This is a genomic window from Cognatundibacterium oligocarboniphilum, assembly GCF_013377855.1.
GTDB classification, from domain to species: Bacteria; Pseudomonadota; Gammaproteobacteria; order Burkholderiales; family Burkholderiaceae_D; genus Undibacterium; species Undibacterium oligocarboniphilum.
This window is the reverse complement of sequence record NZ_JABXYJ010000002.1, coordinates 461,187-505,892: the sequence shown is the minus strand read 5'-3', so window position 1 is coordinate 505,892 and position 44,706 is coordinate 461,187. Positions and strand designations below refer to the sequence as shown.

General features: G+C 52.4%; 46 protein-coding genes (1 of these 46 cut by a window edge). 36 read left to right on the top strand and 10 right to left on the bottom strand.

Going from position 1 to position 44,706, the window contains the following annotated elements:
• Nucleotides 1-290 precede the first annotated feature (290 nt).
• The 9 genes from HV832_RS05320 (at nt 291) to HV832_RS05280 (ending at nt 10,176) form a co-directional block, all read left to right on the top strand.
• Nucleotides 291-1,241, top strand: coding sequence for a glucosamine kinase nucleotide-binding domain-containing protein (locus HV832_RS05320; RefSeq protein WP_223827144.1), 951 nt, complete (start codon nt 291-293; stop codon nt 1,239-1,241).
• Nucleotides 1,242-1,337: 96 nt separating this feature from the next.
• Nucleotides 1,338-2,072, top strand: coding sequence for a GntR family transcriptional regulator (locus HV832_RS05315; RefSeq protein ID WP_176802492.1), 735 nt, complete (start codon nt 1,338-1,340; stop codon nt 2,070-2,072).
• On the top strand, nt 2,069-3,202 hold the full coding sequence (nagA, locus tag HV832_RS05310; protein WP_176802491.1) for an N-acetylglucosamine-6-phosphate deacetylase: 1,134 nt from the start codon (nt 2,069-2,071) through the stop codon (nt 3,200-3,202). The genes HV832_RS05315 and nagA overlap by 4 nt, the downstream gene beginning before the upstream one ends.
• Nucleotides 3,195-4,205: an SIS domain-containing protein gene (locus tag HV832_RS05305; protein WP_176802537.1), complete on the top strand. Its 1,011-nt coding sequence runs from the start codon at nt 3,195-3,197 to the stop codon at nt 4,203-4,205. The genes nagA and HV832_RS05305 overlap by 8 nt, the downstream gene beginning before the upstream one ends.
• 196 nt (nt 4,206-4,401) lie before the next feature.
• Entirely contained in the window at nt 4,402-5,706 is a 1,305-nt protein-coding gene (locus tag HV832_RS05300; protein ID WP_223827143.1) for an ABC transporter substrate-binding protein, read from the top strand.
• Complete coding sequence (locus HV832_RS05295; RefSeq protein WP_317889295.1) at nt 5,703-6,626, top strand: carbohydrate ABC transporter permease; 924 nt, start codon at nt 5,703-5,705, stop codon at nt 6,624-6,626. The genes HV832_RS05300 and HV832_RS05295 overlap by 4 nt, the downstream gene beginning before the upstream one ends.
• Nucleotides 6,626-7,501, top strand: a complete 876-nt coding sequence (locus HV832_RS05290) for a carbohydrate ABC transporter permease (RefSeq protein ID WP_176802490.1) — start codon at nt 6,626-6,628, stop codon at nt 7,499-7,501. Before HV832_RS05295 ends, HV832_RS05290 begins: the two co-directional genes overlap by 1 nt.
• Nucleotides 7,498-9,033: a beta-N-acetylhexosaminidase gene (gene nagZ, locus HV832_RS05285; RefSeq protein ID WP_223827142.1), complete on the top strand. Its 1,536-nt coding sequence runs from the start codon at nt 7,498-7,500 to the stop codon at nt 9,031-9,033. The genes HV832_RS05290 and nagZ overlap by 4 nt, the downstream gene beginning before the upstream one ends.
• A gap of 12 nt (nt 9,034-9,045) precedes the next feature.
• Entirely contained in the window at nt 9,046-10,176 is a 1,131-nt protein-coding gene (locus tag HV832_RS05280; protein ID WP_176802489.1) for an ABC transporter ATP-binding protein, read from the top strand.
• Between the two features lie 165 nt (nt 10,177-10,341).
• Here HV832_RS05280 and HV832_RS05275 read toward each other — a convergent pair whose 3' ends face one another.
• Nucleotides 10,342-11,667, bottom strand: coding sequence for an MFS transporter (locus HV832_RS05275; protein WP_176802488.1), 1,326 nt, complete (start codon nt 11,665-11,667; stop codon nt 10,342-10,344).
• Between the two features lie 395 nt (nt 11,668-12,062).
• Here HV832_RS05275 and HV832_RS05270 point away from each other — a divergent pair, with 395 nt between their 5' ends.
• A complete protein-coding gene (locus tag HV832_RS05270; protein WP_176802487.1) occupies nt 12,063-12,302 on the top strand; it encodes a hypothetical protein in 240 nt (79 codons plus the stop codon).
• On the opposite strand, the gene HV832_RS05265 is transcribed toward HV832_RS05270, so the two are convergent.
• The 5 genes from HV832_RS05265 to xseA form a co-directional block, all read right to left on the bottom strand.
• Nucleotides 12,293-12,604: a hypothetical protein gene (locus HV832_RS05265; RefSeq protein ID WP_176802486.1), complete on the bottom strand. Its 312-nt coding sequence runs from the start codon at nt 12,602-12,604 to the stop codon at nt 12,293-12,295. The genes HV832_RS05270 and HV832_RS05265 overlap by 10 nt on opposite strands.
• A 255-nt stretch (nt 12,605-12,859) precedes the next feature.
• Nucleotides 12,860-15,529, bottom strand: a complete 2,670-nt coding sequence (locus HV832_RS05260; protein ID WP_176802485.1) for a S9 family peptidase — start codon at nt 15,527-15,529, stop codon at nt 12,860-12,862.
• 286 nt (nt 15,530-15,815) lie between these two features.
• Entirely contained in the window at nt 15,816-16,688 is an 873-nt protein-coding gene (locus HV832_RS05255; RefSeq protein WP_223827141.1) for a DMT family transporter, read from the bottom strand.
• 226 nt (nt 16,689-16,914) lie between these two features.
• Nucleotides 16,915-17,493: a superoxide dismutase [Fe] gene (gene sodB, locus HV832_RS05250; RefSeq protein WP_176802483.1), complete on the bottom strand. Its 579-nt coding sequence runs from the start codon at nt 17,491-17,493 to the stop codon at nt 16,915-16,917.
• Nucleotides 17,494-17,593: 100 nt separating this feature from the next.
• Entirely contained in the window at nt 17,594-18,964 is a 1,371-nt protein-coding gene (gene xseA / locus HV832_RS05245) for an exodeoxyribonuclease VII large subunit (protein WP_176802533.1), read from the bottom strand.
• Between the two features lie 716 nt (nt 18,965-19,680).
• Here xseA and HV832_RS05240 point away from each other — a divergent pair.
• The 17 genes from HV832_RS05240 to HV832_RS17580 all read left to right on the top strand — a co-directional run bounded on the left by HV832_RS05240 (nt 19,681) and on the right by HV832_RS17580 (nt 34,746).
• Complete coding sequence (locus HV832_RS05240) at nt 19,681-19,929, top strand: hypothetical protein (protein WP_176802482.1); 249 nt, start codon at nt 19,681-19,683, stop codon at nt 19,927-19,929.
• 202 nt (nt 19,930-20,131) lie between these two features.
• Nucleotides 20,132-20,737 (top strand): MotA/TolQ/ExbB proton channel family protein, encoded by a 606-nt coding sequence (locus HV832_RS05235; protein ID WP_176802481.1) that lies wholly within the window; start codon nt 20,132-20,134, stop codon nt 20,735-20,737.
• 5 nt (nt 20,738-20,742) lie between these two features.
• Complete coding sequence (locus tag HV832_RS05230; RefSeq protein ID WP_176802480.1) at nt 20,743-21,192, top strand: ExbD/TolR family protein; 450 nt, start codon at nt 20,743-20,745, stop codon at nt 21,190-21,192.
• A 133-nt stretch (nt 21,193-21,325) separates the two neighbouring features.
• Nucleotides 21,326-22,369: a tetraacyldisaccharide 4'-kinase gene (gene lpxK / locus HV832_RS05225; protein ID WP_176802479.1), complete on the top strand. Its 1,044-nt coding sequence runs from the start codon at nt 21,326-21,328 to the stop codon at nt 22,367-22,369.
• Complete coding sequence (locus HV832_RS05220) at nt 22,350-22,535, top strand: Trm112 family protein (RefSeq protein ID WP_176802478.1); 186 nt, start codon at nt 22,350-22,352, stop codon at nt 22,533-22,535. Before lpxK ends, HV832_RS05220 begins: the two co-directional genes overlap by 20 nt.
• 35 nt (nt 22,536-22,570) lie before the next feature.
• Nucleotides 22,571-23,329: a 3-deoxy-manno-octulosonate cytidylyltransferase gene (gene kdsB / locus HV832_RS05215; protein WP_176802477.1), complete on the top strand. Its 759-nt coding sequence runs from the start codon at nt 22,571-22,573 to the stop codon at nt 23,327-23,329.
• Between the two features lie 203 nt (nt 23,330-23,532).
• Entirely contained in the window at nt 23,533-24,189 is a 657-nt protein-coding gene (gene adk / locus HV832_RS05210) for an adenylate kinase (protein WP_176802476.1), read from the top strand.
• Nucleotides 24,190-24,467: 278 nt separating this feature from the next.
• On the top strand, nt 24,468-26,654 hold the full coding sequence (locus HV832_RS05205) for a sodium-translocating pyrophosphatase (protein WP_176802475.1): 2,187 nt from the start codon (nt 24,468-24,470) through the stop codon (nt 26,652-26,654).
• A 268-nt stretch (nt 26,655-26,922) separates the two neighbouring features.
• The gene (locus tag HV832_RS05200) at nt 26,923-27,681 is read left to right on the top strand and encodes a 3-hydroxyacyl-CoA dehydrogenase (RefSeq protein ID WP_176802474.1); all 759 of its coding nucleotides are present in this window, start codon (nt 26,923-26,925) and stop codon (nt 27,679-27,681) included.
• Nucleotides 27,682-27,816: 135 nt separating this feature from the next.
• On the top strand, nt 27,817-29,001 hold the full coding sequence (locus HV832_RS05195; protein WP_176802473.1) for a patatin-like phospholipase family protein: 1,185 nt from the start codon (nt 27,817-27,819) through the stop codon (nt 28,999-29,001).
• Nucleotides 29,002-29,156: 155 nt separating this feature from the next.
• On the top strand, nt 29,157-29,465 hold the full coding sequence (locus HV832_RS05190) for a ribonuclease (RefSeq protein ID WP_399310064.1): 309 nt from the start codon (nt 29,157-29,159) through the stop codon (nt 29,463-29,465).
• A 2-nt stretch (nt 29,466-29,467) separates the two neighbouring features.
• Nucleotides 29,468-29,896: a barstar family protein gene (locus tag HV832_RS05185; protein WP_176802471.1), complete on the top strand. Its 429-nt coding sequence runs from the start codon at nt 29,468-29,470 to the stop codon at nt 29,894-29,896.
• Nucleotides 29,897-29,986: 90 nt separating this feature from the next.
• A complete protein-coding gene (gene purN, locus HV832_RS05180) occupies nt 29,987-30,613 on the top strand; it encodes a phosphoribosylglycinamide formyltransferase (protein ID WP_176802470.1) in 627 nt (208 codons plus the stop codon).
• Nucleotides 30,614-30,657: 44 nt separating this feature from the next.
• Complete coding sequence (locus HV832_RS05175; RefSeq protein ID WP_176802469.1) at nt 30,658-31,914, top strand: RsmB/NOP family class I SAM-dependent RNA methyltransferase; 1,257 nt, start codon at nt 30,658-30,660, stop codon at nt 31,912-31,914.
• A gap of 72 nt (nt 31,915-31,986) precedes the next feature.
• A complete protein-coding gene (locus tag HV832_RS05170; protein WP_176802468.1) occupies nt 31,987-33,327 on the top strand; it encodes a mechanosensitive ion channel family protein in 1,341 nt (446 codons plus the stop codon).
• Nucleotides 33,328-33,447: 120 nt separating this feature from the next.
• Nucleotides 33,448-34,650, top strand: coding sequence for a DesA family fatty acid desaturase (locus HV832_RS05165; protein WP_223827140.1), 1,203 nt, complete (start codon nt 33,448-33,450; stop codon nt 34,648-34,650).
• Nucleotides 34,651-34,746: a DesA/ISL3 alpha bundle tail domain-containing protein gene (locus HV832_RS17580; RefSeq protein ID WP_425330329.1), complete on the top strand. Its 96-nt coding sequence runs from the start codon at nt 34,651-34,653 to the stop codon at nt 34,744-34,746.
• A 198-nt stretch (nt 34,747-34,944) separates the two neighbouring features.
• Here the strand turns inward: HV832_RS17580 and rpmG are convergent, their stop codons facing one another.
• From rpmG to radC, 3 genes are all read right to left on the bottom strand, one after another.
• Nucleotides 34,945-35,112 carry a 50S ribosomal protein L33 gene (gene rpmG / locus HV832_RS05160; protein WP_110257750.1) on the bottom strand — a complete coding sequence of 56 codons (168 nt, stop codon included), beginning with the start codon at nt 35,110-35,112 and terminating at the stop codon, nt 34,945-34,947.
• A gap of 25 nt (nt 35,113-35,137) precedes the next feature.
• Nucleotides 35,138-35,374 (bottom strand): 50S ribosomal protein L28, encoded by a 237-nt coding sequence (rpmB, locus tag HV832_RS05155; RefSeq protein ID WP_162021243.1) that lies wholly within the window; start codon nt 35,372-35,374, stop codon nt 35,138-35,140.
• A gap of 125 nt (nt 35,375-35,499) precedes the next feature.
• Nucleotides 35,500-36,174, bottom strand: a complete 675-nt coding sequence (radC, locus tag HV832_RS05150) for a RadC family protein (protein WP_176802467.1) — start codon at nt 36,172-36,174, stop codon at nt 35,500-35,502.
• A gap of 94 nt (nt 36,175-36,268) precedes the next feature.
• Here radC and HV832_RS05145 point away from each other — a divergent pair, with 94 nt between their 5' ends.
• From HV832_RS05145 to HV832_RS05120, 6 genes are all read left to right on the top strand, one after another.
• Nucleotides 36,269-36,724, top strand: a complete 456-nt coding sequence (locus tag HV832_RS05145) for an FKBP-type peptidyl-prolyl cis-trans isomerase (RefSeq protein WP_176802466.1) — start codon at nt 36,269-36,271, stop codon at nt 36,722-36,724.
• Nucleotides 36,725-36,727: 3 nt separating this feature from the next.
• Entirely contained in the window at nt 36,728-37,660 is a 933-nt protein-coding gene (gene ispH / locus HV832_RS05140; RefSeq protein WP_176802465.1) for a 4-hydroxy-3-methylbut-2-enyl diphosphate reductase, read from the top strand.
• Nucleotides 37,661-38,181: 521 nt separating this feature from the next.
• Nucleotides 38,182-39,111, top strand: coding sequence for a branched-chain amino acid ABC transporter permease (locus HV832_RS05135; RefSeq protein ID WP_176802464.1), 930 nt, complete (start codon nt 38,182-38,184; stop codon nt 39,109-39,111).
• Nucleotides 39,112-39,122: 11 nt separating this feature from the next.
• The gene (locus HV832_RS05130) at nt 39,123-40,304 is read left to right on the top strand and encodes an ABC transporter permease subunit (RefSeq protein WP_176802463.1); all 1,182 of its coding nucleotides are present in this window, start codon (nt 39,123-39,125) and stop codon (nt 40,302-40,304) included.
• A gap of 11 nt (nt 40,305-40,315) precedes the next feature.
• The gene (locus HV832_RS05125; RefSeq protein ID WP_176802462.1) at nt 40,316-41,086 is read left to right on the top strand and encodes an ABC transporter ATP-binding protein; all 771 of its coding nucleotides are present in this window, start codon (nt 40,316-40,318) and stop codon (nt 41,084-41,086) included.
• A complete protein-coding gene (locus HV832_RS05120; protein WP_176802461.1) occupies nt 41,086-41,811 on the top strand; it encodes an ABC transporter ATP-binding protein in 726 nt (241 codons plus the stop codon). Before HV832_RS05125 ends, HV832_RS05120 begins: the two co-directional genes overlap by 1 nt.
• Nucleotides 41,812-41,946: 135 nt before the next feature.
• On the opposite strand, the gene HV832_RS05115 is transcribed toward HV832_RS05120, so the two are convergent.
• Nucleotides 41,947-42,516 carry a phasin family protein gene (locus tag HV832_RS05115; RefSeq protein ID WP_176802460.1) on the bottom strand — a complete coding sequence of 190 codons (570 nt, stop codon included), beginning with the start codon at nt 42,514-42,516 and terminating at the stop codon, nt 41,947-41,949.
• 329 nt (nt 42,517-42,845) lie between these two features.
• On the opposite strand from HV832_RS05115, the gene HV832_RS05110 reads away from it, so the two are divergent.
• The 3 genes from HV832_RS05110 to pbpG form a co-directional block, all read left to right on the top strand.
• Complete coding sequence (locus HV832_RS05110) at nt 42,846-43,286, top strand: acyl-CoA thioesterase (RefSeq protein ID WP_176802459.1); 441 nt, start codon at nt 42,846-42,848, stop codon at nt 43,284-43,286.
• Nucleotides 43,283-43,978: a nitroreductase gene (locus HV832_RS05105; RefSeq protein WP_176802458.1), complete on the top strand. Its 696-nt coding sequence runs from the start codon at nt 43,283-43,285 to the stop codon at nt 43,976-43,978. Before HV832_RS05110 ends, HV832_RS05105 begins: the two co-directional genes overlap by 4 nt.
• A gap of 104 nt (nt 43,979-44,082) precedes the next feature.
• A protein-coding gene (gene pbpG, locus HV832_RS05100) for a D-alanyl-D-alanine endopeptidase (protein WP_176802457.1) crosses the window boundary here: on the top strand, nt 44,083-44,706 show its 5' portion. It continues 426 nt past the right edge of the window; only the first 624 of its 1,050 coding nucleotides appear in the window; the start codon lies at nt 44,083-44,085; its stop codon lies beyond the right edge, outside the window.

The following is a 44,706-nucleotide window of genomic DNA, read 5'->3' as shown; positions in this document are numbered from 1 at the left end:
TGGTGGGTAATGAGCAGTTCTTGAAGTGAAGCGGTCAGGCAATCAGCAACGGAAATGCGCGGCAATGGTTTCGTGCGGTGTCAGCCGCGCTGACAAATCGATGCTGACATAGGAAGCGCGGAAACGGCTCCGAGGAAAGAGGTATGTAAGCTGTGGATAAAATCAATTAATACCACTTAAATACCTATTGACAGCCACTATAAAAAAACTTTACAGTGGCATGGTGACAGTCTAACAGAATTCTGTTCAGCCAACGGAGTGCGCTCTGTTCGCCGGGCATGGCGTAGGAAATGAGTAAGAAACTGATGGCACAAGGAAATTCATCATTATCTGTTGATCCCGGAATTGCGGCCGCTGGTGCAGTCTGCACCTATCTGATCGGCGTTGACGGCGGTGGTACTGGCACCAGAGTGGTGTTGGCAAATGCGGATGGCGTATTGCTGTCGCGTGGAGCCGGTGGCCCATCTGGTCTGGTTCATGGGCGGCAACGCGCTTGGGAGGCAATCCTGGCGGCGACCCGGGAAGCATTTGAACAAGCCGGACTGGTTATGCCTGCCTTGTCGCAGATTGCCATGGGCTGTGGCCTGGCCGGGATCAATAATGCGCAGTGGGCAGCAGAATTTACGGTCTGCAATCCGGGCGTGGCGGCGCTGGCAGCTGAGACCGATGCTTATACTACGCTGCTGGGTGCGCACCGAGGTCAGCCGGGCGTTGTTATCGCGCTGGGAACGGGTAGTGTGGGCGAGGTGTTGCAGCCGGATGGTCAGCGGCGCGAAGTCGGCGGCTGGGGTTTCCCGGTCAGCGACGAGGCCAGCGGTGCCTGGCTGGGCATGCGCGCAGCGAATCATCTGCAGCGGGCGCTGGATGGCCGCACTGCACCGGACACCTTGTCAGCCGCTGTGTTGCAACATTGCGGCGGCGATAAAGATGCCGTGTTCGCCTGGCTCGGTCAGGCCAATCAGACGCGCTATGCCGAACTGGCGCCGCTGGTGCTGGCGGCGACAGGCAGTTCGGCAGCGGCGTCACGCATTTTGCAGGATGCGGGTCTGGAAGTGCAGGCAATGGCCGATGCGCTCGATCCGCAACACCAGTTACCGCTGGCATTATGCGGTGGACTGGCTGCGGCGCTGAAACCTTATCTGCCGGCAGACTTGCAGGCGAGGGCGCAAGCGCCGCTGGGCGATTCTGCAGAGGGCGCGCTGATCCTGATTCAGCGCAGAGTGCAGCTCGGCAGGCAGTAGCCGCGGTCACGCAGCACAATCAGTAAGACAGGCATCAGGACGTACAGAGTCATTACAAGCAGCAATCAGCAGTCATAACACCGAAGAGAGACAAATATGCTGGCACAACTGATCGATTTCAAACCGGATAGCGAAAGCGCCACGCCCTTGTATCTGCAACTGGCGAACAAGCTGGCGAATGGCATTCACAGCGGCCTGTGGCAGCCGGATGAGGCACTGCCGTCAGAACGTATGCTGTCCGAAACGCTGGAGATTTCACGGGTGACAGCGCGCAAAGCGATTGACATGCTGTGCGAGCGCGGGCTGCTGACGCGCAAACATGGTTCAGGTACGTACATCACGCCGAAGCTGGAGCAACCTTTATCGCGTCTGACCAACTTCAGTGAAGAATTGCGCCAGCGCGGTTTCGTACCGGGGTCGCGCTGGATTTCACGCGAAACAGGCATTGCGTCGCCGGAAGAAATTTTATCGCTGGGTCTGTCACCGAATACCGTGGTGTCCCGGCTCAAACGTTTACGGACTGCGGACAATGTCGTGATGGCGATTGAAAGCACCACGATTCCGGCAATGTATATGCCGAACCCGAAACTGGTCACCGACAGTCTGTACGGCTATCTGGAGTCGCATAATGTGATGCCGACCCGCGCCTTGCAACATATCCGTGCGGTGAATGCGACCGTCGAGCAGGCGCGGCTGGCCGATATCAAACAGGGTGCGGCGATGCTGTTCATCACCCGTGTCGGTTATCTGCCCAACGGCAGTGCGATTGAGTTATCGCATTCCTATTGCCGCAGTGATTATTATGATTTTGTGGCGGAGTTGTTCAGATGAGTTTGCAACAGCAATTGCACGGACAGGTACTGACGCCGGATGGCTGGGTGCATGGGCAGATTCGTTTTGATCAGACCAGCGGCCGCATTGATGCGATTGCTTCTGAGACCGGAGACGCAAGAGATACCGCAGGATCAGAATATTACATCCTGCCCGGATTTGTCGATCTGCACGTACACGGCGCGGGCGGTAAAGACACGATGGAAGCCGGTGATGCAGTGCAGGTGATCGCACGCGAACATGCACGGCACGGCACGACCAGTCTGCTGGCGACCACCATGACTGCACCGATGGCGGATATCGAGGTTGCTTTGCGTGCGATACAGCCGGTGATTGCGCAGCGCCCGTCCGGTACGGCGCGTGTGCTGGGCGTGCATCTGGAAGGGCCGTATATCAATCCTGGCAAGCTCGGCGCGCAGCCGGATTTTGCCGGTCTGGGCTCACTGCAACAGGTGCAGCATCTGCATGCGATTGCGCCGATCCGGCTGATCACGGTCGCGCCGGAAATGCCCGGACATCTGGATCTGGTGCGCGAACTGGCGGCAACCGGCATGCAGGTGCAGATTGGTCACACCCTCGGTACCTATGAAGAAGGCGTGGCGGCGTTGGAAAACGGCGCCAAAGGGTTCACGCATTTGTACAACGCCATGTCGCGCCTCGATCACCGTGCACCCGGCATGGTGGGCGCAGCGCTGGCGCATGCACAGTTTTCAGAAATTATTCCCGATCTGCTGCATGTACATCCCGGTGCCATCAGAGCGGCGATGCGGGCGATTCCGCACTTGTATTGCGTGACGGATTCGACCGCCGCGTCCGGCATGCCGGACGGACAATACATGCTGGGTCGTCAGGTGGTGCATAAGTGTCTGGGGGGCGTGCGTCTGGAAGACGGCACGCTGGCCGGCAGCACGCTGACGATGGATCAGGCTTTACGTAATCTGGTCAGTATCGGACTCAGTCTGGAAGAGGCTTCGAAACGGGTTTCTACTTACGCTGCAGATTATCTTGGATTAACCGAACGTGGCCGCCTGAGCGCGGGTGCGTTTGCCGATCTCGTTGTGCTCGACCGTCAGCTCAACCTCATTGCTGTGTATGTAGAAGGAGAAAAGATTGACCTCGCAAATGCTTAAAGAAGCCTGCGCTTCATCCGAATGCGTCGCCGAACAACTGACGCAGGAGCGTGACCGTTATGCCGGTCTGGGTGCGCACCTGCGCGACCATCCGCCATCTGCCGTGCTGACAGTCGCACGTGGCAGCTCGGATCACGCAGCCAACTATGCGGCGTATCTGATCATGGCGCGTCTGGGTCGTATCGTCGCTTCATTGCCGATGTCGCTGGTGACCTTGAACAAGGCACCCTTGCTGGCCAAGGATGCGCTGGCGGTGGCGATTTCGCAATCGGGTCAAAGCCCGGATGTGGTGGAGCCTATTTCGTATTTTCGCGCTGGTGGTGCCACCACGGTCGCGCTGGTCAACGATGCCACGTCGCCGTTAGCGCATGCTGCCGAATGGACCATGCCTTTGCATGCGGGGCCAGAACTGAGTGTGGCGGCCACCAAGAGTTTCATCACCTCGCTGGTGGCGGGTGCGCGTCTGGCAGGTCATTGGCAAAATGATGCTGCATTTCTGAATGCCATCGATCAATTGCCGGAAGACCTGCACGCAGCAACACAGCTCGACTGGTCGGCGGCACTCGACGTGCTGGTGCCGGCACAACGCATCATGATAGTCGGACGCGGCATCAGCTTTCCGGTGGCACTGGAATCAGCATTGAAATTCAAAGAGACTTCCGTGATTCAGGCTGAAGCGTTCAGTGGTGCCGAGATCAAGCACGGCCCGATGGCCTTGATTCATGATGGCTATCCGCTGTTGATTTTCGCGACCCGCGGGCCGGCGCAGGAATGCCTGATCAAATTGGCGGAAGAAATGCGCGGACGTGGCGCCAATGTGTTGCTGGCAGCACCGGACAATATCCGCGAACGCAATCTGACATTGCCAGTTGCTGGCACGCCGGATCTCGATCCGATTGCCGCGATACAGGCGTTTTATGTGATGGCGGCACAACTCTCGGTCGCACGCGGATTGAACCCAGATCAGCCGCGTCATCTGAGTAAAGTGACCAAAACAAATTGAGTCAATCAGAACAGTCGCAGATCGTCTCACCTATTTTTTAAAAACATTGTATTTATATACTCCCCTCCAGTATTTTAAAAGGTGCATTAAATATATGGACATCAAGGCGTTTTTTAAAAAAAATCGGGGGAGTATATTAAAAATACGATGTCGTGGCCGTTTTCCGGCACTGACAGCAGGGTGGCGATCAAACGTTTTGCAATTCGCTTTCACCGATCGGCTGCTTGGTCTGGGGTTCAGCCTTGCATTGAGTTTGACGCTCTCGCTGACCCTTGTTTCACCAGCGCATGCAGTCCAGAAAATCGAATTCTGGACCATGAGTTTAAAGCCCAAATTCATTCCGTATTTTCAGCAACTGGTGACGCGTTATGAAGCGATGCATCCGGACGTGAAACTGGTCTGGGTCGATTTTCCGTGGGACATTCTGCAACTCAAATTAATCACTGCCATCGCTGCCGGCAAGCCACCTGCATTGGTCAATCTCAGCGTTCCCTGGGCGGAAGAAATGGCGCGCGATGGTTTGCTGGAACCGGTTGATGCTTATCTGGCGGCACCCGGCAAGCCAGTGGATTACACCGATGCCGCGCTGGCTGATCTGCGCTTCAACGGAAAAATCTACGGTTTTCCACATTATAGTAACGTCAATGTGATCGCTTATAACCGCACGATGTTAGCGACAGCAGGTATCACTAAAGCACCGCTGAATATGGATCAGTTGCTAGGGCAGGCGGTGATGATTGCCACCCGCACCGGCAAGCCCGGCTATGCGCCGGCGCTCGGCAAGATCGACGGCTTTTTGATGCAGCAGGGGCTGCAGCTGATCCGTGATGGCAAGGCAGTGTTTAACTCTCCGGCGCATGTGGCATTGATCCGCAAGCTGGCCGCCACGTATAAAGCCAATGGATTTTTAAAGGACAAACTATTCGCAGAGGATAATTTTCCTGCCGTAGTCGATGCTTATCTGGGCGGCCGGTTGGGGATGATGGTCAGCGCGCCGACCGCGATCCGCCGCATACAAACTGATGCGCCGGATATTTATGCGCAGACCGGAATTTTTCCAATGCCTGCGGGGCCAACCGGCATCAATGATGGTGGCTGGATGTTTCATTTTGCGATTCCCAAAGGCGTGAAAGCGGCAGAGTTACCCGCTATTACCGAATTTGCGCGTTACCTGACGGGGGATGCGAATCAACTGGCATTCGCACAGATGGCTGGTGTGATGCCGACCACGCGGCAGGCATTGGCACATCCGTATTTCCGCCAGTTACCAGCAGTATCAGTCGGTGCTGGTGCCGCAGAGCAGGCGCTGATGGTGGCGGCACATTCCATGAATTCGGCACGCAGCCTGTATGTGTCGGGCATCGATGATTATGATGAATTACGCCGGTTTCTGGTGCAGGCGGTGGAAGCGGGTGTCACCGGGCGGCGCGATATCCAGCAGGCACTCGATGAAGCGGTGCAGATCTGGAACCGCAAACTGGCGAAAGGAAAAAGATCGTGATTTTCCCTTTCATTACCCGCTTGTCCCTGCCATTTTCCTTTGTATTTTGTCGCGTCCGTTCATTGCCATCCAGCTGGCTGGCGTATCTGTTTCTGATGCCGGCGCTGTTGCTGCTGGCCGCATTTTCTTTCTGGCCGGTGCTGTACGGCTCCTACCTCAGTTTCACCAACTTCAGTCTGATGCGTGCCACGCATTGGGTCGGGTTGGACAATTACCGCGCCCTGCTGGACAACGCGATGTTTCTGACTGGCCTGCGCAACTCGTTATTGTTTTTGCTGGTGGTGCCAATCACGCAGCTGGCCGCGATTGCGCTGGCGGTGCTGGTCAATCATCAGTTGCCAGCCATGCGCTGGTTTCGCGCCGCGTATTACGTGCCGGTGGTGACCACGGCGTCGGTGGTCGGCATCATGTGGGGTTTCATGTTTCATGAACAGGGCACGCTGAATTATGTGCTGCTGCAACTGCATCTGATCGCTGCGCCGCTGGGCTGGCTGTCGGATGACGCGCTGGCGTTGTTTGCGATCATGTTTGTATCGTTTTGGCGTGGGCTGGGCTGGTATATGGTGATGTATCTGGCTGCCTTGCAGGCGTTACCTGCGGAAATGCAGGAAGCCGCGATTCTCGACGGCGCCAGCCGCTGGCAGCGTTTCTGGCGCATCACCGTGCCGATGCTGTATCCGACCATCGTGGTGTGCAGCATCATGTCGGTACTGGCGGCGTTAAAGGCGTATCAGGAAGTCGATGTGCTGACGCAGGGTGGGCCGATGAATTCTACGTTCACTGCGCTGTACTATGCCTACGATCAGGGGCTGAAACATCTGAAACTACCGCGCGGTCTGGCTGCCAGTTTCGTGGTGTCTTTGAGCTGTATGCTGATCGCGGTGTTCTGCCTGCGTTACCTGAAACCGGGGAGGCGTTAATGAACAAGGTATCTATTCACCAATTTCGCCGCGTTGCTGCGCAATTATCGCGCTCTTTGTTACGCTGTCTGTCGCGCTATTTACCGCACTATCTGTTACTGTCAGTGATCGCCTTGCTGTGTATTTTTCCATTCTGGTGGACGCTGGTGACAGCGCTGTCAACGCGCGGCAATCTGTTTGAATTTCCGCCATCGTTCTGGCCGCATGGCGTGTCGCTGGAGAATTTTGCCGAAGTATTCCGCGTTATTCCTATCGTCGCATTTTATAAAAATTCGCTACTGATTACTGCTGCCACCGTCATCGGCAAATTGGTGATTTGCTCGCTGGCGGCATACCCGCTGTCGCGGATGCAATTTCGTGGCAGCAAGCTGGTGTTGGGGATGATTCTGGCGACCATGATCCTGCCGTCGGAAGTCAATTTTCTGGTGAACTTCATCAGTATCACGAAGCTCGGGTTGGTCGATACCTACACCGGTGTGGTGCTGCCGAATCTGGTGACGGCGGTGTCGATACTTTTATTGAAACAGGCGTTTGACGAAGTGCCGCAGGATCTGCTCGATGCTGCGCGGGTCGATGGTGCCGGCGAATGGATAATTTTTGTGCACATCGTTTTGCCACTGATCATGCCGTGGCTCGCCACCGTCGGTATCCTGACTGCTGTAGATGCCTGGAATGAATATATCTGGCCTTCTATTGTGATCGCCAAACCGGAAGATTTTCCTTTGTCGGCAGGTGTGCTTTATCTGCGAGGCACCTATGGCAGCAGCACCCGTGTGATTGCTGCCGGCACAATTCTGACAGTCGCGCCAATATTGGTCGCCTTTTTATTTACCCAGCGCTTTTTCATGCGCGGTATGGATGGAGCAGTGAAATGACACAACAAAGACAAGAGATACAAGAGGCAATCCCGGCAATATCGATTGAAGAGGCTCGCCGTCTGGCAGGGCAACTGGTGATGATACGCATGCCCATTACCCGCCTGGATGCAGAGTCGGCAGCGTATCTGAAGCAACATCATATCCGCGCTATTTGTCTGTTTCGCGGCAACATGAGCGATGAGCTGCAACTGAAAAAACTGACTGCCGATCTGCGTGCAGTCATGGGACCGGAAGCATTGATTGCGATTGACCAGGAAGGTGGCGCGGTGGTGCGTTCGACCTGGGTGCCGCAACCGCCAGCCGCCATGTCGCTTGGCGCCAGCAATGATCCCGAGCTGTGTTATCAGGTCGGCGCAGCGGTGGCGCGTGGCGTCAAAGCGCTGGGCTTTAACTGGAATTTTGCACCGGTGCTGGATTTGAATAATAACGTCGATAATCCGGTGATTTCTGAGCGCTCTTTCGGTTCCGATCCGCAGCGAGCCAGCGCACTGGCGCTGGCGTGGATGGATGGCAGTTTGTCGGAAGGTGTCGCCTGCTGCGTCAAGCATTTCCCGGGACATGGCGACACCAACGTCGATTCCCATCGCGACCTGCCGACCGTCGATAAAACAAGGGAACAATTGCAGGCGCTGGAGCTGGTACCGTTCCAGATCGCAGTCAGCCGCAATGCACCGGCGATAATGACGGCGCATATTGTGTATCCGGCGCTGGATGCTGACAATCCCGCCACCATGTCCAAAGCCATTCTTACCGATCTGCTGCGTGAGCAATGGCAATATCAGGGCGTGGTGATCACCGATGGCATGGACATGCATGCGATTGCCGGCCGTTATGGCGTCGGCAATGCAGCGGTCAAAGCGTTGCTGGCGGGTGCCGATATGGTCATGGCACTTGGCACGACCGAGACGCAGCTCGAAACGCTGGACGCACTGACGGCCGTGATCGCCAGCGGACAGATTTCCCGCACTGAAGTGGCGCAGCGTCTGGCGCGTGTACAACAACTGACGGCGACGTATCCCTGTCAGTCATCGGCGTATCAGACCGAGCTGGCAGACCGCATCCTGATGTCTTCCGCCTGGAAGCGCGGGCTGACAACCAGCGGCAATCCATTGCCGCCTGCCAGAGACAGTAAGGTCAGACTGGTGATCAGCGCCGATGTGGTCAGCGATGGTGTGTCGGAAGCCGGCATTCCGGCGGCAAAAGTCAGCGCCATGCTCGCCAGTTTGTACGACCTTGATACCGTGACGTTTGATAACGCGAATACCTTTGAATGGCATAGCCTGCCGCAGGATGGACGTTTTGTGATACTGGCATCGACGGTGCGCATCCGTTACAGCCAGCACATACGCGACAGCTGGAAACCCGATTTGCATCTGGTGCTGTGGAACCCGTTCCAGATGCTCGACATTCAGGCACCGGCGCTCATGACCTATGGCTTTGCACCACCGGCAATCGACGCTGCGCGTGCCTGGCTGGCGGGTGAAATCACGGCTGATGGCCAGATTCCGGTCTCCGGTTTTTCAGTATAAAAGGCAGTAGCGATGGCAGAAGTGCATTTGCAAAAGCTGAGCAAATCGTATGGTGGCAATACGGTGTTGCAGGACATCAACCTGCATATCCGCGATGGCGAATTCATGGTGTTTGTCGGACCTTCGGGCTGCGGTAAATCCACGCTGCTGCGCATGATTGCCGGACTCGAAGAGATCAGCAGCGGCGAGTTGCTGATCGGTGGCAAACGTGCGAACGATACCCCTCCTGCACAACGTGGTCTGGCGATGGTGTTCCAGTCGTATGCGCTGTATCCGCACATGACAGTCTTCGACAATATGGCGTTTGCACTGAGTTTGTCCAGATTACCCAAGCCCGCCATTCGCCGTGCCGTTGAACAGGCCGCTGCTTCATTACAGATCACGCATCTGCTGGATCGCAAACCGAAAGACTTATCCGGTGGTCAGCGTCAGCGGGTAGCGATCGGCCGTGCGATTGTGCGCCAGCCAGAATTGTTTTTGTTTGATGAGCCGCTGTCCAATCTGGATGCCAGCCTGCGGGTGCAGACCAGGATTGAACTGAGCCGCCTGCATAAGGAACTCGGTTCCACCATGATTTACGTGACTCATGACCAGGTGGAAGCAATGACGCTGGGACAGCGGATTGCGGTATTTCACGGCGGTCGTATTGAGCAGGTCGGTACGCCGATGGAACTGTATCACCAGCCGGCGAATCAGTTTGTTGCCGGTTTTCTCGGGTCTCCGGCGATGAATATGCTGGCAGTCACTGTGCTGTCATCGCAAGAGCAAAGCTTGCGCGTCAGCCTGCCGGGCGGCGCTGAATTGCGTTTTCCATTTAAGCTGCCTTCTGCGCAGCCGGGTCAGCAGCTGACGCTGGGTGTGCGTCCGGAACACTGGCAATCTGCACGGGCCGGCACAGGCGATCAGGGCAGTGCGCAATGCAGTCCGGAAATCACGGTGGAGCTGGCTTTTTCTGAGCAGCTCGGTGACTGCAATCTGCTGTATGTCAGTCTGCCGGGCCAAGGCCAGCTTTATGCAGTGAAAACTGCGGCAGATGTCCTGCCACCGGTGCGCGGCAGCTTGATAGCGCTGCGTTTTGATTTACGTCATTGTCATCTGTTTGATGCGCAGGGCAGGGCAGTGCCAAGCAATTTACCTGTCTGAAACGCCGGCAGCAAACCTGGAAAATACCGGCATGCAGAGCTGCTGTCTGTGCATGGCATGACCGGTCAGATGGTGTAATGCGGCAGTCTGGTGATGTTTCTGTCCGGGGATTGCCCCGGTGCGTGTAAGACGGGCATTCTGTGTCCTGCCATCACCGGCTAAGTGTTATGCCTGCGATACGTAGTCGGCTTCGGTCTTGATCTGCGCTTTTTCTTCCTGCATGGCCTCACCTGCCTGATCCGGAATCCGGACAAAGCGGGTCATCACCAGCACCGGAACGGCGCAGGCCAGCACCCAGATGAAAAAGTGCTGATAGCCCAGCGCCATCTGGATATCACCGCTGATCATTTTAAAAAAAACAAATCCCAGCTGCATGACGCCTGTTCCCAGCGCATAGTGAGCAGTCTGGTATTTGCCGACGGCCACGACCTGCATGATGAACAGAATCAGGCCGACAAAGCCGAAGCCGTAACCGAACATTTCAACACTCAGCGCTGTGGCAATCACCGCCATCTGCTCAGGGAGTTGTGCGCTGAGGAAAAAGAACACAAAATTCGGTACATTCATTGCCACAATCAGCCACGGCAGCGCACGGCGCAGACCGAGCCAGGAAGTGAAATAGCCTCCCAGCACACTGCCAGCCAGAAAGGCGACCGTACCTGCCGTGCCATACACGATACCGACCTGATCGGTACTCAGCCCGAGTCCGCCGAGTTCGCGTGCATCCCGCAGAAACAGCGGGCCGATGGTTTGAATCTGACCTTCACCGGCACGGAACAGGATGATGAAGGTGATGGCCAGCCAGATGCCGGGTTTGCGGAAAAAATCGATGATCACACTGAGCAGCGTACTGAATACGCTGCGCATGGATGCCTTAGTTGACGTATTCTTTGTCCCCGGCAACGCCCAGCTATGATAAATCCCGAGCAGGCTCAGCATGATGCCGAGCAGGCCGAAAATAATCATCCATGCATGATTGGCGCTCATCTGTTTTTCCAGATGACCCGCCAGAATCACCAGTCCACCCAGCGAAATAAATTTGGCGGCGTTGAAAAAAGCACCCTGCCAGCCAGCGTAAGCCGCTTGCTGCTTGTGACTCAGCGTCGCGATATACAGCCCGTCGGCAGCAATGTCATGTGTTGCCGACGCGATTGCCACAATCGCCAGCAAAGCAATGCTGACCGCAAAATACATCGGTAATTGTAATGACAACGCAACCAGGATCAGGCTGACGCCGCCGATACACTGAAACAGCACGACGATCAGCTTCTTGCTGCTGGCGGCTTCCAGAAACGGACTCCACAGGCTTTTAAAAACCCAGGCCAGCCCGATCAGGCCAGTCCAGCGGGCGATCTGATCGTTGGGTACACCCAGACTTTTATACATCAGCCCGGCAACCAGTGCGACCGCATAAAACGGCAGGCCTTCCGCCAGATACAGGGTAGGCACCCAGCGCATAGGGTGAGAGGAAGCAGTTTTGTTGGTCGTCATGTTGCGGTTCCGTCATGTTTGGATATGTCCTGCGGCCTTATGTCTGATGGTTGGCGCAGTGATTACAGCTATGACAGAACATACTAGGCTGAATTGGGATGGTCAACTGGTTTTATATTTACAATGCCACTTAAGTGCCAGTAATATGCGCTATTGATACTGCACAGAATGCGATAATGTCTGAGAAGCTTTATTGCGTCATGATTTTGCAGTATTTTTAACAAACTGAGATTGTTGTTGATCGGCTGTTGTATTCCCGAAAAATATTGTATTCATACCTGACTGGTATGGTTGTCTGCCGCGCGCCGGTGCCGGTCTGATTACCGGCTTTCAGATCTGGATATCCGTGACTTTCCTGCTATCGGCCGTAATGCGATCGCCGCTTATGCGGGATTATGGCATGTCTGCTGGTGCTGACAGGCTGGGGGGCGCAGCTGTACCAGCTGGTTTTTATTCCTTATCTGGTGCCGGTATTGGGCGATGCCTGGAGTTCTGCAGCGTTCGCGGCAAGTCTGACAGCGGTGTTCGGCGTGCTGACCTGGTGGATGGCGCGCAAAAACTGGCGCATCGTGATCCGACTCTGCCTGAGCAGCAGTAACTGCGGCCAGGGCAGGTTGCGGAACATTTATTCGTGATATCCGATGCGGTCACGCCGTACCGCATACGGCCTCGCCTGCGGCGGATGGTTCTCCTGAAACGGAGACGCCGGACCGCGGCTGATCAGCCCGGCAAAGACGCGGAATGCAAACAGGGCGATGAACAGAGTAATGATCAAAGGAATCAGACTCAGCATGATCATCAACGCCAGCAGGATCAGCGCAATCCGCGGCAATGGCGTCCGCAGCGAGGCGAGCGCCGCACGCGAAGCGAATTGCCGGAATTCCTGACTGAGCTGCCGCCATACGGAGTACATATATTGTCTAAACGGATGTTTCATCTCTGTTCCTTTCTCTGGGTTGGCGATCTGCCGTTGCAGAAGCAGGCCTCGTCACAGACCAGTCGCGATTATGGCAAGCCGGCAGTCAGATTGCCACGGTAAAAAATCAACAAAAATGCCGGAAAAAATAATCAACAGTCCCGCAGACAGTATTCATGCGGAGCTGTTTCAACAAGGAACGAATGCGTCAATTCATTGATTAATTTATCCATTGATCCATCACCTGACCGGTGAATCGATCGTCCTGTCAATACTTCACTGGCTCGCTGCAGGCAACGCCGTTCCGAGGTGCTGCAGGAAAAAACGTTCGTATTTTTTATGCCAGGCTTTCGCCTTGATGGCGCCACCTAACGCATGTTCGCCGTCCGGGTCGAGAAATAGATCGACCAGCTGTTCCTTGCCGTTTTCGAGCAGCGCGCGGTACACATTGACCGTGTCCTGATACAGCACGTTTGGATCCTGCATACCATGCACCAGCAGCAGAGGTTTTTTCAATCCGGCAGTCAGCGGCAGCAGGGAATACTGGCGCAGAGTTGGTTTGCTGCGCTCGGTTTTACCGATGGTGCGGCCACTGTACCAGCTATTGTAATTTTCCCATTCGGTCGGACCTGCTCCGGCAATCCCGGCAGCAAATGTGTCCGGACTGGTGTACATGGTGTATTGCGTCTGGAAGCCGCCAAAACTCCATCCGGTCAGGCCGATGCGCTTACCATCCACACCCAGATGTTGCTGCAGGTATTTCGTCAGGTCTTCCAGATCTTCGGTCTGTGGTTTGCCAGCCTGTTCCCAGTTGGCATCACTAAATTTGCGGCCATAGTTGGAATGCCCGCGCGGGTCCACTGCGACCGTCACATAGCCGTGTTTCGCCGCCATGTACATGCCGAACAGATAGGCAGTCGGCTGAAAACTGTCTGTCTCCACGATATGGCGGTCGTTCAGCGGACCGCCGTAGGTGTAGACAATCGCAGGGCGCTGATCGCTGATCTGCCAGTGGAACGGTTTGAATACATACGCCTGAATCTGATCGCCGTGACGGTTGGTGAAGCTGAAGCGTTCAGGGCGCAACAGGTCAATGCTGTTCCATTGCGGATCATGGCTGTTGGTCAGCGTCTGAGTTTTACCGGTGTTAACATCCATGATTTTCAATTCCGGACGGCTGGACCACTGACCTGCAACGCTGGCCACTTTTTCGCCATTGTCGGCGGCATCGCTCTGGCGGTGAAAATCGCCTGCGGCACCCAGCGCTTTCATATCGCCGCTGGCAAGGTCTGCTTTAAAGATATTCATTGCAGCAAAGTCCCCTTTGTTTGCCAACACAAACATGGCCTTGCTGTCCGGTGTGAAGCCCACGATATGATGGGCTTCAAAGTCGCCTTTCAGTATCGCCCTGGCGCTACTGTTTTCTGTATTGATGACATAGGGCTGGCGATAGCCCTGTTCATCGAGTACGGCGATCAGTTGTTTGCTGTCCGGCGTGAATTGCGGATCGACGACATTCACGACCTCATGGCCGACGTTGCCGCGGCGCTCGAAAACCATTTTAGGTTTCTCTCCTTCTGCTGCATGACCGACATAGATACGCAGCAGATTCTTTTCGCGCTCCCAGGTAGAAAATGTGTAGCGACTGCTGTCTTTTGCCCAGCTGATCTTGCTCATCTCAAACCAGATATCGCCGCCATCGTTTGTGAATACCGGTTGCGGCTGGCGGGTGTTAGCGTCAGAGATATGCCGGATATACAGTGCCGTTGCGGGAATCTTACGTTTATCATCTGAGACTTCACGCGGTACTTTTTTGGCGGTAGCAAAACGCTCGTTGTAATTCATGATTTCAACCTGGCGCTCGGAAGACGGATTCGGCTTGCCTGTATCCGGATTCACATCCGGCACGGCGGCAGAGATCGCCATCCACTGTTTATCCTCGCTCAGTACGGTGTCGGTAATACTGTATTTTTTATCGGCATCGTCAGGATGAATCAGTTCCGGATTGAGTTGACGAATGACGCTGGAATTAAAACTGACGCTGTACAGCCGTTTGTCATCCATGTACAGATAACCTTGATCGTTTGCCTGATAAGCGACGATGCGTTCCGGTGTGCCAGTGCGGGTCAGGCGTTCAATTTTGCCATTAGCTGCCTGCAGGCGGAACAGGTCGCCACGATACTGGAAGATCAGTTCATTCTTCTTGTTCGCCCAGACCAGTTGATCGACTCCCGGATACAGATCACCGGGTTTGAGTTTGTTTTTGGCGATTTTCTTTTTCAATTCATCGCGCAATTCCCATAAGGCTTTGGGCTTGTCACTATCGGCCTGATTGTCTTTTTTGCCTTCAGCCGGTTTGTCCGCGGCCTTGCCGGCAGCGGCTTGTTCCCTGGCTGCTTCGGCATCTGCTTCTGCTTTTTTGGCAGCGTCTTTCGCTTTTTTTTCTGCCAGTTCTTTTTTGACTTCTTCCAGGGCGGCAGTTTCCCATTGCATCAGATCGACCTGTTCACCGCGCAGATATGCCGCCTGCGCTTCGGCTTTGGCCTGACGCTCTGCATCTTCCTGTTCACGCTGTTGGAATTTTTTATCGAACCGGTCCCACGCTTCCGGCGCATCAAATGCCTTCATCACGGCAGGCGACGTAATACGTTTGGTTTCGCCAGTCAGTGTGTCATGGAGATATAAATCGGATCCGGTCTCACTAAACGGATTCCAGACATACGCCAGATAGCGCGCATCATGGCTGAAGTGAATCAGGCGGGCAGATTGCCCTGCATACGATTTTGCACGGAACACCTGCTCCAGAGTGAGATCGGCAGGACTGATTCTGGCCGGGGCAGCTGTAAGAGAAACCGGTAAAGTGGCATGGGCTGCTTGTGGTAGCAGCATATTACCCAGCGCGGAGCATGCGAATGTCACGCTGAGTGCGAGAATTTTAGGGGACATGGTAAGTACCTGTATTCTTCGTGGAGTCAATGAATGGATCATAAAATACGCTGCAGGCATCCGGTAACGGAATAGTGGATGAACAAGTCAGCACAAGCTGGGCAGCACAGGGTGGTGCGCTATAGTTTTCCATGAATGTCTGGAAAACAGCAGAAATAGACAGGATTGTGGACAGTGAAGTTCCTGACCGGGGTAATAATTTCAACAGGACTGTCGGTGCAATAAAAAACGCTGATCACTGACTGAGATCAGCGTTATGAGGCGATGGTTGAAACGAAAAGACGTTTCAGCGTGCAGGCCGCACCACCAGTGCCACGCCTGCCAGTGCGATCGCCATGCCTGCTGCTGCCGTTGCGGTGAATTTTTCACCGAACATCAGCCATGCCATCCCAGCGGTGACTGCCGGAACCAGGTACATGTAACTGGTGACTTTGGTTGCCTCGCCATGCCGGATCAGGATGTAGAGGACCGAGATGCCGACTCCGGACAAGACAAATATCGACCATGCCAGCGCAGCGAAAAACTGTGGAGTCCATTGCACGGTCTGGGTTTCCAGCAGCAGTGCAAACGGTAGCGTCACCAGTAGTGAGGCGCCAAACTGAATGACCTGGCCGGTACGGACATCGAAAGAGGGACAGGTTTTTTTCTGATACAGCGTGCCTGTGGTCATGGCCAGCAATGCCATGGTGGCGAGCCCCACGCTGACTGGCGATAAGCTGACGACGGAGATTTTATTCGCAACCACCAGCCCCACGCCCATGATGCCAAATGCCAGCCCCAGCCATTGCTTGCCGCGGATGCGCTCGCCGATCAGCGGCCCCATGACGGCAGTCAGAATCGGTTGGGTGTTGGCGATCAGTGCCGCCAGTCCGGCGGGCATACCGAGCTTGACGGCACACCAGATACCGCCCAGATACATCGCTTGCATCAGGATACCGGCAACCGCAATCTGCGGCCAGGCAGAACGTACCGGCCATGGGGCACGCATGATGACGGCAAGCGTCAGCATGAATAGGATGACGCCAAGATAGCGCATGCAGAGGAAGGTCAGTGGTTCTGCATAAGGCAGACCGTATTTGGCGACCACATAGCCGGAAGCCCAGATGAAAATGAAGATGCCCGGCAGCGAGCGCAGCAGCAGTGAAGATTGGGATTGCATGATTTTCTTGTCCCTTTGATGGCCTGAATTCATCATGCCGGAAGCAGATTCGCAAAGACGGGATATTGGCGAAAAAGTACCGGCAGACGTTCAGTGTTATACGATGAAGCCTGATTTTATCTTCGCATAAACCGGTGGGCCGATAGATGAAAAAAAAACCTGCGCAGTCAAAACATGCGCAGGTTTTTTTCATGTGTACCGGCCGGACGACCGGAACAACGATCAATTATGCCAGGTTGGCGGCAGCAAAATCCCAGTTCACCAATGCCCAGAATGCTTCCAGATATTTAGGACGTGCATTGCGATAGTCGATGTAGTAAGCGTGTTCCCACAGATCGCAGGTCAGTAGTGGCTTGTCGGTCGTGGTCAGCGGTGTAGCCGCATTGGATGTGTTGACGATGTCCAGTGTGCCGTCGGCTTTTTTCACCAGCCAGGTCCAGGAGGAACCGAAGTTGCCAACGCAGGACTTGGTGAAGGCTTCCTTGAATGCGTCGAATGAGCCCCATTTTGCATTGATTGCATTTGCCAGTGTGCCGGTCGGTGCGCCGCCGCCGTGAGGTTTCAGGCCATTCCAGTAGAAAGTATGGTTCCAGATTTGCGCTGCATTGTTAAAGACGCCGCCGGAAGATTTCTTAACGATTTCTTCCAGTGTGGCGTTTTCAAATTCAGTGCCTTTGATCAGGTTGTTCAGATTCGTGACGTAAGTCTGGTGATGCTTGCCGTAGTGGTATTCCAGGGTTTCCTGGGAAATATGCGGAGCCAGGGCGTCCAGTGCATAGGGCAATGCCGGTAAGGTATGTTCCATGTTGCGTCCTTTAATTGTCGTCAGTGGTTTCCGTCTGTACAACGGGGAAAACCTGCATTGTAAGCGTTTGTGCAAAAGCTTGCAGCGTCAGGGCAGGAATTTATTTTGTGTCTGGAAGGCTTTGCTGCACGCTGCCTATCGTAATGTCGGCAGTTCCTCTTGCGAGCCTGACCGTCAGTATTGCGGCTGGTTGCAGCTCGCTGGCCGAGCGCAGGGAATGCCCTTTGCGGTCGCTCAAAATGGCATAGCCGCGTTCCAGCGTACGTTGCGGGTTCAGTAATTCCAGTTGTGTCTGCAAAGCCGTTAAATGCTGTTGCCGGGAACCGGACATTTGTCGTTGTGCCTGTTGCAGACGGCGCTGCCATTCGTCCAGCCGCAGGTGTGCGGCGGCTGTCTGCGGACGATGGGTCGTGAACTGATTTTGCAGATAGTGCAGCCTTTGCATTGCCCGTTGCAGCGGCAGTGCTGCATTCAGACGCAGACGTTGTGCCAGATGTTGCAATTGCTGATGACGCAGCGCGAGTGTGGCTGATGGGCTCAGCAAGCGCCGACCCAGCCAATCCAGATTCTGCTGTTGTTCCTGCACATGGCGGCGCATGGCGCGCTGCATCAGTTGTTGTTGTGCAAGGAGTTGCGCCATCCAGTCACTGCGCGGCGTTGCCGCCAGTTCGGCGGCGGCGGTGGGGGTCGGCGCGCGCAGATCGGCGGCGAAATCGGCGATGGTGAAGTCGGTTTCGTGCCCGATGCCGGTAATTACCGGAACCGGGCAATGGGCGATCGTGCGGGCCAGGGTTTCGTCATTGAAAGCCCAGAGGTCTTCCATGCTGCCACCACCGCGGCATAGCAGCAGGACATCGCATTCGGCTCGCGCAGCGGCAGTCGCCACAGCCTGCGCGATTTTTGCCGCAGCACTTTCTCCCTGAACCGGTGTCGGGTACAGAATCACCTGCACATGCGGAGCCCGCCGCTGCAGCGTCGTCAGGATGTCGCGCAAAGCCGCTGCCTGCGGGCTGGTCACGATGCCGATTGTGCGCGGAAAGGGCGGCAGCGGACGTTTACGCGCCGGATCAAACAAACCCTCTTGCGCGAGCTGCGCCTTCAGGCGCAGGAAAGCTTCATACAGATTGCCGATACCTGCACGCCGGATGGCTTCGACACTTAACTGGTAATCGCCGCGGGGAGCGTATAAGGAAACCAGCGCCCGGACTTCCACCTTGTCGCCCTCGCGGGGCTGGAAGTCGGCATATTGTGCGCGTCCGCGAAACATCACGGCCCTGACCTGAGCGGCTTCATCTTTCAGTGTGAAATACCAATGCCCCGAAGCGGCGCGGGTAAAGTTGGATATTTCGCCAGAAACCCATGTCAGCGGTATATGACGTTCCAATAACTGAGCAACCGTCTTGTTCAGCGCCGAAACACTGATGACAGAAGGCGTGGTTATTGGGTCTGGTGCAGAAAATTCAGTATTCATCACGGCTGGCATCGGAAAAGCTGTCCACAGAAGCGCTGGTTCAGCATCAGGACGGTACTCTGCCATATTCTTGTCCGGGAAATGCAAATTTTTTCAGTAAGTTGTTGATTTTCATTATAAAAGCATTTGCAAGTTACTTGTGCAATATGAAAATTTCCTTACAAATCAAGGGCATTACTCAGTGATACAGTGTTTGTACACAAACTTATCCACAGAAAAGGTGCATAAGCTGTGAGTATCTTCTTTTACTGGGCTGGCAGGTATGCCCGATGTTTAGCATGTTCTTTCTGATGATTTTTTGAGCACGATCTGAATTGTGAATGAAATCAATTGCTTACCGGAATTTTTTTTGCTTTTGCACAATGTTGTCCACAAAAAATGTGCAGAAAACACCTGAAATCCACAAGAAAATTCCTTCAGATTACTGATCCGCCGGTTTTACTGCCTTTCGGATGGGGTGCCTAAAAAACAGGCGGCGATGATTTTTTATTTAAAATCAATGATTTAATATGGTTTTCATGTGCTTTTCACAAACTTGTCCACAAAAAATGTGCAAAAACATACCAGATCCACCTGCCGGATCGGAATTGGCGGCTTTCCGGAGTAGAGATAAGGTATTTTGTGAACGGATTGCAAGTATGCTTATTTTTTAAGCGGGAAATTTTTATCAATATAAATCAAATACTTGAGATTTTTTTGAGGAATTTTACACATACTTGTCCACACAAAATGTGCAGAATCAAGGACTTATTCAAACAGGAACCGGGGCTGCCCGGATTTTCAGCAAAAACACGGGAAAACGATTTGTTGCCTATTTTGTTTGCACAAGGATAATTATTTTTGAAATCAGTGACTTAATAAGTTTTTTCGCTTTTGTTCACACGCTTGTCCACAAAAAGTGTGCAAAAGAAGACGAGCTAATTCCGGTTTGGCATATGGTTTGTGCAATAAAAATTCCTGCCTAATTCTTGGGCGAATCATAAAAAATCTATAATTTCAAAGACTTGGGAGCTATTCACGGGCTTATCCACAAGCTTGCGCACAGATTTTGTGTAAAACGGGGGGTGAATGCTGAAAGAAACATATTTTCTGCGCCATGCTCTTGCCGGTATGCCTGCAAAGCGCTACATTGCGGGGTTGGATTTCTGAACCTATAAGGAGTGCGCTTTGTTCGCCATCATTCAGGCTGCCGGCTGGCCCATTTATCTGTTGCTGATTGCTTCTGTCATTGCCCTGACACTGATTATTGAGCGCAGTTTTTCTCTGCGCAGAAATAAAATTTTGCCTGCTACCTTACTGGATGAGGTGATCCGCGTTTATCAGGCCGGCAAGGTCAAGCCGGAAGTGATCGATCAGCTCGCTGGCAATTCCCCGCTGGGACAGGTACTGGCTGCTGGCTTGCGCAATGCTGCGGCACCGCGTGAAGTCATGAAGGAGTCGATTGAAGAGGCGGGTGCCGGTGTGGCGCATGAACTGGAGCGCTTTCTGACGACGCTCGGAACGATTGCTTCGCTCGCGCCTCTGATGGGGCTGTTTGGTACGGTGGTCGGCATGATTGAGATTTTTGGTTCTCAGACTGCCAGTGGCGCGAATCCGGCACAATTAGCACATGGCATCTCGGTGGCGCTGTACAACACCGGATTCGGCCTGCTGATTGCGATGCCGACGCTGGTGGCTTACCGCCATTTCCGGGCGCTGGTTGACAGTCTGGTGGTCGATATGGAGCAGAAGGCTGTTAAATTTGTGGATGTTGTACACAGTGCCAGAAAGTAATTTCCATGAATTTTCGTAAAGGCCAGAGCAGGGAAGAGCCGGAAATCAACCTGATTCCGTTCATTGACGTATTGCTGGTGATCCTGATTTTCCTGATGGTGACCACGACCTACAGCCGGTTCACTGAATTGCAGATCACGCTGCCGACGGCAGATGCTGAAAAAGCGCAGGAAAAACCGAATCAGATTGAGATCGGCATTGATGCACAGGGTCGTTACAAGATCAATAACCAGGCGGTCTCGTTCCTGGATACCGCAACCCTTGCAGATGACCTGCGGCGTACGGTCAGTGCCATGAATGGCGTTAACGGCGGCGGCCAGCCGGATCCTGTCATCATCATCAACGCAGATCGTGCTGCCACGCATCAATCGGTGATCGATGTACTGGAGGCTGCGCGTATTGCCGGGCTGGCGAAAGTCACTTTTGCGGCACAGGCGGCAAACCGTTCCAGATAAGCCAAATGACAGCCTTTGCCGGCGATGTGCGGGCTCGCCGTGGTCTGTTTCCAGGTGGATACGGGCATCGGCAAGCCTGGATGATAAACACCGGGGAGGATACGCTCCCCGGTTTTTTTAAGGATGGCTGACAATGCGCATCTGGCTGGAAAACAGCTTGCTAAGGGCGTGGCAGAAACGGGGCCTGCTGGCATATTTACTGCGCCCCTTGTCTTTATTGTTTCAATGGATCGTCGCATTCCGTTTCGGATTGTTTGTCATGGGCTACAAGGCCCAGACCCGCTTACCGGTACCGGTCATCGTGGTTGGAAATATTTACATCGGGGGAACCGGTAAAACACCTCTGGTAATCTGGCTGGTGCAGCAGTTACAGGCAGCCGGGCGGCACCCGGGCGTGATTTCCCGCGGCTATGGTGCAAAGGCCGATACAGTGCTGCTGCTTGATGCAGATTCGGATGCGGGAACTGCCGGTGACGAGCCGGTATTGATTGCGCAGCGTACTTCTGTGCCGGTTGCCGTCGGGCGGGACCGGGTAGCCGCAGCCCGGGCATTGCTGCAGGCTTTTCCGGATACGGATGTGTTGATTGCTGATGATGGTTTGCAGCATTATTTTCTGGCACGGGATATTGAAATCATGCTGTTTGACCAGCGTGGTGCGGGAAATGGCTGGATGTTGCCTGCTGGCCCTTTGCGCGAGCCTTTGACGCGACGGCGTGATTTCACGGTGGTGAATGCGCCGGAACAGATTGCGCTGACGCAGATTCCGGGCGTACCGGCAGCAGCCGTGCGGATGCAGCTGATTGCGCAGGATGCCTATCAGCTTATGCAGCCACAACGGCGCCAGGCTTTATCTGCGATGAAAAATTCCCGGATGATTGCCGCCGCCGGGATCGGTAATCCGCAGCGGTTTTTCATGATGTTGCAAGCAGCCGGCTTACAGTGTGAAGAAATGCCGCTGGCAGATCATCAGCATTTTCACAGCGATATTTTTGCCGGACGCAATGCTGATTGCATTCTGATCACTGAAAAGGATGCAGTAAAATGTCGCCAGATTCCAGCTTTGCAAACGGATACCCGGATCTGGGTGGTGCCTGTTGAGGCGCAGCTTGATCCCGGTTTTGCGGCTGATTTATTACCTATGATTGCGGAGAAAAAGCATGGACGCACGTCTGCTTGATATTTTGGTTTGCCCTTTGTGTAAAGGTCCACTGGTTTATAACAAAAATGCACAGGAGCTGATCTGTTATGGCGACAAGCTGGCATTCCCGGTACGGGATGATATTCCGATCATGTGGGCAGATCAGGCGCGCGCGCTGACCGCAGAAGAAATTGAAGCACGCTGAAAATACTTTCAACCCCCGATATACCGGATCACCGTATGAGTTTTATTGCGATTATTCCTGCCCGCCTTGCATCGAGTCGTTTGCCCGATAAACCGCTTGCTGATCTGGAAGGAAAACCCATGGTGGTGCGCACAGCGGAGCGTGCGCTGGCATCGGGCGCAAGGGAAGTCGTGGTTGCGACGGATCATGCCGACATTGTGGTGGCGTGTGAAGCCTTTGGTATCCCGGTTTGCCTGACCCGCGCGGATCATCCGTCCGGCACAGACCGGATTGCAGAAGTGGCTGCCCGTATGGAGTTGCCGGCAGATGCCGTGATTGTGAATGTGCAGGGCGATGAACCGCTGATTGATCCTGATCTGATCGCTGCCACGGCAGCACTGATCAATGCCGCCACGCCGATGGCAACTGCCGCGCATCCGTTGCATGAGGCGCCTGATGTGTTTAATCCGAACGTGGTGAAAGTGGTGCTGGACAAGATGCAACGTGCACTGTATTTTTCCCGTGCCACGATTCCCTGGCACCGTGATGCTTTCGCGCAGCAGCGGGATCAGTTGCCTGCCGGATATCGGCCTTTGCGCCATATCGGGTTGTATGCCTATCGCAACGATTTCCTGCAAATGTATCCACAGCTACCCGTGTCGCCCTTGGAGCAGATTGAAGCGCTGGAGCAACTTCGCGTGTTGTGGCATGGCTATCCGATTGCCGTGCATGTGACGGCAACAGCACCTGCGCCTGGCGTCGATACACCGGAAGATCTGCTGAGAGTACGCCGGATTTTTCAGCAAATGCGCTAAAAAATTAACGAACTTAGTCACGAATTGATGCCAAAGCGTCAGGAATAAAGAAATTTGTGGTAAGTTTCGTGAAAAGAAACTGTGTTATTACTACCAGAAGAAAAACAATTCCGCGTAGTCATGCACCCAAACAGGCTGGAAAGATTCTGCTTGCACCACGGTGCCGGCACACAAATAAATTCAAACTCGTCTTAGGAACTAAAATGCGTCTTATTTTGTTGGGAGCACCGGGGGCTGGCAAGGGCACTCAAGCGAATTACATTAAAGAAAAATTCAATATTCCTCAAATTTCCACCGGCGATATGCTGCGTGCCGCGGTCAAGGCAGGCACACCTCTGGGTCTGGAGGCGAAAAAAGTCATGGATGCCGGCGGACTGGTTTCCGATGACATCATTATCGGCTTGGTCAAGGACCGCCTGAAACAAGCTGATTGTGCAAACGGTTATTTGTTTGATGGTTTTCCACGAACCATTCCTCAGGCGGATGCCATGAAGGAAGCCGGCGTGGCGATTGACTATGTGCTGGAGATCGACGTGCCGGATGAGGCGATCATTGATCGTATGAGCGGGCGGCGTGTTCATCCTGCTTCTGGCCGTACTTATCATGTGAAATACAATCCGCCAAAAACAGCTGGTAAAGATGATGTTACCGGTGAGGAACTGATTCAGCGCGATGACGACCAGGAAGAAACCGTCAAAAAGCGCCTCGCTGTTTACCATGAGCAAACCGAGGTGCTGGTTGGCTACTACGGTAACTGGGCGAAATCAGGTCAGCCGGGAGCGCCGAAATATCGCAAGATTGCCGGTGTCGGTGCCGTGGAGGCAATACGCGACAATGCATTTGCTGCATTGAGCGAGTAAAAAAAAGCGGACTGATGTCCGCTTTTTTTTATTTCCTTATCTGGTAAAAATCAGAACTCCTGCATCTTCAGGATGATCAGATTGCGAATACGGTGTACAGGTTTCAGCAGTATCTGAATTGCATGCAAATGGTATGTATACGGAACTCATGTCATGGACAAGGTGGGCTGAGTTCTGGTGGTTATTGCAAACAATGTTCTTGCTGTGCTTTGTCGTTTGTCGTCATCAGACCGGACTTACTCATAAGGTGAGCCGGTAATAATCATGGAGGAGTCAATATGGTAGCGAGTCTCTGGTTTGTCATCGCCTGTGGCATCATTGCAGTCATCTACGGTCTGATATCGCGCAGTTGGATCTTGCGGCAGGATGCGGGTAATCCCCGCATGCAGGAAATTGCTGCGGGGATACAGCAGGGCGCGGCGGCTTATCTGGCGCGGCAGTATCGCACTATTGCGTTGGTCGGTGTGATTCTCTTTGTTGTGATTGCTGCGATGCCCGGACTTGGCATGATCACGGCGAGCGGGTTTCTGGTCGGCGCTGTGCTGTCCGGAGCCTGTGGTTTTATCGGTATGAATGTCTCGGTCCGGGCCAATGTCCGTACCGCACAGGCCGCCACCAAAGGTATGAATGAGGCGCTGGATGTGGCTTTTCGCGGCGGTGCTATTACCGGGATGCTGGTGGTCGGACTCGGATTACTGGGAGTGACCATTTTTTATGCGGTGCTGATCACTTCCGCACCGCATGGCATGGGACTGACAATCAGCCAGCATGATGTAATCAAACCGCTCATCGGGCTCGCGTTTGGCGCTTCCCTGATTTCAATTTTTGCCCGTCTCGGTGGCGGTATTTTTACCAAAGGTGCGGACGTCGGCGCAGATCTGGTCGGTAAAGTGGAAGCTGGAATTCCCGAAGATGATCCACGCAATCCGGCGGTGATTGCTGACAACGTGGGCGACAATGTCGGTGATTGCGCCGGAATGGCGGCCGATTTGTTTGAAACTTATGTGGTGACGCTGATTGCCACCATGCTGCTCGGCGCATTGGTTGTGACCGGAGCAGTGACAGAAGCGATTCTGTATCCGCTGCTGCTCGGCGCGGTGTCTATCCTTGCGTCGATTGTCGGTTGCTCGGCAGTTAAGGCAAAGCCCGGCAAGAAAATCATGTCTGCCTTGTACACCGGTTTGTGGTGGGCGGCTGGCTTATCCCTGATTGGTTTTGCCGTCGTAACCTGGATGGTGTGGCAGGACGATGCGATGCGCTGGAAAATGCTCGGTGCAACGGTAGTTGGTATCGTTCTCACCGGCCTGATGGTATATATCACAGAATATTACACCGGCACCGATTTCAAGCCAGTCCGTCATGTCGCGGAGGCGTCTACGACAGGCCACGGAACAAACATCATTGCAGGTCTTGGCGTGTCGATGAAATCAACAGCATGGCCGGTGCTGGCCGTCTGCGCAGCGATTCTGATTGCATTTTCTTTGGCGGGTCTGTACGGCATTGCGATTGCTGCCACCGCTATGTTGTCTATGGCCGGCATTGTGGTGGCGCTGGATGCTTATGGACCGATTACCGACAATGCGGGCGGCATCGCTGAGATGTCAGAGATGCCGGCTTCCGTGCGCGCAATTACTGATCCGCTGGATGCGGTCGGCAATACGACAAAAGCCGTCACCAAAGGCTATGCGATCGGCTCTGCCGGTCTTGCATCGCTGGTTTTATTTGCCGATTACACGCATGCTCTCGAATCCGTCGGGCAATCGACCGCGTTCAGCCTGTCGGATCCGAAGGTGATCGTCGGCTTGTTTATCGGTGGCCTGATTCCTTACCTGTTTGGTGCCATGGCAATGGAAGCGGTGGGACGGGCGGCCGGAGCGGTGGTGATTGAAGTGCGCCGGCAGTTTAAAGAAATCAAAGGCATCATGGATGGCAGCGGTAAGCCGGAATACGATAAAGCGGTCGATATGCTGACCAGTTCAGCGATCCGCGAAATGATTCTGCCGTCATTATTGCCAGTGATTGTTCCGGTGCTGGTCGGTTTGTTGCTTGGGTCGGCAGCATTGGGCGGCTTGCTGATGGGAACAATTGTGACGGGTTTGTTTGTTGCAATCTCAATGACCACCGGCGGCGGTGCCTGGGATAATGCCAAGAAATACATCGAGGATGGACATTATGGCGGCAAGGGATCAGACGCACATAAAGCGGCTGTCACGGGGGATACCGTGGGTGATCCATATAAAGACACGGCAGGTCCGGCGGTGAATCCTTTAATTAAAATTATTAATATCGTGGCGCTGCTACTGGTCCCCTTGCTGCCGACGGTAAATGTAGTTGCACATGGGGACAACGGCCCGGTCATGCAGGCTGCGCCTATCGTTCGCCCGGTGCCTGAGCCGGCAGCAGGGCCAGCAGTTAGCCAACCAGCTGCAGCAGCATCGGCAGCGAGTGCGCCAGCCGCTAAGTAGTTCGCTTTTTCCGGTAATCTTTGAAAAAATGACCATTCGCTGAATGGTCATTTTTTTTGTATCTAAAATTTCTGAGTTGGGCCGTGTTTTAAAGTGACGTTTACGTTAACGTTAATTTGAGTCAGAATGATGAAATTGGTTGAATTGGCTGAATTTGGTGCTTAGCAGACCAACATCTGATTGCGCTGTACAGCCAGGTGCTTTATCTGTGGTTTTTTTAAACTTTGTATTGCCATATAAACATTAACTAAAAACGGGAAGAAACAATATGCAAATCCAGAACGGCGTATTTATTATTACTGGCGGTGCCTCAGGCTTGGGAGCCGCGACCGCAAAAATGCTGGCAGCGAACGGCGGTAAAGTTGTGCTGGCAGATGTGCAGGTCGAAGCAGGTGAGGCGCTGGCAAAAGAGCTGGGCGGTCAGTTTGTGAAGTGTGATGTGACTTCTGAGGCCGATGGTAAAGCCGTGGTCGAGGCCGCAACGGCACTTGGTACCGTCCGTGGCCTGATCAATTGCGCAGGTGTGGCGCCTGCCGTCAAAACCGTCGGTAAAGATGGTCCGCATCCACTGGATGTATTTCAGCGTGTGGTTAACATCAATCTGGTCGGGACTTTCAATATGTGCCGTCTGGCTGCTGATGCCATGGCAAAAACGGAAGCAAACGTTCAGGGAGAGCGGGGCGTTATTATTAATACTGCTTCTGTCGCTGCTTATGACGGACAGATCGGGCAGGCTGCGTATGCATCTTCCAAGGCAGCAGTGGTTGGCCTCACTTTGCCGATGGCGCGCGACCTGTCCCGCAGCGGCATTCGCGTAATGACGATTGCGCCGGGTATTTTTGAAACACCGATGCTGCTCGGTATGCCACAGGAAGTACAAGATGCCCTGGGGAAAATGGTACCGTTCCCGCCACGCCTGGGCAAACCGGAAGAATACGCCCATTTGTCTAAAACCATCATCGAAAACGTCATGATGAACGGTGAAACAATCCGGCTGGATGGCGCTATCCGCATGCAGCCAAAATAAATACGGCAAATTGATGGCGGATTGTTGTTTTTGCAGTCCGCTGCCGCTATTGAGCTGTGCTGCAACATGACAAGCCGGTAGCAGGCTAATACACTAGGGCAAATTTCGATTTGCCCTATTTTTTCTTGGACTCCAATGCGTGATCATGCGGGAACAGGCCTGATACTGACTGGTGGTGGGGCGCGTGCCGCTTATCAGGTCGGTGTGATTGATGAGATTGCACGGATTCTCAGAGATAATGGCTGGCCGGCGCAAGACAATCCGTTTGGCATTATTTGCGGAACATCGGCTGGTGCCATTAATGCCACCGCACTGGCATGCCGGGCGGATAATTTTGCCGAAGCCATTTCTGCCGTACTGCATATCTGGGAAAATTTTCAGGCAGCGCAGGTTTACCGTGCCGATTCTCTTGGCGTCATCCGCAGTGGCGCCCGCTGGCTGACTTTATGGTCGTTTGGCTGGTTGTTGAATAAATGGCGTAAGGCACCGCCTAATTCTCTGCTGGACTGTTCGCCGCTGGAAGCCTTACTGAACGGAATGCTGGATTTTCAGCGGCTGGACACGGTATTACGGGCCGGGCACCTGCGTGCGCTGGCGGTGACAGCATCTTCCTATACAACCAGCCAGCATCTGACCTTCTATCAGACGCTGGCGCAGATTGAACCCTGGATCCGAAGCCAGAGACTGGCGCAGCGTGACTATATCACTGTGCCGCATCTGATGGCATCGGCAGCGATTCCGTTTGTGTTCCCAGCAGTGCCGCTGAATTGGGGAGGGCAGCTGGAGTATTGTGGCGATGGTTCTATGCGTCAGTTGGCACCGATCTCACCGGCTATTCACCTTGGTGCGCGCAAGGTGCTGATTATCGGCGCCGGACGCCTTACCGAGCCGCCAGTGATCAATCGTGACGTCGCCCGTTACCCGAGTCTGGCGCAGATTGCCGGACATGCCTTGTCCAGTATCTTTCTCGACAGTCTCGCCGTCGATATTGAACGGCTGACCCGCATCAATAAAACTTTATCGATGCTGCCACCGCCTTTATTGGAAAAAACACCGTTACGACCGGTGGAGCTATTGGTGATCGCTCCCTCGGAACGCTTAGATGAAATTGCCAGCCGCCACATACAGAGCCTGCCCTTACCAGTCCGGACCATGCTCGGAGGAATTGGCGCAACGGAGGCCAGAGGGTCTGCCCTGGCTTCTTATCTTTTATTTGAATCGAGCTATACCAGAGAGTTGATCGCTCTGGGACGCAGCGACACGCGACAGCGGGAGAAAGATGTGTTGCAATTTTTTAACTGTCAAGAGGTACATGTCTGAAAAACGGCATCGAGGTCAATTTGACATATTGCCCTGATACTGCCAAAAGGCTAATCTCTGTTCTTAAAATCTATTGAAATTCATTTAAATCAATGAAAAATACGCAATTTATACGGCAGTGGATAATGTTTCTGATGATTACATTGCTTGCTTCGATGGCATTTGCAAAAGATAATATCGGAATTGTCCCCGCGAACGAGCTTCCGCAGGAAGCGCAAACCACGTTAGTACTCATCAAGCACGGCGGTCCTTTTCCCTATGAAAAAGATGGTGTCGTTTTTGGCAATTATGAGTCCAGGCTTCCTAAGCAAAAGCGTGGGTATTATCACGAATATACCGTTAAGACACCGCGTGCCCGTAACCGCGGCCCTCGTCGCATCATTGCCGGCGGCGTGCCGGAGAGTTCGGGCGAATACTATTACACAGATGACCACTACGAAAGTTTTCGTCGTATCAAAGAATAATTATGATCTCATCGAGTGAGGAAGAGAAAGAGCCGGGTTTGCTGGAAACGGTTGCGCCGAATGTGGTGCAATCAATCCGGGCTTTCCGTGTTCTGGATTTGCAATCAGAAGCTGCGCATTTGGAGCAGCACTTTTTGTATGCGTATTGCCTGGAAGCGACTACTAAACAGCAGGTGCTGGGAAAAATAGCTGCTTCTTTCGGCTTCCCGAAATATTTTGGTAAAAATTTCGATGCATTATCCGATTGCCTGACCGATATGATCTACAAAGCAGGTCCGCAGCCCGGTTTCGTGATTGTTCTGGAACAATTGCCCAATACACCTAAATTTGACAAAGAAGCGCGAGAAACCTTGCTGGATGTATTCCGTGACGCAGCAGATTTCTGGGCAGAAAAGAAAGTTGCCTTCAGAGTTTTTTATTCATTTGAATAAATCCTGGCCCAGTACCGCTGCCTGTATGCCGGTGCTGATCACCGGCATTTTTATTTGGGGCTTCCTGCCTTACAGCGTTACAATGCCGCCATGAAAAAGATCGTTATCCTGATTTCTGGCCGCGGTAGTAACATGCAGGCCATCGTCGAGGCCTGCCAGGCTGAACAATGGCCAGCACAGATTGCCGCGATTATCAGCAATAAAGCCGACGCCAGCGGCCTTGTCTATGCGGCGAGCCGGGGCATACCAACTGCCGTGGTTCCCAGTAAGGCATATACGGAACGGAGCACATTTGATCGGGCATTACTTGAGCAGATCGACCAGTATTCCCCGGACTTGGTCGTACTGGCCGGTTTCATGCGGATTCTGACACCTGAATTCGTGGGACACTATGCAGGGCGAATGCTGAACATTCATCCCTCGTTGCTCCCCAGTTTTGTCGGCCTGGCAACGCACCGTCAGGCGCTGGAGGCAGGGGTTAAGGTGCACGGGGCGACAGTGCATTTTGTGACCGCTGAACTTGACCACGGCCCGATTGTCGCACAGGCCGTGGTTCCGGTTTTTTCGGGGGATACCGAAGACAGCCTGGCGCACAGGGTGCTGGAACAGGAACATCGCTTATATCCGCAAGCCGTACGCCAGTTTGTGGAAAATAAAATCAGCATTATTGGCAATACGGTCCACATCAGCGAGCCCGAATCCGCCAATATGCGCTAATCACCAGGGTCAGATTTGACCTGTCAGGAATTGAAGGAAACAGAATGAGATTACCTCCCGCCATCATTGGTCATGCAGAAGAAGTTTTGCGTGAAATTTTACGTTTTACCGCACCAGCAGATGGCACATTGTCCCGCTATTTCCGGGAACATCCCCGGCTTGGTTCCCGTGAGCGTGGTGTGATCGCAGAAGCGATCTATGGCTTATTGAGAAACAAGTCGGTCTACACCAGCTTTGCCGAATCAGGGTCTGGTTCTGCCATGCGCAGACTGACTTTGCTGGGACTGGCAGACGCCGTGGGTGTTGACTCACTCGGCGGATTAAGTGAAGACGAAACCGCATGGCTGACCAGGGTCATGCAGATTGACCGCTCTCATTTACCCTTGTTGATGAAAGCGAATCTTCCGGAGTGGCTGTGGACAAAACTCTGCACCCAGTTCGGCGAGGCAGGAGCGCTGACGCTGGCAGAATCCATGAATACGCCGGCAGCCCTTGATCTGCGGGTGAATTCGCTCAAGAGTGACCGCGAGACGGTCGCCCAGACATTGGCTGAAGCACCGATCATCACTGAACCGACACCTTATGCCAGCACTGGTTTGCGTGTCCGTAAAAAGCCGTCGATACAGAATTTGCCTTTGTTCAAGGATGGGACGATTGAAGTACAGGATGAGGGTAGTCAGTTACTCTCGCAACTGGTCGGTGCGCGTCGTGGTGAAATGGTGGCTGATTTTTGTGCCGGAGCAGGCGGTAAGACCCTTGCACTGGGCGCCATCATGCGTAACACCGGCAGATTGTATGCATTTGATGTGTCGGAAAAGCGTCTGGCAAAGCTGAAGCCGAGACTGGCGCGCAGCGGTTTATCCAATGTGCATCCGGTCGTCATTGCGCATGAAAAAGACGCCAAAATCAAGCGTCTGGTTGCCAAGCTGGACCGGGTCCTTGTGGATGCCCCTTGCAGTGGCCTGGGGACATTGCGTCGTAATCCTGATGTGAAATGGCGCCAGACTCCGGAAGGTGTTGCTCAGCTGAACCAGAAACAGAGTTCTATTCTCGACAGTGCCTCCCGCATGGTGAAGCCGGGCGGACGCCTGGTGTATGCCACCTGTAGTATTCTGGATGAGGAAAATGAAGGAATCGTTGATACGTTCTTGAAGACACATCCTGAATTCTCTCTGGTACCGGTTTCCCGTGTTCTGGAAGAGCAGAAAATCCAGCTGGAGATGGGAGACTACCTGAAGCTGTATCCGCATATTCATCAGACCGATGGTTTTTTTGCTGCGGTGCTGGAACGCCAGAAGTAATACCGTCATTCAGGATCAGCGTTCCGGATTACCGCAAGTGCTGATCTTTTCTGTTTCATGTAACGACTTTCCATGAATAGTTCATTACTCGCCAACTTGTTGTCCGATCTGGCCCTTGATTTTCGGGAGCCGCAATTTTTATGGCAGGTCGGCACAGTTGCAGTGTGCCTTTGTCTGGCATGGTTGTTTGCCAGATTTCTGCGTCAGATTTTTGCCCGGAGTGAGCCTGGTTCTTCGGTTGTCCGGCTCGGGGCGGAAAGTTTTGGCCGGGTGTTGCAGCCCGCGCTGAGTGTCCTGTTCCTGATGATCGGCAAGTGGATGCTGGGACGCTGGCAGCATACGCATTTGCTGACACTGCTGTTCCCCATCATCGGCTCACTTGCACTGATTCGTTTTGGATTTTATGTGGTGCGCCGTACTTTTGCGCGGGATGGTGACATCGGGAAATTTCTGGCGTTATTTGAAAAACTGTTTGCCGGACTAGTCTGGCTGGGTGTTGTTTTGCATTTCACGGGGCTGTGGCCGGATTTGCTGGACGCATTAGACAGTGTGGTGTTGCCGGTCGGTAAAAATAAAATTACGGTACTGAGTATTCTGCAGGCATGTATCTCCGTGGCACTGACCATGGTGATTGCATTGTGGGCCAGCGCTGCGCTCGAAACCCGCCTGATGCAATTGCCTACTGCACACATGTCGCTCAAAGTGGTGCTTTCGAGAGTAGGCCGTGCGTTGCTGATTCTGCTGGCCTTATTGATCAGCCTCACCATAGTGGGTATTGATCTTACTGTATTGTCTGTTTTTGGTGGCGCATTGGGCGTGGGACTTGGGTTTGGTTTGCAGAAAATTGCCAGCAGTTATGTGTCCGGCTTTATTATTCTGCTCGACAGAAGTATGTCTATCGGCGATTTGATTGCAGTCGACAAATTCAGCGGCAAAGTTACTCAGATTAATACCCGCTATACTGTTTTGCAGGGACTGGATGGCGCCGAGTCGGTGATCCCGAATGAGGTGCTGGTCTCTTCACCGGTACAGAATTACTCGCTCACCAATCGCAGCGTGGCAATGTCAACGGATGTGACGGTGTCTTACCGTACGGATCTGGAAGCATTGTTGCCTTTACTTGAATCGACTGTCGCCAATGTACCCAGGGTGGCGCAGGAGCCGGCACCTGCTGCTTATCTGATGAAATTCGGTGCTGACGGGCTGGAATTGCGGGTCGGATTCTGGATTGCTGACCCTGAAAATGGCCGTACCAATGTGTTGTCGGCCGTGAATCGCGCATTATGGAGCGCTTTACAGATGCATCACATTAATTTGCCTTTCCCGCAGAGAGTCGTCACGTTTGCCAGAGCGCCTGCCAGTGTACCGGGTCAGTCTGTACCTGATGACGGTGATGCAGGAAATTGCAGATAAATTGAGGAAGTAAGGTACAAAAACGCGTACAATGCGTCCCCATATCTTTATCTGTTCTGAGACAGTTAACTTTGCAATATAAGTTACAAAGCGAACATTAATAATGGAGTACATGTCATTTTGAGCACATTTGTTGAAACTGTAATTGATTTTCTGTCCAATGGCCTTACTCGTGCCAGTGGATGGCAGGTATTTATTTTTACAATGGTCGTGACACATATCACGATTGCCAGCGTGACGATTTTCCTGCATCGCTGTCAGGCGCACCGCGCGCTGGAGCTGCATGCAATCCCCAGCCATTTTTTCCGTTTATGGTTGTGGCTGACTACGGGCCAGGTAACCAAGGAATGGGCATCCATTCATCGCAAGCATCATGCAAAATGCGAAACTGAAGAAGACCCGCACAGCCCGCAGACACGCGGTATTAAAAAAGTGTTGCTGGAAGGTGCCGAACTCTATCGCGCGGAATCCAAAAACCTGGAAACCATGCAGAAATATGGACACGGAACACCGGACGACTGGATTGAGCGCAATGTGTATACCCGTTTTAGCTGGGCCGGCATTTTACTGATGTTTATCGTTGATTTTTTATTGTTCGGTGTTATCGGCATCACGGTCTGGGCAGTCCAGATGATCTGGATTCCGGTGACCGCAGCGGGCGTCATCAATGGCATCGGTCACTATTGGGGTTATCGTAACTATGACTGTGTTGACGCTTCTACCAACATTTTCCCGATTGGTATCCTGATCGGCGGTGAAGAATTGCATAATAATCACCATACATTTGGTACATCGGCCAAATTATCCTCCAAATGGTATGAGTTTGATATTGGCTGGATGTATATCCGCATTATGGAAATAGTCGGTTGGGCAAAAGTCAAAAAGCTGGCACCGGAGCCGAAATTTGCAGATAACAAAGCGGTGATTGATATGGATACTTTGCAGGCAGTGATCACGCATCGTTACGATGTCATGGCAAAATATACAAAATCTTTACGCCGTACCTGGCGTCATGAAGTCGCGATGTTGCGTGAAAAAGCCCAGTTTGGGGCAGCGCATTTAAAGCTCACCAAGAAACTCTTGCAGCGCGAACCGAACAAACTGGAAGCACCACAGCAGCAGCAGTTGTCTGAAGTGCTGGCGCACAGCACGGTCTTAAAGACTATGCACGACATGCGGGTGGAGCTGGGATTGATCTGGGAGCGCTCTACCGTCAGCCGTGAGCAGTTGGTGCATCAGCTGCAGGACTGGTGTTTGCGGGCAGAAGCATCGGGCATCCAGGCACTGCATGATTTTTCCCGCCGTCTACGGACGTATGCTTGATTGTGGTTTGATCGGTCAAANTGGTGTTTGCGGGCAGAAGCATCGGGCATCCAGGCACTGCATGATTTTTCCCGCCGTCTACGGACGTATGCTTGATTGTGGTTTGATCGGTCAAAATAAAAAAACGGTGCAATTGCACCGTTTTTTTATGAATAGTTCCTGCTGCGGAAATGATGCTTCGCACAAGATGTAAATAAGCGGCAATTCCCTTGGAAATTCTCGATCAATACAATTTGAATAAATAAAAAAAGCCTCGCAAAACGAGGCTTTTTTTATGTCCAAAGAAAAATCAGATTACTTGATTTTTGTTTCTTTGTAGATCACATGCTTACGTGCTTTAGGATCAAACTTCATGATCTCCATTTTTTCAGGCATCGTGCGCTTGTTTTTGGAGGTTGTGTAGAAGTGACCAGTGCCGGCAGTGGATTCCAGCTTGATTTTGTCGCGACCAGATTTAGCCATGATATTTTCCTAACAATAGTTTAGCTTAAACTTTTTCGCCGCGAGCGCGCAGGTCAGCCAAAACGGCATCGATGCCGACTTTGTCAATGACGCGCAGACCAGCGTTAGACAAACGCAGAGAAACCCAACGGTTTTCTGATTCTACGAAAAAGCGACGATTTTGCAGGTTAGGCAAAAAGCGACGTTTGGTTTTGTTGTTAGCGTGGGAAACGTTGTTGCCAACCATTGGCCCTTTCCCAGTCACTTGGCAGACACGTGCCATGATTAACTCCTTAATAGTTTCCGAAATTGGAAAAAATGAGATTGTATACAAAAAATCGTGAAATATCAACGACTTGTGAAAAACAATTGTGTCTTAATTTATTTTTATATTTAACAATTTGATTTTTATACCAAACCATGCTCTGCAAGTGAATAAACATGCGGGTTTGCAATGATGAAGTGATCCAGAACCCGTATCTCAATCAATGTCAGAGCCTGTTTCAGTATCCGGGTTAGTTCGATATCTGCCTGGCTGGGTTCCGGTGTGCCGGATGGGTGATTGTGCGCAAATATGATCGCAGCGGCATTATGTTTTAAAGCAGATTTCACCACTTCCCTGGGGTAGACGCTGGCATGATTCAAGCTGCCGCGAAATAATTCTTCCGATGCGATCAGTCTGTTTTTGACATCCAGAAACAAGGCGACGAAGATTTCATGTTCTTTATTTCCAATCAGTAATTGCAGGTAATGCCTGACTGCCTGCGGAGAAGATAAGGTGGTTCCATTCTGCAATTCTTCTGCAATTGCTCTTCTGGCCAGTTCGGAAACCGCCTGCAACTGGGCATATTTGGCACTTCCCAGACCATGTATTACGGAGAACTCTGTCAGACTGGCGGAGAACATGCGGGACAGCGAGCCAAAGTGCTGGAGCATGTCGCGTCCCAGCTCGACCGCACTTTTTCCGGTCACGCCGGTGCGCAGAAAAACAGCCAGTAATTCTGCGTCAGATAATGCTGATGCGCCTGATTTAATCAGTTTTTCCCGTGGCCGCTGATCTTCCGGCCAGTCCGTAATTGCCATATTGTTCCAGTCTGTCTCTGATGAGAATCACGTTGAAATATTAAAGCTGGCTTACAATACTTGCTGTTGACATGCTATTTTCCAGCCATCCATCATGACTATTCCAGCTATACCCGTCGTTACTCCGAATGCTTACCTGACATTGCATTATCGTCTCGCCACCTTGAATGGTGAGGATATTATCAGTACTTTTAATGATAGTCCTGCAACTTTGCAAATGGGGGGCGGGCAATTGGCTCCCGAACTCGAGGCCGCATTACTGGGCCTGGCAGAGGGAACGCATTCGACACAGGAACTCTCACCTGAAAAAGCGTTTGGTGAGCGTAATCCGGAACTGATCCAGAGAGTGTCTGCCGAAACGCTGAAAGAAAACTCTGCATTCGGCGAGCAATATGTGATCGGTGATCTGGTCGATTTCACCGCGCCTTCAGGTGGCCGTTTTGCCGGTATTTTGCGCGAAATGGATGCACACGGATATGTGTTTGATTTTAATCATCCGCTGGCAGGACAAACGTTGTTGTTTGAAACAAAAATTATAGGAGTTCTGTAAGTGATGGATAAGGAAATTGTATTGGCGCAGCCCAGAGGATTTTGCGCCGGAGTTGACCGGGCCATTGAGATTGTTGAGAAAGCGCTGAAAAAATTTGGTGCGCCAATCTACGTCCGGCACGAAATCGTGCATAACGCATATGTCGTGAACGATCTCAGAGAGAAAGGTGCCGTTTTCATTGAAAATCTGGAAGACGTACCTCCCGGCAACACCTTGATTTTTTCTGCGCATGGCGTGTCTCAGGCGGTGCGTAAGGAAGCCGAGCAACGTGGTGTCCGGATTTTTGATGCGACTTGTCCGTTGGTTTCCAAAGTACATGTCGAAGTCGTGAAAATGCGCCATGAAGGTCGTGAAATCATCATGATTGGTCACGCCGGACATCCTGAAGTCGAGGGAACCATGGGACAGACGGAAGAGGGTATGTATCTGGTCGAAACGATCGCCGATGTGGCAAAGCTGGAGGTGAAAAATCCCGATTTATTAGCCTACGTGTCCCAGACTACGTTGTCTGTGGATGATACGGCAGAAATTATCGCTGCTTTGAAACAGCGTTTCCCCCTGATCAGCGAGCCTAAAAAAGGCGATATCTGCTATGCCACCACCAATCGCCAGGAGGCCGTCAAATTCATGGCGCCTCAGGTCGATCTGGTGCTGGTTATCGGCAGTCCGAACAGTTCTAATTCAAATCGTTTGCATGAGCTGGCCAGAAAAATCGGCGTTCCCGCATTCATGATTGATAACGAGACCCAAATCGATCCGACCTGGCTGAAAGATGCAGCACGTATCGGCGTCACGGCGGGTGCTTCTGCGCCGGAAGTGCTGGTGGCAGAGGTTGTGGCGCGATTGCGTGAATATGGCGCAAAAAGCGTGCGTACGCTGGAAGGGGTGGAAGAACATGTGACTTTCCCCATGCCGAAAGGATTGAGCAGCGATTGATCTGATCGTTTCGTGCCGGATACACACAATCGGTCAGGAAAGTTAACAAGTATTAAAAAACTGCATTTTCCCGAGTTTTCGATATTTTATTTTGTGGATTCGTGATTAAGATTGCGCAACTCCTTTGCTCTGCGACATCGCAGGGTCAAGAGAGGCGCAATTGCTGCGGCTTTGTGGAAAATACGTAACATCGGGTGGTTTTTTTACCACGGACTCTGTCAGATGCATCGGTATAATCCCGCCCACTTCAATGGCGAACTAAAAGAAGTCACAATATTAGAAAAACTTTTACCAAAAGTTGCAGAGGAGAACTGAAGATGTGTATGACACGCAATATTGTCACTCTCGATATGATGACGCGCCTTTTCGGATAGCAGATGACGACAACGTGAGCGGCGCCCAGACATCAGGGGGCCGTTTTTGTTATCAGGAATGATTTTTGCTGACATGTTCCGATGTTTAACCGGTATATTGAGCCGGTCAGCATAAATTTCGATTCGTTTACATAGAGAGATGCAAATATGGATACCTTTATCCAACAAATTATCAATGGACTGGTGTTGGGCAGTATGTATGCACTGGTCGCATTGGGCTACACCATGGTTTATGGTGTGCTGAATCTGATTAACTTTGCCCATGGCGATGTGCTGATGGTCGGTGCCATGGTCGGGCTGAGTATCATTAAATTATTACAGGTCGTGGCACCGGGCTTGCCGGGAATCGCCATGCTGCTGATTGCTATTCTGGGTGCAATTCCAGTCTGTATTATCGTGAATATTCTGATTGAGCGGATTGCTTACCGCCGCTTAAGGAATGCCCCACGCCTGGCGCCATTGATCACGGCGATCGGTGTGTCTATTCTGGTGCAGACGTTTGCAATGATGATCTGGGGGCGGAGTCCGATTCCTTTCCCTTCCGTGATGCCAACTGTTCCCGTACAAATCGGCGGAGCGGTGATTTCCCAGATTCAGATCTTGCTGTTGGTATTGGCGACTGCCGCCATGATTGGTCTGGTTTTACTGGTCGAAAAAACCAAGATGGGAAGAGCGATGCGTGCGACGGCTGAAAATCCGCGTGTTGCAGGGTTGATGGGCGTTGATTCCAATAAAGTCATTGTGGCCACATTTGCAATCGGTGCCGCGCTGGCTGCGATTGCCGGTGTCATGTGGGCAGCTAATTATTCCTCCGCACAGTTTGCTATGGGCTTTGTTCCGGGTCTGAAGGCGTTTTCCGCCGCAGTGCTTGGGGGGATCGGTAACATCTATGGTGCGATGGTAGGCGGGATTCTGCTCGGACTGATTGAAAGTCTGGGTGCAGGCTATATCGGCGATCTGACTGGCGGCATTCTGGGAAGTCAGTATCAGGATATTTTCGCTTTCATCGTATTGATTATTGTGCTGACATTGCGTCCATCCGGCATCATGGGTGAGCGTGTGGCTGATCGTGCTTAAGGAGAAAAGCCATGTCAACGGTATTTGATGTAAAAGCCAATCCTCAAAAAGCCTATGCCAGTTTTGCAGTGCTCGGTGTTGTACTGGTGTTATTTCCATTTGTTGCTGCTAATTTCGGTAATTCCTGGGTCCGTATCATTGACTTCGCGCTGCTGTATATCATGCTGGCGCTGGGGCTCAATATCGTGGTCGGCTTTGCCGGCCTGCTGGATCTGGGGTATATCGCGTTTTATGCTGTCGGTGCTTATCTGGCGGGTATCTTCGGCTCCCCTCAGTTTGCGACGATTCTGGAGTCGTTTGTGGATAATTATCCGACCGTCGGGAATTTTCTGGTCAGTGCTTTCGGTCCTGAAATCACACAGAAAGGTATTCACCTGTCTGTCTGGATCATCATTCCGTTTGCGGCAGCCATTGCCGGAATGTTCGGGGCTTTGCTAGGCGCACCGACGCTGAAGCTGCGTGGGGATTACCTGGCAATCGTGACACTGGGTTTCGGTGAAATTATCCGCATTTTCATGAACAACATGAACTCTCCTGTGAATATCACGAACGGTCCTCAGGGAATTAATATGATCGACCCTGTTAGCGTAATGGGGGTTTCTCTGGCCGGTGAGTCGGGCGTGGTGCATATCGGCGGTTTCAGTATGCCATCGGTCAATGCCTACTATTTCCTGTTCCTGGCACTGTGCATCCTGATAATTTTTGTTTCTACCCGACTGCAGCATTCGCGTCTGGGACGGGCATGGGTTGCTATCCGTGAAGATGAAATCGCAGCCAAAGCAATGGGTATTAATACACGGAATATCAAGCTGCTGGCATTCTCCATGGGCGCTTCTTTCGGCGGTGTTTCCGGTGCCATGTTCGGCTCGTTTCAGGGTTTCGTTTCACCGGAGTCTTTCTCTCTGATGGAGTCCATCGTGATTCTGGCAATGGTCGTGCTGGGCGGTATCGGTCATATTCCCGGAGTTGTGCTCGGCGCTATTTTGTTGGCAGCCCTTCCGGAAGTTTTGCGTCATGTCGTGGAGCCGGTTCAGATGCTGATGTTTGGCAAAATCTGGATTGAGGCGGAAGTTCTGCGTCAGTTGCTGTATGGTCTGACCATGGTGGTCGTCATGTTGAATCGTCCGGCCGGTTTGTGGCCAGCGCCCAGGCATGAAGACCGAATTACCAAAACCAACGATGCCGCAGCCTGAGGAAAACAGACATGAGTGAACAGACAATGTTGAAAATCGAGGGTGCCAATAAGCGTTTTGGTGGCTTGCAGGCACTGTCGAATGTAGGAATTGATATTAAAAAAGGTCAGATTTATGGTCTGATTGGACCAAATGGCGCTGGAAAAACCACCTTCTTTAACGTCATCACCGGTTTATATCAGCCGGATACCGGATCTTTTGAACTCGATGGCAAGCCATATTCTCCTTCCGCGCCGCACGAGGTCGCCAAGGCAGGGATTGCACGTACTTTCCAGAACATTCGCTTGTTCGGCGAAATGACCGCGTTGGAAAATGTCATGGTTGGCCGGCATATCCGTACCCACCAGGGTGTCTGGGGTGCGGTGACCAGAAATGCAGCCGCACGCAAAGAAGAAGCGGAAATCCGTAGTCGTGCGCAGGAGCTGTTGAATTTTGTCGGTATTGGCCAGTTTGCTGACCGTACTTCCAAATATCTGTCATACGGCGATCAACGTCGTCTGGAAATTGCACGCGCACTGGCCACGGATCCGAAATTGCTGGCGCTGGATGAGCCGGCAGCAGGGATGAATGCGACTGAAAAACTGGCGCTGAGGGAGTTGCTTGTCAAAATCAAGGCCGAAGGAAAAACGGTGCTTCTGATTGAACACGATGTAAAGCTGATGATGGGCTTGTGTGACCGCCTCACCGTGCTTGATTACGGTAAGCCGATTGCAGAAGGCCTGCCGGCAGATATCCAGAAAAATCCGGCAGTCATTGAAGCATACTTGGGAGGGGGTCACTAATGGCTGAGAATGTATTGAAAATCAGCAACCTGAAGGTTGCGTATGGCGGTATCAAGGCAGTCAAAGGCATTGATCTGGAAGTCAACAAAGGTGAGCTGATTACTCTCATTGGTGCTAATGGCGCAGGTAAAACCACCACCTTGAAGGCCATTACAGGAACGCTGCCAAGTTGCAAGGTGGAAGGCGACATTCTGTACATGGGAAGCTCTATTCGCGGGAGCAATTCTTTTGAACTGGTGACGCGCCATCTGGCTATGGTGCCGGAAGGCCGTGGCGTATTTACCCGCATGACGATTCACGAGAATCTGATGATGGGCGCCTACACCCGTAATGATAAAGGCGGGGTCGATGCGGATATTGATAAGTGGTACTCGGTATTTCCCCGTCTGAAAGAACGTTCTGCGCAGCTGGCGGGTACCCTCTCCGGGGGGGAGCAGCAGATGCTGGCGATGGCGCGTGCTTTGATGAGTCATCCCAATCTGTTGTTGCTCGATGAACCATCCATGGGCTTGTCGCCAATCATGGTGGAAAAAATCTTTGAAGTGGTGCGAAATGTTTCTGCGCAAGGTGTCACGATTTTGCTGGTTGAGCAGAATGCGAAACTGGCATTGCAGGCAGCGCATCGGGGTTATGTCATGGATTCTGGTGCGATTACCATGAGTGGCCAAGCCAGCGATATGTTGAATGATCCCAAAGTCCAGGCCGCATATCTGGGCGAAGCCTGACGCTATATTTGTTTCGATATTTGTTTCAATAAGTGTTCAGCCAATAAAAAAGCCCCTCATAGGGGCTTTTTTTATGTTTCTGCTACCTGGCTTGGACACTTCATGAGTGATTTGCCAGGCATTACTCTGCCAGAATTACTTCTTGGCTGCTGCGCGTGGAGTAGCTTTGGCTGTCGCCTGCGTCAGTTGATTGACTGTGTTGTTCATGTTTGCTTCGATAGCTTCAACCGCCTGTTTGGTGGTCTTGCTTAATTGCTCGTAGCCGCTGTTGGCGTTGTTCATCGCTGTCTTGAAAAAAGAAACGATCTGTTCTGTGCCGGCAGGTGCATTTTTGGACACTTCGTCGAACAGGGACTGGATTTTACGGTTATTTTCCAGGATCTGCGCTTCTGCAGCATGGGTGATTTCAGCCTGTGCTTCGGAAGCAATGGCTCCCAGGTGACGGCTGTATGCGAGGAATTTTTCCGCATTCGGCTGTGTCTGGGCGCTGCTCAATGTGAAGAATTCCTGTGGGTCTTTGGCTGCCAGCAACTGTTTGGTGTGTGCCGCAGATTCTTCCAGCGAGCTTTTGACTGCATTCAGGTTCAGCTCGATTAATTTCTCAACACCCTCAAATGCTTTGCCGCTCAGAGATGAAAACAGGGCGAGTTGTGCATCAAAATTAGCTTTAGTAGCGGCCGAAAATTGTTCTGGTACGGAAAACATAGCAATCTCCTAAAAAGAGGAAGTAAGCAAAGATGAAGCTGGTTTGTCTAATAAATAAAAGTAAATTTTTTACATTAAATTGTGCGATGCGTCATTTGTATTATATTGATTTATAAGACTAAATCAATCATTGATTGTGCGTTGCAAATTATTTTGACGCATTTAGCTGTGTCATCAGTGAAATTTAATTTTTATGAATTTACTTGAAGAAATGTAAATTTCTCCGACATCCATTGTCGGTCAGATTTATGACCGCTAAATGAATTGAATCGCTTATGTTAGACTTTTAGTCTGATTTTTTCTCTGTGGTATCTGATCCACATTTTCCGATGAAAATACAGGCAAAAAAACGGTGTGAATTTGGCTATTTTCACGACATCACGACCCGCTGGATGGATAACGATGCATATGGACACGTGAATAACGTGGTCTATTACAGCTGGTTTGACACCATCGTGAATCAGTTTTTGATCAGCAACCAGGTGCTGGATGTGGAGAAAAGTGAAGTGATCGGGCTGGTGATCGAAACGCAGTGTCATTATTTTTCCTCAGTCGCATTCCCTGAAAAGGTAGTTGCCGGAGTTGCCGTGACCCGGCTGGGAAACTCCAGTGTCCGTTATGAGGTGGGAATCTTTAAGGAAAATGAAGATATCGCTTCAGCGCAGGGGCATTTCGTTCATGTGTATGTCGATCGTAGCAGCCGTCGTCCGGTCTCGATACCTTCTGCATTACGTCAAATATTGGAATCTATACAGAGAGAGGCAGCATGATAGAAACACCGACTCAGCAATGTGTTGATCAGGTCATTACCGGGCGTCGCTCAATCCGGGCGTTTTTAAAAACGGAAATCGATACTGACGATATCCGCTCCATCCTGACGGTCGCATCGCGCGCGCCTTCGGGCAGCAACACGCAGCCCTGGAAGGTGTATGTGTTGCAAGGCGAGCGCCTGAAAACATTGTCTGATAGCATTTTGCAGGCACACCATTTGCCCCTTGCTGAGAATGGCCACCGCGAGGAATATAACTACTATCCAGTGAAGTGGGTGACGCCTTATCTGGAACGGCGGCGCAAAGTCGGATGGGATCTATATTCTTTGCTCGGGCTGGGACGGGACAATAAGCAAGGCATGCATGTCCAGCATGGCCGTAACTATGCGTTTTTTGATGCGCCTGTCGGTCTGATTTTTACGATTGATCGTGTCATGGAGCAGGGTTCCTGGCTGGATTACGGGATGTTCCTGCAGAATATTATGCTGGCGGCAAAAGCCAGAGGGCTCGATACTTGCCCTCAGGCATCATTTACCCAATATCACCAGATTATCCGCGACGAACTGATGCTGCCAGCGAATGAAATGCTGGTTTGCGGGATGGCGCTGGGTTATGCAGATATGTCGAAAATTGAAAACAGTCTGGTGACGGAGCGCGATGACCTCGCGGCTTTCGTACAGTTTTTAAGGTAAGCCGGGACTTCAATACATTGCGCTAAGTCTTTAATTCGCTTGCGATATTTCATAAATTTGCTACACTGCACTGAATTTTTTGGCACATTTTATTTGAGGAGTTGTTGAAAGTGAAATTTGCCCATCAGGCTCGCCAGGCTCTCATTGTTTCTCTGATCGCACTATTGCCCGTATTGGCGCATGCAACGGATAGTCAGCCGGCACAACATAAAAAACATATCGTCCATAAACGCGTGACCCATGTGGCGGCGAAGCCCGCCAGGCATTATGTGACGGTGAATGGTAAACGCCGGCTGGTTGCAGGTGCTGCGATTGCTGCTGTCGCGCCGATCGTGGTCGAAAAAGCCAGTGTCGGGGATACCGCTGGCTTAAAGCATACGCATGATCCTCTCGCGCTGCAGTCCAACGTAGCGTATGTGGTGGATCAGGCCAGCTCAAAAGTTTTATTCGAAAAAAATCCGGATGTCTCGTTACCGATTGCATCGATTACCAAGCTGATGACCAGTCTGGTAGTAGTGGAAGCCAATCAGGACATGAATGAGCTGATTGAGATCACTACGGACGACATTGATAAAGAAAAAGGTACAGGTTCGCGATTGAAAATCGGTGCCAAACTGTCGCGTGCCGACATGTTGCATATTGCGCTGATGAGTTCCGAAAACCGGGCAGCCTCTGCGCTTGGTCGTAATTATCCGGGCGGCTTGCCAGCGTTTGTGAGCGCCATGAAT

What these genes read in the sequence shown, in the direction of transcription:
- HV832_RS05270 (WP_176802487.1), top strand. Translation starts at nt 12,063, where the DNA reads ATGGCATGTCTGCTGGTGCTGACAGGCTGGGGGGCGCAGCTGTACCAG.
- HV832_RS05135 (WP_176802464.1), top strand. Translation starts at nt 38,182, where the DNA reads ATGGATACCTTTATCCAACAAATTATCAATGGACTGGTGTTGGGCAGT.
- ispH (WP_176802465.1), top strand. Translation starts at nt 36,728, where the DNA reads ATGGATAAGGAAATTGTATTGGCGCAGCCCAGAGGATTTTGCGCCGGA.
- nagZ (WP_223827142.1), top strand. Translation starts at nt 7,498, where the DNA reads ATGACACAACAAAGACAAGAGATACAAGAGGCAATCCCGGCAATATCG.
- nagA (WP_176802491.1), top strand. Translation starts at nt 2,069, where the DNA reads ATGAGTTTGCAACAGCAATTGCACGGACAGGTACTGACGCCGGATGGC.
- xseA (WP_176802533.1), bottom strand. Translation starts at nt 18,964, where the DNA reads ATGAATACTGAATTTTCTGCACCAGACCCAATAACCACGCCTTCTGTC.
- HV832_RS05305 (WP_176802537.1), top strand. Translation starts at nt 3,195, where the DNA reads ATGCTTAAAGAAGCCTGCGCTTCATCCGAATGCGTCGCCGAACAACTG.
- purN (WP_176802470.1), top strand. Translation starts at nt 29,987, where the DNA reads ATGAAAAAGATCGTTATCCTGATTTCTGGCCGCGGTAGTAACATGCAG.
- radC (WP_176802467.1), bottom strand. Translation starts at nt 36,174, where the DNA reads ATGGCAATTACGGACTGGCCGGAAGATCAGCGGCCACGGGAAAAACTG.
- rpmG (WP_110257750.1), bottom strand. Translation starts at nt 35,112, where the DNA reads ATGGCTAAATCTGGTCGCGACAAAATCAAGCTGGAATCCACTGCCGGC.
- HV832_RS05105 (WP_176802458.1), top strand. Translation starts at nt 43,283, where the DNA reads ATGATAGAAACACCGACTCAGCAATGTGTTGATCAGGTCATTACCGGG.
- HV832_RS05125 (WP_176802462.1), top strand. Translation starts at nt 40,316, where the DNA reads ATGAGTGAACAGACAATGTTGAAAATCGAGGGTGCCAATAAGCGTTTT.
- HV832_RS05280 (WP_176802489.1), top strand. Translation starts at nt 9,046, where the DNA reads ATGGCAGAAGTGCATTTGCAAAAGCTGAGCAAATCGTATGGTGGCAAT.
- HV832_RS05130 (WP_176802463.1), top strand. Translation starts at nt 39,123, where the DNA reads ATGTCAACGGTATTTGATGTAAAAGCCAATCCTCAAAAAGCCTATGCC.
- adk (WP_176802476.1), top strand. Translation starts at nt 23,533, where the DNA reads ATGCGTCTTATTTTGTTGGGAGCACCGGGGGCTGGCAAGGGCACTCAA.
- HV832_RS05190 (WP_399310064.1), top strand. Translation starts at nt 29,157, where the DNA reads ATGGCATTTGCAAAAGATAATATCGGAATTGTCCCCGCGAACGAGCTT.
- HV832_RS05315 (WP_176802492.1), top strand. Translation starts at nt 1,338, where the DNA reads ATGCTGGCACAACTGATCGATTTCAAACCGGATAGCGAAAGCGCCACG.
- HV832_RS05195 (WP_176802473.1), top strand. Translation starts at nt 27,817, where the DNA reads ATGCGTGATCATGCGGGAACAGGCCTGATACTGACTGGTGGTGGGGCG.
- HV832_RS05205 (WP_176802475.1), top strand. Translation starts at nt 24,468, where the DNA reads ATGGTAGCGAGTCTCTGGTTTGTCATCGCCTGTGGCATCATTGCAGTC.
- HV832_RS05110 (WP_176802459.1), top strand. Translation starts at nt 42,846, where the DNA reads ATGAAAATACAGGCAAAAAAACGGTGTGAATTTGGCTATTTTCACGAC.
- HV832_RS05120 (WP_176802461.1), top strand. Translation starts at nt 41,086, where the DNA reads ATGGCTGAGAATGTATTGAAAATCAGCAACCTGAAGGTTGCGTATGGC.
- HV832_RS05115 (WP_176802460.1), bottom strand. Translation starts at nt 42,516, where the DNA reads ATGTTTTCCGTACCAGAACAATTTTCGGCCGCTACTAAAGCTAATTTT.
- HV832_RS05175 (WP_176802469.1), top strand. Translation starts at nt 30,658, where the DNA reads ATGAGATTACCTCCCGCCATCATTGGTCATGCAGAAGAAGTTTTGCGT.
- HV832_RS05290 (WP_176802490.1), top strand. Translation starts at nt 6,626, where the DNA reads ATGAACAAGGTATCTATTCACCAATTTCGCCGCGTTGCTGCGCAATTA.
- kdsB (WP_176802477.1), top strand. Translation starts at nt 22,571, where the DNA reads ATGAGTTTTATTGCGATTATTCCTGCCCGCCTTGCATCGAGTCGTTTG.
- HV832_RS05275 (WP_176802488.1), bottom strand. Translation starts at nt 11,667, where the DNA reads ATGACGACCAACAAAACTGCTTCCTCTCACCCTATGCGCTGGGTGCCT.
- HV832_RS05200 (WP_176802474.1), top strand. Translation starts at nt 26,923, where the DNA reads ATGCAAATCCAGAACGGCGTATTTATTATTACTGGCGGTGCCTCAGGC.
- lpxK (WP_176802479.1), top strand. Translation starts at nt 21,326, where the DNA reads ATGCGCATCTGGCTGGAAAACAGCTTGCTAAGGGCGTGGCAGAAACGG.
- sodB (WP_176802483.1), bottom strand. Translation starts at nt 17,493, where the DNA reads ATGGAACATACCTTACCGGCATTGCCCTATGCACTGGACGCCCTGGCT.
- HV832_RS05320 (WP_223827144.1), top strand. Translation starts at nt 291, where the DNA reads ATGAGTAAGAAACTGATGGCACAAGGAAATTCATCATTATCTGTTGAT.
- HV832_RS05220 (WP_176802478.1), top strand. Translation starts at nt 22,350, where the DNA reads ATGGACGCACGTCTGCTTGATATTTTGGTTTGCCCTTTGTGTAAAGGT.
- HV832_RS05255 (WP_223827141.1), bottom strand. Translation starts at nt 16,688, where the DNA reads ATGCAATCCCAATCTTCACTGCTGCTGCGCTCGCTGCCGGGCATCTTC.
- HV832_RS05230 (WP_176802480.1), top strand. Translation starts at nt 20,743, where the DNA reads ATGAATTTTCGTAAAGGCCAGAGCAGGGAAGAGCCGGAAATCAACCTG.
- HV832_RS05185 (WP_176802471.1), top strand. Translation starts at nt 29,468, where the DNA reads ATGATCTCATCGAGTGAGGAAGAGAAAGAGCCGGGTTTGCTGGAAACG.
- HV832_RS05145 (WP_176802466.1), top strand. Translation starts at nt 36,269, where the DNA reads ATGACTATTCCAGCTATACCCGTCGTTACTCCGAATGCTTACCTGACA.
- HV832_RS05265 (WP_176802486.1), bottom strand. Translation starts at nt 12,604, where the DNA reads ATGAAACATCCGTTTAGACAATATATGTACTCCGTATGGCGGCAGCTC.
- HV832_RS05260 (WP_176802485.1), bottom strand. Translation starts at nt 15,529, where the DNA reads ATGTCCCCTAAAATTCTCGCACTCAGCGTGACATTCGCATGCTCCGCG.
- rpmB (WP_162021243.1), bottom strand. Translation starts at nt 35,374, where the DNA reads ATGGCACGTGTCTGCCAAGTGACTGGGAAAGGGCCAATGGTTGGCAAC.
- HV832_RS05170 (WP_176802468.1), top strand. Translation starts at nt 31,987, where the DNA reads ATGAATAGTTCATTACTCGCCAACTTGTTGTCCGATCTGGCCCTTGAT.